This window comes from Kitasatospora sp. NPDC001119 (assembly GCF_053598475.1).
Genome location: NZ_JBSFKI010000046.1, coordinates 1 through 57,671, shown reverse-complemented (window position 1 = coordinate 57,671; position 57,671 = coordinate 1). Strand labels below are relative to the sequence as shown.

The 57,671-nt window shown below is 72.8% G+C and carries 51 protein-coding genes and 1 pseudogene (1 of these 52 running past the window's edge); 36 read left to right on the top strand and 16 right to left on the bottom strand.

Annotation, left to right across the window (positions count from 1 at the left end; all coding sequences use genetic code 11):
- From ACWDD9_RS37480 to ACWDD9_RS37405, 16 genes and pseudogenes are all read left to right on the top strand, one after another.
- Nucleotides 1-432, top strand: the end of a protein-coding gene (locus tag ACWDD9_RS37480; protein ID WP_449814055.1) for a sialidase family protein. Its footprint begins 1,089 nt before the window's first position; 432 of the gene's 1,521 nt are visible here — the last part of the coding sequence; its start codon lies beyond the left edge, outside the window; it ends in the stop codon at nt 430-432.
- 352 nt (nt 433-784) lie between these two features.
- Entirely contained in the window at nt 785-913 is a 129-nt protein-coding gene (locus ACWDD9_RS37475; RefSeq protein WP_255357452.1) for a hypothetical protein, read from the top strand.
- Nucleotides 914-933: 20 nt separating this feature from the next.
- Nucleotides 934-1,875 carry a phosphotransferase family protein gene (locus tag ACWDD9_RS37470; RefSeq protein WP_449814054.1) on the top strand — a complete coding sequence of 314 codons (942 nt, stop codon included), beginning with the start codon at nt 934-936 and terminating at the stop codon, nt 1,873-1,875.
- A gap of 155 nt (nt 1,876-2,030) precedes the next feature.
- Entirely contained in the window at nt 2,031-3,368 is a 1,338-nt protein-coding gene (locus ACWDD9_RS37465) for a GH1 family beta-glucosidase (protein ID WP_449814053.1), read from the top strand.
- 516 nt (nt 3,369-3,884) lie between these two features.
- Complete coding sequence (locus ACWDD9_RS37460; protein WP_449814052.1) at nt 3,885-4,475, top strand: polymorphic toxin-type HINT domain-containing protein; 591 nt, start codon at nt 3,885-3,887, stop codon at nt 4,473-4,475.
- A gap of 10 nt (nt 4,476-4,485) precedes the next feature.
- Nucleotides 4,486-4,935 carry a hypothetical protein gene (locus ACWDD9_RS37455; RefSeq protein ID WP_449814051.1) on the top strand — a complete coding sequence of 150 codons (450 nt, stop codon included), beginning with the start codon at nt 4,486-4,488 and terminating at the stop codon, nt 4,933-4,935.
- A gap of 699 nt (nt 4,936-5,634) precedes the next feature.
- Nucleotides 5,635-5,814 carry a hypothetical protein gene (locus ACWDD9_RS37450; RefSeq protein WP_387974485.1) on the top strand — a complete coding sequence of 60 codons (180 nt, stop codon included), beginning with the start codon at nt 5,635-5,637 and terminating at the stop codon, nt 5,812-5,814.
- A 225-nt stretch (nt 5,815-6,039) separates the two neighbouring features.
- Entirely contained in the window at nt 6,040-6,333 is a 294-nt protein-coding gene (locus ACWDD9_RS37445) for a hypothetical protein (protein WP_449814050.1), read from the top strand.
- A 427-nt stretch (nt 6,334-6,760) separates the two neighbouring features.
- The gene (locus ACWDD9_RS37440) at nt 6,761-7,165 is read left to right on the top strand and encodes a hypothetical protein (RefSeq protein WP_449814049.1); all 405 of its coding nucleotides are present in this window, start codon (nt 6,761-6,763) and stop codon (nt 7,163-7,165) included.
- Between the two features lie 360 nt (nt 7,166-7,525).
- Nucleotides 7,526-7,654 (top strand): annotated as a pseudogene (locus tag ACWDD9_RS37435) (family 1 glycosylhydrolase); the annotation flags it as partial.
- Between the two features lie 181 nt (nt 7,655-7,835).
- On the top strand, nt 7,836-8,285 hold the full coding sequence (locus ACWDD9_RS37430; protein ID WP_449814048.1) for a hypothetical protein: 450 nt from the start codon (nt 7,836-7,838) through the stop codon (nt 8,283-8,285).
- Between the two features lie 209 nt (nt 8,286-8,494).
- Nucleotides 8,495-10,009, top strand: a complete 1,515-nt coding sequence (locus ACWDD9_RS37425; protein ID WP_449814047.1) for a TIGR02677 family protein — start codon at nt 8,495-8,497, stop codon at nt 10,007-10,009.
- 19 nt (nt 10,010-10,028) lie between these two features.
- Nucleotides 10,029-11,243, top strand: a complete 1,215-nt coding sequence (locus ACWDD9_RS37420; RefSeq protein WP_449814046.1) for a TIGR02678 family protein — start codon at nt 10,029-10,031, stop codon at nt 11,241-11,243.
- A 16-nt stretch (nt 11,244-11,259) separates the two neighbouring features.
- Nucleotides 11,260-15,345, top strand: a complete 4,086-nt coding sequence (locus ACWDD9_RS37415) for a TIGR02680 family protein (protein ID WP_449814045.1) — start codon at nt 11,260-11,262, stop codon at nt 15,343-15,345.
- The gene (locus tag ACWDD9_RS37410; protein ID WP_449814044.1) at nt 15,342-16,568 is read left to right on the top strand and encodes a TIGR02679 family protein; all 1,227 of its coding nucleotides are present in this window, start codon (nt 15,342-15,344) and stop codon (nt 16,566-16,568) included. Before ACWDD9_RS37415 ends, ACWDD9_RS37410 begins: the two co-directional genes overlap by 4 nt.
- A gap of 645 nt (nt 16,569-17,213) precedes the next feature.
- A complete protein-coding gene (locus ACWDD9_RS37405) occupies nt 17,214-19,019 on the top strand; it encodes an alkaline phosphatase family protein (protein WP_449814043.1) in 1,806 nt (601 codons plus the stop codon).
- Between the two features lie 144 nt (nt 19,020-19,163).
- Here ACWDD9_RS37405 and ACWDD9_RS37400 read toward each other — a convergent pair whose 3' ends face one another.
- From ACWDD9_RS37400 to ACWDD9_RS37390, 3 genes are all read right to left on the bottom strand, one after another.
- Entirely contained in the window at nt 19,164-20,354 is a 1,191-nt protein-coding gene (locus ACWDD9_RS37400; protein ID WP_449814042.1) for a CapA family protein, read from the bottom strand.
- Between the two features lie 188 nt (nt 20,355-20,542).
- Nucleotides 20,543-21,598: a YncE family protein gene (locus ACWDD9_RS37395; RefSeq protein ID WP_449814041.1), complete on the bottom strand. Its 1,056-nt coding sequence runs from the start codon at nt 21,596-21,598 to the stop codon at nt 20,543-20,545.
- 367 nt (nt 21,599-21,965) lie between these two features.
- Complete coding sequence (locus tag ACWDD9_RS37390) at nt 21,966-22,097, bottom strand: hypothetical protein (protein WP_375875341.1); 132 nt, start codon at nt 22,095-22,097, stop codon at nt 21,966-21,968.
- Between the two features lie 517 nt (nt 22,098-22,614).
- Between ACWDD9_RS37390 and ACWDD9_RS37385 the strand changes: the two genes are divergently transcribed.
- Nucleotides 22,615-22,818, top strand: a complete 204-nt coding sequence (locus tag ACWDD9_RS37385; RefSeq protein ID WP_049649849.1) for a cold-shock protein — start codon at nt 22,615-22,617, stop codon at nt 22,816-22,818.
- A gap of 15 nt (nt 22,819-22,833) precedes the next feature.
- On the opposite strand, the gene ACWDD9_RS37380 is transcribed toward ACWDD9_RS37385, so the two are convergent.
- Nucleotides 22,834-23,778: a helix-turn-helix domain-containing protein gene (locus ACWDD9_RS37380; protein WP_449814040.1), complete on the bottom strand. Its 945-nt coding sequence runs from the start codon at nt 23,776-23,778 to the stop codon at nt 22,834-22,836.
- Nucleotides 23,779-23,963: 185 nt separating this feature from the next.
- Between ACWDD9_RS37380 and ACWDD9_RS37375 the strand changes: the two genes are divergently transcribed.
- On the top strand, nt 23,964-24,917 hold the full coding sequence (locus tag ACWDD9_RS37375) for an MBL fold metallo-hydrolase (RefSeq protein WP_449814039.1): 954 nt from the start codon (nt 23,964-23,966) through the stop codon (nt 24,915-24,917).
- Nucleotides 24,918-25,017: 100 nt separating this feature from the next.
- Nucleotides 25,018-26,460: a carboxylesterase/lipase family protein gene (locus ACWDD9_RS37370; protein ID WP_449814038.1), complete on the top strand. Its 1,443-nt coding sequence runs from the start codon at nt 25,018-25,020 to the stop codon at nt 26,458-26,460.
- A 102-nt stretch (nt 26,461-26,562) separates the two neighbouring features.
- Here ACWDD9_RS37370 and ACWDD9_RS37365 read toward each other — a convergent pair whose 3' ends face one another.
- The 6 genes from ACWDD9_RS37365 to ACWDD9_RS37340 all read right to left on the bottom strand — a co-directional run bounded on the left by ACWDD9_RS37365 (nt 26,563) and on the right by ACWDD9_RS37340 (nt 32,819).
- Nucleotides 26,563-27,690 carry an NADH:flavin oxidoreductase gene (locus ACWDD9_RS37365; protein WP_375875346.1) on the bottom strand — a complete coding sequence of 376 codons (1,128 nt, stop codon included), beginning with the start codon at nt 27,688-27,690 and terminating at the stop codon, nt 26,563-26,565.
- A gap of 181 nt (nt 27,691-27,871) precedes the next feature.
- Nucleotides 27,872-28,555: a cytochrome P450 gene (locus ACWDD9_RS37360; protein WP_449814061.1), complete on the bottom strand. Its 684-nt coding sequence runs from the start codon at nt 28,553-28,555 to the stop codon at nt 27,872-27,874.
- Nucleotides 28,507-28,902 carry a cytochrome P450 gene (locus ACWDD9_RS37355; protein ID WP_049649854.1) on the bottom strand — a complete coding sequence of 132 codons (396 nt, stop codon included), beginning with the start codon at nt 28,900-28,902 and terminating at the stop codon, nt 28,507-28,509. The genes ACWDD9_RS37360 and ACWDD9_RS37355 overlap by 49 nt, the downstream gene beginning before the upstream one ends.
- A gap of 194 nt (nt 28,903-29,096) precedes the next feature.
- On the bottom strand, nt 29,097-30,806 hold the full coding sequence (locus tag ACWDD9_RS37350) for an urease subunit alpha (RefSeq protein WP_074004626.1): 1,710 nt from the start codon (nt 30,804-30,806) through the stop codon (nt 29,097-29,099).
- Complete coding sequence (gene ureA, locus ACWDD9_RS37345) at nt 30,803-31,570, bottom strand: urease subunit gamma (RefSeq protein ID WP_449814037.1); 768 nt, start codon at nt 31,568-31,570, stop codon at nt 30,803-30,805. Before ureA ends, ACWDD9_RS37350 begins: the two co-directional genes overlap by 4 nt.
- Before the next feature lie 37 nt (nt 31,571-31,607).
- Nucleotides 31,608-32,819: an agmatine deiminase family protein gene (locus ACWDD9_RS37340; protein WP_449814036.1), complete on the bottom strand. Its 1,212-nt coding sequence runs from the start codon at nt 32,817-32,819 to the stop codon at nt 31,608-31,610.
- Nucleotides 32,820-33,083: 264 nt separating this feature from the next.
- On the opposite strand from ACWDD9_RS37340, the gene tatA reads away from it, so the two are divergent.
- A complete protein-coding gene (gene tatA / locus ACWDD9_RS37335; protein ID WP_387974446.1) occupies nt 33,084-33,404 on the top strand; it encodes a Sec-independent protein translocase subunit TatA in 321 nt (106 codons plus the stop codon).
- Nucleotides 33,405-33,484: 80 nt separating this feature from the next.
- Here the strand turns inward: tatA and ACWDD9_RS37330 are convergent, their stop codons facing one another.
- On the bottom strand, nt 33,485-35,224 hold the full coding sequence (locus tag ACWDD9_RS37330) for a serine/threonine-protein kinase (RefSeq protein WP_449814035.1): 1,740 nt from the start codon (nt 35,222-35,224) through the stop codon (nt 33,485-33,487).
- A gap of 206 nt (nt 35,225-35,430) precedes the next feature.
- A complete protein-coding gene (locus ACWDD9_RS37325) occupies nt 35,431-36,006 on the bottom strand; it encodes a TetR/AcrR family transcriptional regulator (RefSeq protein ID WP_049650842.1) in 576 nt (191 codons plus the stop codon).
- A gap of 256 nt (nt 36,007-36,262) precedes the next feature.
- On the opposite strand from ACWDD9_RS37325, the gene ACWDD9_RS37320 reads away from it, so the two are divergent.
- The 8 genes from ACWDD9_RS37320 (at nt 36,263) to ACWDD9_RS37285 (ending at nt 44,911) form a co-directional block, all read left to right on the top strand.
- Nucleotides 36,263-37,267 carry an agmatine deiminase family protein gene (locus ACWDD9_RS37320; RefSeq protein WP_241853060.1) on the top strand — a complete coding sequence of 335 codons (1,005 nt, stop codon included), beginning with the start codon at nt 36,263-36,265 and terminating at the stop codon, nt 37,265-37,267.
- Nucleotides 37,268-37,298: 31 nt separating this feature from the next.
- Nucleotides 37,299-38,948, top strand: a complete 1,650-nt coding sequence (locus ACWDD9_RS37315; RefSeq protein WP_449814034.1) for an ABC transporter substrate-binding protein — start codon at nt 37,299-37,301, stop codon at nt 38,946-38,948.
- Entirely contained in the window at nt 38,945-39,904 is a 960-nt protein-coding gene (locus ACWDD9_RS37310) for an ABC transporter permease (RefSeq protein ID WP_079272556.1), read from the top strand. The genes ACWDD9_RS37315 and ACWDD9_RS37310 overlap by 4 nt, the downstream gene beginning before the upstream one ends.
- Nucleotides 39,901-40,755 (top strand): ABC transporter permease, encoded by an 855-nt coding sequence (locus ACWDD9_RS37305; RefSeq protein ID WP_375875354.1) that lies wholly within the window; start codon nt 39,901-39,903, stop codon nt 40,753-40,755. The genes ACWDD9_RS37310 and ACWDD9_RS37305 overlap by 4 nt, the downstream gene beginning before the upstream one ends.
- A 76-nt stretch (nt 40,756-40,831) precedes the next feature.
- A complete protein-coding gene (locus ACWDD9_RS37300; protein ID WP_074004680.1) occupies nt 40,832-41,779 on the top strand; it encodes an ABC transporter ATP-binding protein in 948 nt (315 codons plus the stop codon).
- A complete protein-coding gene (locus tag ACWDD9_RS37295) occupies nt 41,772-42,569 on the top strand; it encodes an ABC transporter ATP-binding protein (RefSeq protein WP_049650845.1) in 798 nt (265 codons plus the stop codon). The genes ACWDD9_RS37300 and ACWDD9_RS37295 overlap by 8 nt, the downstream gene beginning before the upstream one ends.
- 122 nt (nt 42,570-42,691) lie before the next feature.
- Nucleotides 42,692-43,615 (top strand): DUF4436 family protein, encoded by a 924-nt coding sequence (locus ACWDD9_RS37290; RefSeq protein ID WP_449814033.1) that lies wholly within the window; start codon nt 42,692-42,694, stop codon nt 43,613-43,615.
- A gap of 114 nt (nt 43,616-43,729) precedes the next feature.
- On the top strand, nt 43,730-44,911 hold the full coding sequence (locus ACWDD9_RS37285) for an agmatine deiminase family protein (RefSeq protein ID WP_449814032.1): 1,182 nt from the start codon (nt 43,730-43,732) through the stop codon (nt 44,909-44,911).
- 23 nt (nt 44,912-44,934) lie between these two features.
- Here the strand turns inward: ACWDD9_RS37285 and ACWDD9_RS37280 are convergent, their stop codons facing one another.
- A complete protein-coding gene (locus tag ACWDD9_RS37280; protein WP_158077750.1) occupies nt 44,935-45,591 on the bottom strand; it encodes a TetR/AcrR family transcriptional regulator in 657 nt (218 codons plus the stop codon).
- Between the two features lie 142 nt (nt 45,592-45,733).
- Between ACWDD9_RS37280 and ACWDD9_RS37275 the strand changes: the two genes are divergently transcribed.
- A complete protein-coding gene (locus tag ACWDD9_RS37275) occupies nt 45,734-46,912 on the top strand; it encodes an agmatine deiminase family protein (protein ID WP_449814031.1) in 1,179 nt (392 codons plus the stop codon).
- 87 nt (nt 46,913-46,999) lie between these two features.
- On the opposite strand, the gene ACWDD9_RS37270 is transcribed toward ACWDD9_RS37275, so the two are convergent.
- The 3 genes from ACWDD9_RS37270 to ACWDD9_RS37260 form a co-directional block, all read right to left on the bottom strand.
- Nucleotides 47,000-48,163 (bottom strand): agmatine deiminase family protein, encoded by a 1,164-nt coding sequence (locus tag ACWDD9_RS37270; protein ID WP_074004639.1) that lies wholly within the window; start codon nt 48,161-48,163, stop codon nt 47,000-47,002.
- A 59-nt stretch (nt 48,164-48,222) separates the two neighbouring features.
- Nucleotides 48,223-49,260 (bottom strand): agmatine deiminase family protein, encoded by a 1,038-nt coding sequence (locus ACWDD9_RS37265; RefSeq protein WP_049650855.1) that lies wholly within the window; start codon nt 49,258-49,260, stop codon nt 48,223-48,225.
- 227 nt (nt 49,261-49,487) lie between these two features.
- Nucleotides 49,488-50,066 carry a TetR/AcrR family transcriptional regulator gene (locus ACWDD9_RS37260; protein ID WP_049650856.1) on the bottom strand — a complete coding sequence of 193 codons (579 nt, stop codon included), beginning with the start codon at nt 50,064-50,066 and terminating at the stop codon, nt 49,488-49,490.
- 144 nt (nt 50,067-50,210) lie between these two features.
- Between ACWDD9_RS37260 and ACWDD9_RS37255 the strand changes: the two genes are divergently transcribed.
- The 7 genes from ACWDD9_RS37255 to ACWDD9_RS37225 all read left to right on the top strand — a co-directional run bounded on the left by ACWDD9_RS37255 (nt 50,211) and on the right by ACWDD9_RS37225 (nt 57,152).
- On the top strand, nt 50,211-50,771 hold the full coding sequence (locus ACWDD9_RS37255; protein ID WP_181970890.1) for an RNA polymerase sigma factor: 561 nt from the start codon (nt 50,211-50,213) through the stop codon (nt 50,769-50,771).
- Complete coding sequence (locus ACWDD9_RS37250) at nt 50,768-51,595, top strand: zf-HC2 domain-containing protein (protein WP_380741420.1); 828 nt, start codon at nt 50,768-50,770, stop codon at nt 51,593-51,595. Before ACWDD9_RS37255 ends, ACWDD9_RS37250 begins: the two co-directional genes overlap by 4 nt.
- Nucleotides 51,596-51,636: 41 nt before the next feature.
- A complete protein-coding gene (locus tag ACWDD9_RS37245; protein WP_107418869.1) occupies nt 51,637-52,446 on the top strand; it encodes an ABC transporter ATP-binding protein in 810 nt (269 codons plus the stop codon).
- The gene (locus ACWDD9_RS37240) at nt 52,443-53,843 is read left to right on the top strand and encodes a hypothetical protein (protein WP_449814030.1); all 1,401 of its coding nucleotides are present in this window, start codon (nt 52,443-52,445) and stop codon (nt 53,841-53,843) included. Before ACWDD9_RS37245 ends, ACWDD9_RS37240 begins: the two co-directional genes overlap by 4 nt.
- Entirely contained in the window at nt 53,840-54,430 is a 591-nt protein-coding gene (locus tag ACWDD9_RS37235) for a hypothetical protein (RefSeq protein WP_449814029.1), read from the top strand. The genes ACWDD9_RS37240 and ACWDD9_RS37235 overlap by 4 nt, the downstream gene beginning before the upstream one ends.
- A gap of 215 nt (nt 54,431-54,645) precedes the next feature.
- Nucleotides 54,646-56,016, top strand: coding sequence for a (5-formylfuran-3-yl)methyl phosphate synthase (locus ACWDD9_RS37230; protein ID WP_449814028.1), 1,371 nt, complete (start codon nt 54,646-54,648; stop codon nt 56,014-56,016).
- Nucleotides 56,017-56,162: 146 nt separating this feature from the next.
- Nucleotides 56,163-57,152, top strand: coding sequence for a phospholipase (locus ACWDD9_RS37225; protein ID WP_449814027.1), 990 nt, complete (start codon nt 56,163-56,165; stop codon nt 57,150-57,152).
- Nucleotides 57,153-57,671 lie beyond the last annotated feature (519 nt).

The window sequence follows — 57,671 nt, the reverse complement described above, 5'->3', positions numbered from 1 at the left end:
GGCCTCGGCGTCGACCGCGCCACCTCCGGGCACAGCGCCAAGCTCGGGCTGTACTACTACTTCTATCCGAACGCCGACTGCACAGACGCCACCTGCGAGTTGGAGGTCGGCTTCATCTCCTCCGCCAACGGCGGCGCCACCTGGAGCGCGCCGCGGACCGTCGCCGGCCCGATGCCGCTGTCCCGGATCGCCGCCACCGGCGGCGGCGCCATGGTCGGCGACTACCTCTCCACCTCCGTGCTCGACGGCAAGGCGGTGGCGATCTTCGCGGTCGGCAGGGCCCCGGCCGACGGCCAGGCCTACGACGAGGCCATGTACGCCGTCGAGGGCGGCCTGCCCGTCCGCGGCGGCAGCACCCCGTCCAGCACCGGTCCGGTCGCCTTCACCGCGCCCGTCCGGGAGCGGCAGCTGCCGCCGCCGGTCCGTCACTGACCCGCCACTGATTCACCGCTGATCCACCGCTGACCCACCCGGGCCCGCCCTCCCGCCCCACCGGGAGGACGGGCCCGGCCGCGTCCCGAACCGGGTCGGCGCGGCAGTGCGGCAGTACGGCGACACGGCAGCGCGGCGGAATCGACGGAATCCGGCGCGCGGCCCCAGGAGAGCACCAACCAGCTCGCCACGGGCGACTTCCCGGCCGTCATCGGCGACTGCCACGCCGTCCGCGACCTCCAGACCCACACGAGCATCGCCCCGCTGCCGGCCGAGGGAGTTCCCGCAACTGCCGGAGCTGGTCGCCCGGCACTACGCCGGCATCGTCGTAGAGGACGGCCTCCTCCTCGACGTGGGCTGCTCGACCGGTACCCTGATCCGCACCCTGGCGGAGCGTCGCCAGGGCAGCAGGGCCGGGTCCGGCCAGGCCATGACGGCCCAGAAGTACACCTGCTTCGAGGGCTTCCTGGCCGTCAAATGACAAACAGAGGAAGGTTTCTGGTGAGGCTTCCCGCCACTGGACAACTGATCGACCAGGACGTCACGGACGGGCTCGCCGAACTCGCGGGCTCGCTCGGCTACACCCCGCCCGTGGTGCTCAGCAGCGGCGTGGAGTTCCTCGTGTACCGGGCGAGCCCGCTGAGCGGCGCGGCGCACGAGGACGTGGTGCTGCGCGTGCCGCGCGCCCGTACGTTCCACACCGCGAACAACGTCGGCGTCGGCGCGGACGGCCTGCTGGAGCAGGAACTCCGGATCACCCAGTGGCTGGCCCCGGACGGCTTCCCGGTCGCCCGCGCCCTGGGCGTCGAGTACACCCGGACTGGCACGCCGGTGCTGCTCTCGGCCTTCGTGGACTCCGACGCCCAGGCGCCGGACTGGTCCGAGGTCGGGGCGCTGTTCGCGGCGCTGCACGCCAAGCCGGCCCCGGACCTCGCGCCCGTCGTCCAGTACGGCCGGCCCGTCCCCGACCTGCTGGCGCAGCGGCTGCCCGACCGGTTCGGCAGGCTGCTGGACCTCCGCCCGGGCCTGGGCGAACTGCCCGAGCGCGCGGCGATCGCGGCCCGGCTCGCCGAGACGTCGGCCGAGCCCGCGCTGCTCCACCTGGACCTGCGCCGGCAGAACCTGCTGTGCAGCCAGGGGCGGGTGGCCGCGCTGATCGACTGGTCCAACGTGCTGATCGGCGACCCCGCGATGGAACTGGCGCGGATGTCCGAGTACGCGCTCATCCCGGAAAACGGCCTGGACGAGCGGGCGATCCGCCAGGGCTACGAGGCCGCGGGCGGGAAGTCCTCCGTCACCCCCGCGGCCGACCTCCTCTACCGGCTGGACGCGGCGGTGATGCTGGCCCTGGTCTTCACCTCGGTGGCGCCGGACCCGCAGCTCGGGCCGGTGCAGACGGCACGGGTGGTCGAACTGCTGCGGGAGCTCGCCGACGTGTGGTGACGGGGCCGGGGGCGAGCCCCGTACCCCCGGTCACCGGACGACGGAAGGGACCGAGGCCCTCTGTGGGGCTCCGGTCCCTTCCGTCGTCCCACTCTGGTGTTTCGGCGCCGCGCCGGTAACATGACTTCCCCTCATGTTTCCGTCAGGAGGCTGTCATGCCGGACCGCTTCGACCTGCCGGCGGGGTTCCGCTGGGGTGCCGCCACCGCCGCCTACCAGATCGAGGGGGCGGTGAACGAGGACGGCCGCGGGCCCTCCGTCTGGGACACCTTCGCCGCCCGCCCCGGCGCCGTCCGCGACGGCCACACCGGCGCGGTGGCCTGCGACCACTACCACCGGTACCCCGAGGACATCGCCCTGATGAAGGGCCTCGGACTGGACGGCTACCGCTTCTCCGTCGCCTGGTCCCGAGTCCAGCCCACCGGCGCGGGCGCCGTGAACGCCGCCGGCCTCGCCTTCTACGACCGCCTCGTCGACGCCCTCCTCGAAGCCGGCATCACCCCGCTGCCCACCCTCTTCCACTGGGACCTCCCGCAGGGCCTCGAAGACCACGGCGGCTGGCTGAACCGCGACACCGCGTACCGCTTCGCCGAGTACGCGGGGATCGTCGCCGACCGCCTCGGCGACCGCGTCCCCGCCTGGATCACCCTCAACGAGCCCTTCGTCCACACCGTCTTCGGCTACGCCCTGGGCACCCACGCCCCCGGCCGCACCCTGATGTTCGAGGCCCTCCCCGCCGCCCACCACCAGCTCCTCGCCCACGGCCTGGCCGCCACCGTCCTCCACGACCGCGGCCTGGAGGCGATGCTCTCCAACAACCTCACCCCCGTCGAGCCGGCCACCCCCTCACCCGCCGACCTCGCCGCCGCCGAGGCCTACGACGCCCTCCACAACCGCCTGTTCACCGACCCCGTCCTCCTCGGCCGCTACCCCGACCTCACCGCCCTCGGCGTCCCCGACGACATCTTCGGCGCCGTCCACCCCGGCGACCTCGACCTCATCCACACCCCCGGCCTCGACGGCCTCGGCCTCAACTTCTACAACCCCACCCGCGTCGCCGCCGCCACCGAACCCGGCCTCCCCTTCGACCTCGTCGACATCCCCGACGTCCCCCACACCGCCTTCGGCTGGCCCGTCGTCCCCGACGCCCTCCGCCAACTCCTCCTCAACCTCCGCGAGTCGTACGGCAAGGCCCTCCCGCCCCTCACCATCACCGAGAACGGCTGCTCCGTCGAGGAGTCCACCACCCCCGACCAGCCCCGCATCGACTTCATGTCCGCCCACCTCGACGCCCTCGCCCAGGCCACCGCCGAAGGCATCGACATCCGCGGCTACTACACCTGGTCCCTCCTCGACAACTTCGAATGGGCCGAGGGCTACCACCAGCGCTTCGGCCTCGTCCACGTCGACTTCGCCACCCAGCAGCGCACCCCGAAGGCCTCCTACGCCTGGTACCGCGACCTGATCGCCGCCCACCGCGACTGTCACTCGTGATAGGTGGCCCCAGGTGCTGCGGGATGAACAGCCTCTTGACGCTTGCCGAGGGCCCATCTGGATGGGGCTGCCCGTAGCGGTTGTGCCTCGGACGCCAAGCAAGTGACAGGGTGCTCGACAGGTCGGCAGCCCATGGTCAGCGGTTCAGCCGGGACCGGTCGCGCGGGGACGGGACACCTTGCGACTCCGGCGCGCCCACCATGTCGGCTCCCGAGGGTTAGCGCCGAGGCCGTGGCGTTGCCAGGTCCTACGCCCATCTGGTCGATGACCTGTGCGACGGCGGCCGGAGTATCCCGATCTCACTGGCGGCCGTGTCGATTGCTCGACACCGTCCTCGCATTCGCCATCAGGGGCGATACAACGCGGCGACAGGTCCGCGGGATGTAAGAGGCCCGCCCGTCCGCGGCTCCCGGAGGAATCGTGGACGGGCGGGCCCAGAGGGTGTCAGGGGTCAGGGCGCGGATTCGGGGTTCAGGGTCCACTGCTGATGGGCCTGGGGGGGTGGGACAGTCCCCAATGCGGAGACGGATGCCCTGGTCAGGGCTTCCTTCCACGACGACCGCACACCACCCGTTCTGGAACGCTGTTGCCCAGCGGTGGGAGGACGCCCGCGACCTGAAGGCTGGCGAACAGCTCCGGAAACCGGACGGGAGCCCTGCAGTACTGACTGGCGTGGTCCGCCGCGCCGCCGAGGGGCGCACCTATGACCTCACAGTTGCAAATCTTCACACGTACTATGTGCTGGCAGGTGTCACGCCAGTCCTCGTTCATAACAACACGCCTGCCCCGTATGACCCCTGCGGTGGCGGGACAACGCCACAAGGGGGGGGGCACTCCTGGGGGACGGAAAATCCTCCATGGACAGGCGGAACGCCGGATTCGGTGTACACGAGGACGGGAAAGGACGGCACCCCTGTTCAGAACACCATTTATGACAAGAATGGAAATGCGGTCGGCCATTTCGACTTCAAGAATCATAACTTTGGCGGACCCCGCGGCCATGTGATTGATCCGCCAGGAAGCCCAGGTGCTGGCCATGGTTCAAATGCCGAACATATAGATCCGAAAAAATTGCCTTCGGGCTGGAATCTGCGACCTCGGAAGTGAGTGAATATAAATGACCGGAATTCACCTTTCGACTGAATCTATTCCCGAGTTTCTTGAGAGATTTCTGGGATTCGAGGACGGCGTGATCTCTGGCATCTTCATCGTCCTTCCACGGGGCAATGAGGCCGGTCGGACGATCATGGTGGAGGTCCAGGCGATGGACCGGACGGATCCAGGGGGAAGGGGGGCGGCCGGCGGTCTGTTCGGGTGGAAGCTGGTGAGGATCGTCATGCACGGTATTAACGAGTACCGCCTTGCCGAGACTCGGGCGTATCCCTTGCAGGTTCTCTCGGATGGGCTAAAGGTCGGCAGTGTCGACGGATTCTTCGTCCTGGACCTGGATCCGGGGCCGGACGAGTGGTCGGCGCGGGCGATCCGTGATGAATCGAACAGCTATTCCAGGCAGTATGTTGTGTCGCGGCTTTGTTCGTTCGAGGTTTTGGATGGTCCGTTCATCTAGAACCTGAGGGCCCGCGACCTCTCGGCGTGGCGCTTGTGCCAGCACGATGAGCGGGGCCCCTGCTGAAAGGGATTTCAGCAGGGGCCTTGCGGTCGATGGGCTCAACTAGTTTCGGAAGCCGAGGCCTTGAGGCCTCGGCTTTTCTGTTGCCCAACCGGACTGACTTCAAGGGGAGTTGAGGTTCATCGCGGACAGCGAACGTCGGCAGATCCCCAACCCGGTCGATGGTCAGTCGGGTTCAAGTTGGTACATAGATATCCGTAAGCGCCCATTGGCGCTCACTAGGTGCGCTCCCAAGCTGGCCCCCAAATGGCCTCAGGTCTCCGGATTCGCCTTCGTCACCGCGAGTGACAACGATCTGCCGGTCCGTCAGTAAGACCCTTCTGTCGACCGCCGGAGCCCGTCACGCATTGCCCCTGTCCAGACGAGGTGATCCGGACGGATCAGGGTCATCGGCCAGCCGCCTCACGGCCAGTCGGACCCGTGATCACTCTCCGGCAACGCGACAGCCAGTACCCCGGCCTGTCGCCCGGTCCGGTTCAGAAGCCCCTGAACACCCCGTCTTCATCGACGGCCGTCAGCGACCTCGTCGAAGTCCATGTTCGCGGGCGACAGGTTGTTCTCGATCCCTCAGCTTGACGCTGTCGGGGATCTTGGTGTTCTGCTGCAGGTGATCATGGTGGTGCGCCAGTCTCGCGGATGCACGATGCCCGCGAGATTTCCGAGGAGTGGGAGATGTCGGTCCGTCCCCGTCCGGTCACCGAGATCCCGGTGTTGACGGCGCGAATGGCGCGGGCCAGCAACCCCGGTGGCACGACGGCAATGTGGGTGCGGGACCGGCTCGACGGCTTGTGGCGGGACGAGGACTTCGCCGACTGATACCCGCGCGACGGGCGCCCGGGACTCCCGCCCGCGCAGTCCATGGTCCCGCATGAAGTCGATGTGGGCTCGGTTCCAAGTACGCTCCGCGTCGAGCTGAGGGGTAAGCCGAGTAAGGGGGAACTATGAGATTGTTCCTGCGCCTGGAGTCAAACCGAGTTCATCTCAGTTCGAAGTAGAGATTTCGAAGATTAAGACGTTGAAGAGGTAGCGGGAGGCATCGAAGTGTTTAGCTCCTATGAGATCAAGTCCCCGACGGACCTCGACGGGTACGAGTTCGAGGTCGAGTGCAAGGGGAGGCTCTTCGGCGTTGGGGTTCGGGTCGGTGATGCTGTCTATGACCTGACCGTCTACGACGAGGAGCGCTTGGCGCAGGATGCGAAGGCGGCGGTTGAGGCCGGCCGGATCATGACGGCGGTCAATCTGCTGGTTATTCCGTCGGTGACCCGCGAGGTGATCGCAGAGGCTGTGGCGCAGTTGGCGAGGACTGGGTTTGGAGGCCTGGCGCCGAGGCAGTAGCCGGATCGGTTGACAGAGGCGTGCCCCTGGTGGAACCCGAGGGTACGCCTTCCGGTTGTCGGGGGCGATGGATGGATGTAGCCGATTGGGCGACGGTAGGAGTGAGGTTCCCTCGAGGTGCGGAAGGTTGCCGGACGTGGCCTGATTGGCCATGAGAAGGGAGCCTCTGCCATGGCTACACCGATGAAGTGCCCGTCCGAGTTGCGCCAGCGAGCTGTTGCCGCATACCGCGCCACCGATCCGAAGCCCGTGATCCGGCGGACTCGGTGACAGCCACGAAGGCAGAGATCTTGGCGCACTTCGAACTGCGGTACACACCGGCCAAATCTGACAAGATGCATCACACGCTCGTGTTGCCGAAGCCCGTTCAAGGCGAGACTCAGAGGGCGTTCAATGAAACCTTTGGAAGGGTGAAGAAGAGGCGTTGATGTCCGTGGACAACGAAAACCGGATCATGCGGCCGGTCGTGATCTTCGACTGGTGCGACGGAGCCCGTGAGGGCTTCGCTCGGCTGGAGACCAGGGGCGGGGTGTGGTGGTACTTCCGGACACTCGCCACTCGGTTCGACTCAGACGACGTCGACCAATGCCTCTTCGCCTTCTCTGTGATCCCAGCAGATGATGCGTCCGTATTGGAGGATGAGTTTGAAGGCATGGTGGAGGGGGCGATCATCTGGCCCGGGAATCCCGGGGAGGTCTCGACTCGCGCCTCCGAAGTCATTGAACGGCTCTCGGTTGACGTTCAGTCCCCGTCGTTCGTCGGGCGGACGGTAGGGGCTGCTGGGCACTGCGAGCTGTGGGAGATCTACAGGCCGTTCGGCTCTTCGAGCTGAGATGGCATGACATATCTGATACGGGCCGGGGCCTTTTGGCGCCGGCCCGTATCGGTTCGCAGAGGCTTGCCAGGACGGGGCGGGGGCCTGTCCTCAACGTGCGGATTTTCTGATCGTCAGTAACCATGTTCCGTTTGTCCGGACCAGAGGTGGACCATAGTCTCCGGAGGAGCTCGGATCCGCTTGGGCTCGCGCGACGGCTGGTTGATGGTCGCCGAACTCGGCGATAGCGAGGCGACCTACATGGCATGGTTTGCGATGCGCGAGAGAGTTTGAGCAACTTTCCTGCGAAGTAGCGGACTTGGACAGGCCCGAGGACCCGCCGTTGCGGCCTCGCTACAATGGCAGTCTGTTCGATGTGCGGAGGGCTACCACCAGGGCTTCGGCCTCGTCCACGTCGACTTCGCGACCCAGCACCGAACCCCGAAGGCCTCGTACACCTGGTACCGCGACCTGATCGCCGGTCACCATGCGGAATCCGGACGTTAGTCAAGGCCTGGGCAGGGGGTGCGAGTCAGGATCGCGACGGGGAAGGGAGTGTCGTCCGATCCTTGACGGCCATGGGAACTCCGCCCGCCTCCGCGCGCTGTCACCTGTCCTCGCCACCCGTGCCATCGGGTGACTACGATCGGTGAGGATTCCGGTCGACTGACGTACCAGGGAGGCCCGGATGGACGCGGAACTACCGGCGCTGCGGCTGAAGCTCTACATCGAGTCGCTCCAGGTCCTGATGCCCGAGCGGCAGTTCAAGCTTCTGATGGATCTCCTGCGCGGCTATGCCGAGCTCGGTGGTGGGCGGATCGAGGTGAAGCTGGACGCAGAGGAACGGGAGCTGTTCACACCCGCGGCGCAGCGCGAACTGCTCGTTCTCCTCGGCCTGCTCGGTGCCCTGGTGCCCGGACACGAGGACCGCGCCGACGGTGTGGTGGCCGACCTCGGCGACGGCGAGCGGGCCAAGGGGGTCATGTCGCTCGTACCGCCGGAGGTCGCTTCCGATCCGGCCCGCCTGCGGGACATGCGCGACCGGCTTGACGCCGCCGAGGGCCGGCGGGCGAGCGACCGCGCGACGGTCGAGGGAATCGCGGAGGTGAGCGGGATGGCGGGGACGGAAGAGAACTGATCCGAGCGCGTTCAGCTCTGTGAAACCTCACCGGCGGTTGCCGGAGCCGGGACACAGGCCTCCCCGGAGGCCCGGGCGCACCTGCACCAGCTGTACCTGCCGCACGCGACCTGGCCGGTCGACAACCGCGTCGTCGGGCGTCGGCGCGTCCGCGTACTGTGGTGCCCGGAAGACGGGGAGGGCAGCGGTTGCGCAGGGTGCCGCCGGAGATGTTCCGGTTCACGACGGGGGAGAAGGCCGAACTCTACGGTGCGATCCTTCAGGCCTTCGGAGCGGCCAACGAGCGGCTGGAGACCGCGCTCGGGCTGGACGACGTGCGCGCCCGGCTGCGGACGGTCGGCTGGCTCGACGCGGTTCACGACGACGAGCTCCAGGAGGCGCTGCGGAAGCTCAGGGAGTGGCAGCTGCTGGACGTCGTCCAGAACCACGCGGAGAACTACCGCACCGCCGAGGAGTACGAGCGCCGCAACCTCCAGTACTCGCTGACCCGACGCGGTGAGGCCGCGTCCGCCGGGGTCGAGCACGCCCTGTTCGTCCTCGCCTCGACGGGGGCGCTCCAGACGGCGGTGCTGGAGGCGATCACGGACCGGCTCGACGAGCTGTACGTCCTGCTGGGCGACTCCGCGTCCTCGGACCGTCGGGTCTTCACCACGCTGCAGGAGCTGGAGGGCCACCTGGAGGCGCTGCTGGCCAACACCAAGGCGTTCAACGGCGAGTTGCAGCGCCTGCTGCGCGCCGAAGGTGCGGACCTGGCGACCTTCCGCGAGGTGAAGGCCGCGACGGTGGCCTATCTCCAGGAGTTCCTCGTCAACCTCGACCAGCGGGGCCAGGCGGTCGCCACCGCCGTCGAGCGTGTGGAGCGGCTCGGGGTGAGCCTGCTGCACGCGCGGGCGCTGCGGGGCGCCGAGCTGCCGCCGGTCGCCGACGGCGATCCCGCGCCGGCCTGGCTGGAGCGGCGCCGGGCGCGCTGGGAGGGGCTCCGGTCCTGGTTCCGGCCGGCCGACGGGGCACGGCCCCGCGTGGAGCAGCTGCACGACGTGGCGCGGCGGGCGATCGTGACGCTCCTCCAGGTTCTCGACCGGATCACCGAGTCACGGCGCCGCTCCTCCAGCGCCGTCCAGGACTTCCGGGAGCTGGCCCGCTGGTTCGCCGCCGCGCCCACCGAGGACGACCTGCACCGCCTCTGGTCGGCCGCCTTCGGTCTGGGGTCGGCCCGGCATGCCCATCTCGCCCACCCCGACCCGGAGTTGGTGCCCTCCTCGGGCAGCTGGGCCGAGGCTCCGCCGGTGGAGGTCTCGGCGCTGCTGCGCACCAGCGGCCGCACCGAGCGGTTCACCCGCACCGGGAAGGTGCGCGACATCGGAGGCATCAAGGCGGCCCGGGCCGAGCGGGCCCGGAAGGAGCGGGCCGAACTCGAAGCGGCCTGGGACGTTCTGGGAACCGACGGCCCGGTGCGGCTCTCCGACCTCCACGTGCTGGACCACACCGTCTTCGAGCGGCTGCTCGACCTCCTCGGCCGGGCGCTGGCCGTACGACCGGACGCCGGCGGGGCACGTCGGGCGGTCACCTCGGACGGCCGCGTGGAGATCGTGCTCCGGCCTTCTCCCGAGGGCGGACGGGCCGTCCTGCGGACCTCCCACGGCCGGTTCGAAGGGCCCGACTACCTGGTGGAGATCCGGAGCCCGAGCGCACTGCGGGCGGTCGTCCGGGAGGACAGCGCATGAACACCACCAGGAGCGGCACATGAGCACCCTCGCCAACCAGCTGGTCCTGGCCGAGCGGCAGGACATAGCCCGAGGCATCAGACTGCTCCTCGGCCTGCCGCTGATCACCGAGCGCGGTGACCCGCCCGCCTTCGAGCTGATCCGCCGCCGTCAGGATCCGCTGACGAAGTGGTTCGACTACAACTGCGGCTGGCAGCTGGTGGTGGAGCCGCGCCTGGGGTATGCGCGTCTGCTCAAGATCCGGACCGTGCCCGACGCCTCGCGCCCCGCCCGTCGGCTGCGGTCCGGCAAGGCCCCGTTCGACCGCCGCCGTTACACGCTGCTGTGCGTCGTCGCGGCCGAGCTGCTTCCGGTCCCGGTCACGACGGTCGGCCTGCTCGCCGACCGGGTCGTCCACGCCTGTGCCACCGACGAGGCACTGCCGCCCTTCGATACGGCGAGCAGGTCCGAGCGCATGGCGTTCGTGGACGTGCTCAAGCTGTTGGAGGCCTACGGCGCGCTCCTCACCGTGGACGGCGTCACGGAGAGCTTCGTCGACTCGGCGAAGGCCAAGGTCCTCTACCGCGTGGACGCCACCGTCCTGATGCGCCTGCTCGCCGCGCCCGTCGGCCCGTCCCGGCTGGCCGTTCCGGCGCAGGACGTGCCGCTGCGCTTCGAGGAACTCCTGCGGGGCACGGTGCGCGAGAGCCGGTACGGCGGGGCCGACGCCTCCGACGCGCAGCGCAACCTCCGGCTCCGGCACTCGGTGCTCCGGCGGCTCCTCGACGATCCCGTCCTGCACCACGACGAACTCGGCGCCGACGAACTGGCCTACCTGGCCTCGCCGACGGGGCGCCAGATCGTCAAGCGCGCCGCCGAGCAGGGCGGCTTCGTGCTGGAGGAACGGGCCGACGGCCTGCTGCTCGTGGACCCGGAGGCCATCGCCACCGACAGCCGCTTCCCGGACGACTCCGCGACGGCCCGCGTCGCCGCCCTGCTCCTGCTGGAACCGCTGACGGCAGCCCCGGACGGGCTGACACCGGAACAGCTCGAGGCCGAGGCGAACACGCTCCTGCGGCGCTTCCCGCGGTGGGCGAAGGGCTACCAGTCCGAGGACGGCGCCCAGCGGCTCATGGCCGACGCCCTTCGTGTCCTCGACGACTTCGGCCTGGCCCGCCGGATCGGCGACCGCACCGTTCCCCGGCCCGCGGCGTTCCGGTACCGCACCACCGTGACCGACGGTCCCGCAACCTGACCAGGGAAGACCTCCGATGACCGTGACACAGCCACCGCAGAGCCCCGTGCCCCCGACGGCGGCCGCAGCCGTGCGATGGCGGCCCGCCAGGGCGGGCATCCTCAACGTCTGGCGCTACTACGACGAGACCTTCACCTTCCACAAGGGCCGGCTGCTCCTGCGGGGGCAGAACGGCACCGGCAAGTCGAAGGCGCTGGAGGTGCTCCTGCCGTTCCTGTTCGACGCGAGCCTGCGACCCAACCGGCTGTCCACCTTCGGCGGCTCCGAGCGCACCATGCACTGGAACCTGATGGGGGAGGGCAGCACGGGCAAGACCCGCGTCGGGTACGTGTGGCTGGAGTTCGTCCGCGGTGACGGCGATCCCGGGTGGTTCACCTGCGGCGCCAGGCTCCAGGCCAGCGTGCACACCCCCGGTGTCACCGTCGACTACTTCACCACCGGCGCGCGGATCGACCGCCCAGGCGGTCTCTCCCTGGTCAACGACGCGGGCCAGCCGCTCACCCGCGCCGCCCTGGCCGAAGCGCTGCACGGCCGGGGCGAGTTGCACGGGGCACCCACCGACTACCGCAACACGGTCCGCAGCACGCTCTTCCCCGGGCTGAGCGAGCAGCGCTTCGACGCCCTGATCACCGCGCTGCTCCAGCTCCGCACCCCCAAGCTCTCGGAGCGCCTGGATCCGTCGCTGCTGTCCTCGCTGCTCTCGCGGGCGCTGCCCCCGCTCGGCCAGGGCGAGATCACCGAACTGGCCGAGGGTTTCGAGCGCCTCGACCGCCAGCGCGAACACCTGAAGACACTGGACGACGAGGTGGCCGCGGCCACGGCCGTCGCGAACCAGCAACGCGGCTACGCCCAGCGCGTCCTGCGTGCCGGAGCAGCCGGTCTCATCTCCGCGACGACCGAGATGGACAACCTCGCCCGCCTCGCGAGGGAGAGCGGGGAGGCGCACGCGGGAGCCGTGCGTGAGCGCGACGAGAGCAACCGGACGCAACAGGAACTCGAACACGGGCGGCAGGAGATCGAGGGCGCCATCGAGGGGCTGCTCGACTCCGAGGTCTACCGGCAGGGGCAGGAGCTCGACCAGCTCCGTCGTAGGAGCGAGCAGGCCGACCAGACCGCCGCCCGGGCCCGTACCGCCGCCGACCGGAAGGTTCGGGCGGCCGACGAGGACGCGGGGCGTGCCGACGATGCGCGGCTGCGTTCCGAACAGCGGGCCGAACAGACCCGGGCCGCTCGCGAGGAGGCACGTGGCGCGGCGCGGCGAGCAGCCATGGAGTCCGTCTGCGCCGAGGTGCAGACGGTGCTCGGCACCGCACCGGGTCCGTCGGGGGAGAACGAGGAGCAGGGGCGTACGGCGCGCCGTCTGCTGCGCGGTGCGGTCGTCTCGCGGCACCACCAGATCGCCGACGTCCGAGCCGCCGTCGAGCGCCACGAACGGTTCCTCGCGGGCCGGACGACGGCGGAGCAGCACCTCGATTCGGCGCGCGAACGGCTGACCGGGGCGACCGCGAAGCGCGAGGGGAACGCCCGCGCCTACCAGGCCGCCGTCGACGCCCACGCCGCCCTGTTGCGTCGTTGGGCGAGGGAGGACTGCGCGGAACTCTCGATCGACGACGCCGAGGAACTCGCGTCCCGTGCCGCCGTCGAGACTGATGTCCTCGTGTTGGTCGAAGCCGCGGCCCGGGCGGCGGAGAGCTCCATCACCGCCGACGAGACGACCGCCCGCGCCGGCCGGGACGACGCCCGCGCCGGGCGTGACCGGGTCCTCCGGGAACTGGAACGCATCGCGGCCGCGGCCGATCTCCCGCCGGTTCCACCACGAACTCGCACGGCCGACCGGTCGGTCCTGCCGGGGGCGCCACTGTGGCGTCTGCTGGCCTTCCGGCCGGACGTTCCGCCTGCCGATCAGGCCGGCGTCGAAGCGGCCCTCGAAGCGGCCGGCCTGCTCGACGCCTGGATGACCCCCGACGGCGGTCTCGTCGTCGCCGGGCACGACGTCCTGGCCGATCCGGCCGCGGCCGCGCCCGCACCCGGCCCCTCGCTGCTCGACGTCCTGGCTCCGGAACCCGACGGCCCGGTGCCGCCCGCCCGGGTGCGGCGGCTGCTTGCCGGTGTCGCCTACGGCCCCGCACTGACGACGGACCACCCGGCAGTCGTGGGCGCCGACGGAAGCTGGCGGCTGGCGATGGCGGTCGGCTCCTGGGCCAAGGAGGAGTCCAGCCACATCGGCGCCGCGGCCCGGGAACGCGCCAGGCAGCGGCGGATCGCGGAACTCACCACCGAACTGGCCGAGGCCGACACCGCCGTCGTCGGCTACGAGACGCGGCTGCACGCCCTCGCCGACCGCCGGACGCGCCTCGAAGCCGACCTCCGCTCCCGGCCGCACCACCGGGAGGTGGAGGAGGCCAAGGGCGTCTGGGACCGGGCCGAGTCCGAGGTGGGCGCTCGGGAGGACGCCGTGCGGGAGGCCGTCGAACAGCTCGCGCGGCAGGAGAAGGCGGTCGCGGACGCGCTGCGCGTTCTCGCCGTCGCCTCCGCCGAGCATGCCCTGCCGACCGAACGCGCCGCCCTGGACAAGACCGCCGCGGCCGTCGAAGCGCTGCGCGAACAGGCCGACGTCTGGCTCGACGCCCATCTCGCCTGGACAGCCGCCCACCAGGCCTGGCACTCCGCGCGCGGCCATGCCGAGGCATCGAGGGGGGCTGCGACCGAGGGCCTGGCGGAGGCCGAGACCGCCGAGGCCGCCGCCCGTGGGCTCCGCTCCACGCTCCGGGCGGTCGAGAGCACCGTCGGTGAGGACTACCGCGAAGTGGCCGCCCGCATCAGTGACTTCCGGAAGTCCCTCGACCGCGTTCGCCGCGACCTCGAATCCGGCACCCAGGCACTTCTCGCGCTCGAAGGCCGCATCGGCGCGCTCGGCGCCACCGCGGCCCAGGACGAGGCCCTGCACGACAGGGCCGTCGAGGCCCGGAACGAGGCCGCCCATGGCTTCCGGCGCCTGTGCGTCCTCGGATTCCCCGAGGACGCGGGCCTCGGGCTCGTCCTCACCTCCGCGGACGGCACCCGCGCCACCCTCGAAGCGGCGCGCGAGACCGCTGCCGCGTGGCCCGACCTGCCGCACGGCACCAGGAACCTCGGTGACTCCCTGAACCGTCTCTCCGAGGCCGTCCACCGAGCCCGCCAGAGCCTCAGCAGCCGCGCCGACCTCGAGCTCGAAGCGGAGGAGGACGTCCAGGTCCTCACCGCCACCGTCGACGGCATCCGGGTCGGCGCGACCGGCCTCCTCGCCATCCTCACCGGTGAGCGTGACCGCGGTCAGGACGACATCACCGCAGCCGAACGCGGCCTCTTCGACCGGACCCTCACCGGCGACACGCGCCGCCACCTCGCCTCCCGGATCCGTCAGGCCGGTGAACTCGTCGAGCGGATGAACGGCCACCTCGAAGGGATCCGCACTGCCTCACGGGTGGCCGTCCGTCTGGTGTGGCAGATCCACCCCGACCTGCCCGCCGGTACCCGGACGGCCCGTGAGCTGCTGCTCAAGGACCCGGCGCGGATCACCGAAGCCGACCGCGAGGCCCTCCACGCCTTCTTCCGGGGCCGGATCGAGGAAGCGAAGACCCGCAACACGGCGGCGACCTGGGAGGAGCAGCTCGCCGAGGTCCTCGACTACACGGCCTGGCACCAGTTCGTCGTCAAACTGGACCGTGCCAACGGCTCCGGGTGGCAGCTGCTCACCAAGAAGCTCCACGGCGCGCTCTCGGGCGGCGAGAAGGCCATTGCCCTCCACCTGCCGCTGTTCGCCGCCGTGGCCGCCCATTACGAGGCGGTGCCGGAGTCTCCGCGGCTGATCCTGCTCGACGAGGTCTTCGTCGGCGTCGACACCGTCAACCGCGGGCAGGTCTTCGGCCTCCTCGCGGCACTCGACCTCGACCTGGTGCTCACCTCGGACCACGAATGGTGCACCTACCGGGAGCTCTCCGGCATCGCCGTCCATCAGTTGATCACCGGAGGTGACGGCGACGACGCCGTCACCAGTGCCCGTTTCACCTGGACGGGCACCGACCTGCTGCCCGACGAAGCCGACACGGAAGAACCGGCATGACGGATCGCCACCCCCTCGACCTCCCCGAGCTCCGACCCCTGTGGTCGGCCGTTCACGGCCGTCTCTCGACCGGTCGCCCCGTCAGCCGGGTACGGTCCGGACCACTCGACGAGGCGGGCCGGGAGGCACTGGCCGACCTCCTCGGGCTCGACCGGCTCCCCGGCGCCGAACCGACGATCCCCCTCGCCGGGCTCGACAGTGCCGTGCTGGACGCCTGCGGCCAACCCGTCCGGGACGTGGTGACCGCGATCCTCGGCCCGATCCACGACCGGGCCGCCGAGCGCCACCACAGGACCGGCCAACGCGAGGCCCTGTGGGCGTGGTTGGCCGGCCACGAGGTGGTCACCGTCCAGCCGGCCCTGCTGGACTGGGTCGGCCACCTGCGGGCCGGCGGCCTCGTCGACGGCTCACCCGAGCGGACCCGGGGCCTGCTGACCGCCGCGCTGACCGTCCTTCACGCACTCCCGGCCGACGGTGAGCCACTACCGGTCCTCGCCGCCCGCCTCCTCGACGGCGACTCCCACGCCCTCGACGACGGGACCCGGCTCTCCTCCCTGGTCCTGCGGGCACTGGCGGTGCTGTACGGCACTGACATGCCCGAAACGGCCGAAGGGCGGCGCGCACTGTGGAGTCGAGCCGGCGTGGCCGACGACGAGCTGTCGGCCACCGTGCTCGCCGTCGGTCTCCGCCCCGGGGGAGAGGGCCCGGTGGCCGAGATCTCCCGGATCTGCGCCGGAGCGGGCCACCCCGTCAGCCTCACCCTCGCCCAAGTGCGCTCACCCGGCGAATTCACCGGTCCCACCGGACCCGTGCACATCACCGAGAACCCCAGCGTGCTCGCCCTGAGCCTGCGCCGCTTCGGCCCCCACTGCCCGCCGCTGGTCTGCACCTCCGGCTGGCCCAACACCGCCGTGATCCACCTGCTGCGCCGACTCGCCGACGACGGCGCGTCCCTGCGCTACCACGGCGACTTCGACGGCGAGGGCATCCGCATCGCGGCGCACGTCATGGCCAAGACCGGCGCAGCCCCCTGGCGGATGGCAGCCGACGACTACCGGGCCGCCGCGCCACGGGTTCCCTCGGGCCCCGACCCGGGGCGTCTGACGCCCGCACCGTGGGACCGGAGGCTCGTCGATTCCATGGCCGAACTGCGCACCGCAGTGGTCGAAGAGGTGGTCGCCGACCTTCTCCTCGACGATTTGGCAGACCACCGACACGGATAGAATGACAGCCTGTCCGACGGGCCGAGGGGTTCAATGCCGTCAACCCGGCGGACGCACCGCCGCTGCTCTGCCGGACCGTGATGCAGGCGCTCGGGCTGTCGGCCGCCGTGGTTCGGGTGCGGACCCGGAGCGGGCCGCGTGAGCTGGCCCCGCCCTCTCCGGCCTGCGCCTGCGAATCGATGCCGCCTGCAACGCCCCCGGCGGTGGTGTCGGCGCCGTCGTCCGCGCCGTCTTCCCCGCGGCCGGGCGCCCGCTGCCGTCGAGTTGAGCGGGCCATCGAACGGTGTTTGCCTGGAAGGACAGGCCAGTAGAGGGCGCAGCGCGCTCGGACACACCGGAAACACCGGAAACACCGGAGACGCCCCGGGCCGGAGCGGGTCGGCAGGCTCGCCGATGCCGGGCTTCGGGCGGTGACCCGCCGGGTGCTGCGGTCGCCCGCGGAGCAGGAGGCGGCGGATGTCGCCGTGCGGTGAGGTCCGGTACTCGATCACCCGCACCCGGGACGAGTGGCGCGCGAGGCTGGTCCGGGCCTGTTCCCGGTGGGCGGACGAGGGGGCCGACAGGTGTGCGCAGTGGGCGGATCGGGGTGCCGGCCGATGTGGTGACCAGGCGCCGTCCTCGTGGTTCCGCGATGCGTTCTACCGGGTGGCCGACCTGCTCGGCCAGGCCTGGTACCGGCTGGCGAACCGGGTCTGCCGCGCGTTCGCCTGGGTCCTCTACTGGGTCCTCACGGCGGTGGCGTACGTGGTGTGGCTGGTCCTCTGGATCCCCTGCCGCGTCTTCGGTCCGGCCACCCGGCCGGAGGGGCGGATCAGGCACGTCTTCGTGCTGGTACTGGAGAACCGTTCGTTCGACCACATGCTCGGCGTCTCCACCGGCACGGTCGACGCCGGGTCCGGCTTCCGGCCGGGGGTCGGGGTGGATGCGGTGAGCGGCGCGCCGACCACCGTCAACGGGCCCTCGGCGAGCCTGACGAACACGCACGACGGTCAGGTCTTCGCGGTGCGCGCCGGCGCGCCGTTCGTCATGCCGGTCGACCCGCCGCACGAGTTCTGCGACGTCCAGCTCCAGCTGGCCTCGGTGCCGATCACCGGCACACCGAGGGACGACACGTGCCACTACGGCGGCAGCTACCCCGCGCTCACCATGCAGGGGTTCGTGGACAACTACGCCAACCAGGCCGTGGCCAAGGGCGACGCCTCGGCCCTGGCGGACCTCGGGGCGGTGATGGCGTGCTTCACCCCGGACCAGGTGCCGGTGATCAGCGCGCTCGCCCGCGAGTTCGCGGTGTGCGACAACTGGTTCTGCGCCCTGCCGGGGCCGACCTGGCCGAACCGGTTCTTCCTGCACGCGGCGACCTCGGGCGGGCTGGACCGCAGTCCGGACCCGCTGGAACTGGCCGCCTCGCAGGTCGACGGCTACCAGTTCGAGAACGGCACGATCTACGACGCGCTCGACAGCAAGGGGTGCGACTGGCAGGTCTACCAGGGCGACGCCCTCCCGCAGGTCAGCGCGCTGGCGGGCATGGACCTGCCCACCATGCTGGAGCGCTTCCACGGCCTGGACGAGCTCGCCGGGGATCTGCGGCATCAGGACTTCGCCGCCTCGTACGTCTTCATCGAACCCAGCTACGGTCACGTCCTCAGCCACGGCGGCAACTTCCAGTGCGGCAACAGCCAGCACCCGATCGACGACGTCACCCGGGGCGAGGCCCTGATCAAGTACGTCTACGAGTCGATCAGGCAGTCGCCGCACTGGGAGTCGAGCCTGTTGGTGATCACCTACGACGAGCACGGCGGCTTCTACGACCATGTCGAGCCGCCGGCCGCCGTCCCGCCCGGTGACGTGACCGACCCGGCGCACAACAGCCACGGCTTCCGGTTCGACCGACTCGGTGTCCGCGTCCCCGCCGTCATCGTCTCGCCGTGGGTCCCGGCCGTCCGGCCGAGCGAACCGGACGGCCGGAACTGCAACCTGATCGACCACACCGTCTACGACCACGGATCGCTGCTGGCATCGGTCGAACGCCTCTACCACCTGCCGAGCCTCACCCTGCGTGACGCCGGAGCCAATGACTTCCTCCACCTGCTGTCCGCGGCCGAGCCGCGCGGTGACGCTCCGCTGGCCCTGCCCGCTCCGGCCGACTCCGGGTTCACCTGCGACGACGAGGGCGACGACGGGGCACCGGTCGGGCCGGGCGAGGAGCCGGTCGGAGTGCGGACCACCGCCGACCGGCCGATCAGCTCCACCCTGCAGGGCTTCCTCCAGGTCGCGGCGCTCCACGACGCCCGGCTCCACCCCGCCGAACGCGAGCGCATCGTCCGACAGCTCCGCTCGGTCCACACGGTCAGGGACGCCCACGGCTACCTGACCCAGGTCCTCGCGCGGCTCGACGCCGCCGGCCTCCGTACGGACATCGCCGCACCGTCGCCCCGACCGGACGGCCGTTAGCGGGCGGGCCCCTCCAGCTGGTGGCCCACCGGGATGGGAGCGTCGCAGGACGCCTGGTACCGCTACCTGGTCGCCGCCCACCGGGCGGCTGCTCGCGAGCAGCCGCGCCCCGGGGCTTCGCGGAGGGGGCCGGCGCCGGTCCGCTCAGGGGGCCATGGTGAGCCCGGCCGAGGCGCCGTCGCGGCTCAGGACGACCGACCGGATGTGGTCGAGGGCCCGGGTGTAGTCGGCGCGGTCGGGGGTGTGGCGGAGGGCCTCGGTCAGGTCGAGGACCCGGTAGGGCGGGCCGAGGTCGGTCAGCTGCGGGAGGAACTCGGCCTTGGTGACGGTCCATCGTTGCCCGGGCCCGGGCGGCGGGGAGAAGGTGAAGCGGGCGATCGAGCTCCAGTTCCCCCGGGGGTCCTCCGCGCCGGTGGGGTTGAACATGTGGCCGGCGAGCTGGTCGCCCATGCCGTAGACCGTCCAGGTGTCGTTGATCTTCTCGTAGGCCTGCGGGATGTGGGCGTGGGTGCCGAGGAGCAGGTCGATGTCGGGCCGGCCGGGGCTCTGTTCGGCGGCCAGGTCGCGGGCGAGCGCGAGCTGCTGCTCGTCCGGGGTGTCCTGCCACTCGGTGCCCCAGTGGAGGCTGACCACCACGATGTCCGCGCCGCGCTCGCGGGCGGCCCGGGCGTCGGTGAGGATCCGCTCCCGGTCGATGAGGTTGACCGCCCAGGGCCGGTCCTTCGGCAGGGGGATGCCGTTGGTGCCGTAGGTGTAGGCGAGCTGGGCCACCGTGGCGCCGCCCGCCGTGAGCGTCGTGGGGCTGCCCGCCTCGTCGGCGCTGCGCGCGGAGCCCGTGTGCTTCAGGCCGACGGCGTCCATGGCGTCGAGCGTGCGCCGGATGCCGTCCGGGCCGCCGTCGAGCGTGTGGTTGGAGGCGGTGTCGCAGGAGGTGTAGCCGGTGTCCTTGAGCGCCTGGGCGACCTGGGGTGGCGAGATGAACGACGGGTAGCCGGTGAACGGCCCGCCGTCGGCGCCGTACACCGTCTCCATGTGGCAGATGGCCAGGTCGGCGGCGCTGATGACGGGTTTGACCCCGGCGAGCATCCGGGTGAAGTCGTAACCGCTGCCCCCGGCGTCCTCCCTGGCCTGCTGGATGATCTCCGTGTGCGGCAGGACGTCCCCGGTCGCGACGAGGGTGAACGCCCGCGGCCCCGCCGGGGTGGGCGCGGCCGGGGAGCTCGGATCGCGGGGGGTCGACGGCGCGGGCTGCCGTTCCTGCGGTGACCCGCAGCCGGTGAGGGAGAGCAGCAGGGCGGTGGCGGCTGTGAGGATCTCTCGGCAGGCAAATCGCATGGTCGGCTCGTCCCACGATCGGCGGGTATGACGAGTCCGACTATGCGAGTCGTGGACGGGCCGCCGTGGAACCCGCGCCCTGGGATCACCCGACGGGGCCACCGACCCGTCGGCGGGCACGGACGGGAGTGGACGGGCGGGTGCGCGGGGTGGCGCGGGGCCGCGCACCCGCCCGGCGGGCGGGCGGGTCAGAAGGTGACGGCCTTCAGGTAGCTGCTTTCGCCGCGCGGACCGGCCAGGTAGAGGGTGTGGCCGTCGGGGCCGAGGGCGGCGGTGCCGACGCCGTCCAGGCCGAAGCCGGTGAGGTCGGCGGCCGGGAGGGCGGTGTTGGTGGCGGTGTCGTAGGCCAGCACGGTGGCGGAGGGCTTCCAGCCGTCCTTGAGGACGAGCAGACGGCCGCCGTCCGGGGAGACCGCCACCAGGTGGGTGTCGGCGGAGGTGGCCGGGCCGCCGAGGGTGAAGGCGGTGCGGGACGTGTCGGTGAAGGGGTCGAGCTCGTAGCCGGAGCCCTGGGCGGACCGGCTGCCGAGGGCGTAGAGGCGGGTGCCCTCAGGGGAGGCGGTGACCTCGGTCGCGGCGGCGAGCGGCTGGACGGTGCGGGTGACCGTCGGGACGGGAGCGGTCAGGTCGAGGTGGACGACGCCCGCGCCGGTGGCGACGTAGGCGTCGGCGCCGCCGTTGTGGAGGGCGATCCCGTCGACGTCGGGGTCGCCCAGCGGGACGGCGCCGGTGAAGGAACGGGTGAAGGTGTCGAAGACCAGCACCCGGCCGGGGCCGGCGGTGCCCTGCTGGGTCACGAACACCCGGGAGCCGTCGGCGCTGACGGCGAGTGCGCGCGGGCGGTCGACGGGCGTGCGGGACAGCACGGTGTTCGTGGCGAGGTCGACGACCAGCAGCTGCTCGGCGGCGAGGACGTAGATCCGGTTGCCGTCGGGGCTGAGGGCGGGCCGGCCGGCGGTGCCGTCCTGGCTGAGCAGGGTCTGCGCCACGACCGTGCGGGTGCGGGTGTCGACGGTGCGCAGGAGGGTGGGGTAGCCGGTGCCGACGTGGTCCTCGGCGACGACGTAGGCGCGGTTGCCGTCGGAGCTGACGGCGATGCCGAGCGCCCGCCAGCCGACGGCGGTGTCGGCGGTGTGGGCGGTGCCGGTGGTGCCGGCCGTGGCGCCGGCCGGCACGGCGCACAGGAGCGTGACTGATGCCGCGAGGGCGGTGGTCCAACGAGCCGTACCCGTAAGCGAGTTCATGGAGATCTCCCCGGACGGTGTCCTCGCGCTGTGCGAGGCGTGGACACGCTACGGGGGAGGGGAGGGCGCGTGGACGGGGCGTGGAGGAGTTGACCGGATCGGTATTGGTCTAGTCCAAAATCCGAAGCCGCCCGCGGGGCCGTGCGGGTGGCCGGGGCCGCCGGGTGGCCGCGTCACGGGTGCGGGCGCGGTGCGGAACCGGGCGCGGGCGTGGCCCGGGTGTGGTGCGGAACCGGGCTGCGGGCCGGGCGCGTCGACGCATCACGAAACGCCTGGCGTCCGGCCGGGTGGCCGGACCCAGGTGAGCGGCCGATCGGGCTCCGGCATGCGCCCCGGAGCGGTGACGGTAGGGCCGCGGGTGTGCCGGTCAGAGTGTGAACAAGGCGGCGTACGGTGGGGCGATCCGCTCCTGTCGGGTGCCGAAGTCGACGAGGACGGCCGCGTAGGCTCCGTCCTCCACCGCGAGGACGCGGCCGAGACCATACTTGTCGTGGCTCACGCGGTCGCCCACCGCGAATAGCTTGGGCGGTGCGTCGGGCCGGGGTTTGAAGGGGCTGGTGGGCAGGGGGCGTCGGACTGCCGGTGTTTTCCTCATCCCGGTCAGTATGCTCCGAAAATCGACGGAACGGGCCGTTCCGGAGGGTGTGAATCCGTTGCCGGGTGTCCCCGGGGCGACTCGCCCCCTGGGCGTGGCGAAAAAATCATGACCGGGGCGGCGCGGGGTCCGGTGTCGCCAACTCCGGTGCGGGAATCGATCGTTGCTGTCGCTTTCGGGGCGAGACGGTCGTGCCCGGGAGGGCGGGAAAAAAATAGACGAGTGAAAATCCGCGCCGGCGGGCCGGAGTCTGCTAAGCTCTTCTTAGTTGCAGTTGTGGTTCCCATGAACTTTGTGTGCGCCTGCTTATTGTTGCGGGCGCATTTTTTGTTTTACCGGCTCTTTCCGGCGGGTTCTCATCGCGGCGACTCGAATGTCTGCATGGTGCAGACTTCGCACAGTCTCTCGAAGGAGATTTCTCATGGCTACTGGCACCGTGAAGTGGTTCAACGCGGAAAAGGGCTTCGGCTTCATCGAGCAGGAGGGCGGCGGCGCTGACGTGTTCGCCCACTACTCGAACATCGTCGCCCAGGGCTTCCGCGAGCTGCTCGAGGGTCAGAAGGTCGAGTTCGACGTCACGCAGGGCCAGAAGGGCCCGCAGGCCGAGAACATCCGCCCGCTGTAATTTCCCTGCCGCGCTTTAGCCCGGCAGACAGGGGCCCGCACCGTGCGTCACGCACGGTGCGGGCCCTTTGCCGTTCCGGGGCGGACCGCTGCTCCGCGGAACCCCGCCGCCGACGCCGGCCCGGGTGAGGAGGGCGAGGGCCGCCTCGGAGGGGGAACCGGCGGGGGCGGTGCAGACGACGAGTACCTGATCGGGTGAGCGGGCGATCGACAGCATCTGCTGCGTCACGGTGAGCGCGCCGACGACGGGGTGGTGCAGCCGGTAGGAGCGGGTGTCGCACGGCGCCACCCGGTGGTCGCCCCACAGTGCGACGAACTCCGGGCTCTTCATGGTCAGTTCGCCGATCAGCTCGGCCAGCAGCGGGTCCTCGGGGTGCCTGCCGACGGTGGCGCGCAGGCTGCCGACCACCGTGCGCGCCTTGTGCTGCCAGTCCACGTACAGCTCCCGGGTGTGCCCGTCCAGGAACAGCATCCGGCCCAGGTTCGGGCGTCGCGCCGGGTCGTCCGGGCCGTGGACGTCCACGTGGCCGGCCAGCAGGGCGTGCCCGAGGGTGTTCCAGGCCAGCACGTCCGTACGGCGGCCGAGCACCACGGCGGGGACGCCGTCGACCGCGCGGAGCAGGTCGCGGGTCTCGTCCGCCAGCCGCTCGGGTCGCGGCCGGCGCACCCGGGGGGTGTGGCGGGCGGCGACGGCGAGCCGGTCGAGGTGCTCGCGCTCGTGGTCGCCGAGCAGGAGCGCGCGGGCGATCGCGTCGAGCACCTCGGCCGACGCCCCGCGGGACAGGCCCTGCTCCAGCCGGGTGTAGTACGAGACGCTGACGCCCGCCAGCTGGGCCACCTCCTCGCGCCGGAGCCCGGCCACCCGACGGCGGGGCCCGAGTTCGCGCAGGCCGACGTCTTCGGGGTGCAGCCGCGTCCGTCGGGCTCTGAGGAAGGTGCCGAGCGGGCCGGGTCCGTTCATGCCCCCCAGTATTCGGCGCCCGGAGCGGTCCCAGCCACACCCTGTGAGGGGTAGGACAGGCCGGGGTAGGACGAGCGGGGGCTGGTCGGTGCCGCTCGGAGGGGCCAGGCTCGGTCCCGACCGGAAACGGTCGGGAGCGGTCGGCGGACGGTCGACCGCGTGCCCCGGACCCGAGGAGGGAGCCCATGCGGCGGAACCCGGAGCAGATCATCCTCGGTGACGTCACCGTCACCCGGATCAAGGAGTTCTACGGCTCGGCCGGGTTGTCCCCGGGCCGGTTCTTCCCAGATAGCCCCGGCAGCACGAACGGCCCGGACAGCCCGGCCGGCCCCGACGGCTCGTGGGAGCGGCACCGCGACTGGCTGGCGCCCGACTTCTGGGACCCGGCGACGGACGAGTGCCGTACCGCGGTCCAGTCCTGGCTGCTGCGCAGCGAGGGGCGCACGATCCTGGTCGACACCGGGGCGGGCAACCACAAGGACCGGCCCCACGCGCCGGTCTGGAACCACCTGGACACGGACTACCTCGACAACCTCGCCGCCGCCGGGGTGCGGCCCGAGGACGTCGACCTCGTCGTCAACACCCACCTGCACGTCGACCACGTCGGCTGGAACACCCGCCTCGACGGCCGGACCTGGGTGCCGACCTTCCCCAACGCCCGGTACCTGATGACCCGGCGGGACTTCGAGTTCTGGGACCCGGCCAACGGGCACCGCAGCGTGCTCGGCCGCGGGAACCAGAACGTCTTCGAGGACAGCGTCGCGCCGGTCCACCGGGCGGGACTGACGCGGCTGTGGGAGGGCACGTACCGGATCGACCGGAATCTGCGGCTCGACCTCGCGCCCGGGCACACCCCCGGCTCGTCCGTGCTCACCCTGGAGTCCGGCGGTGAGCAGGCCCTGTTCGTCGGGGACCTGGTGCACAGCCCGTTCCAGATCGCCGAGCCGGACACCAACTCCTGCTTCTGCGAGGACCCGGCGCTGTCCCGCGCCACCCGGCACCGGCTGCTCGGCCAGGCCGCCGAGCGCCGTGCGCTGCTCTTCCCGGCGCACTTCGGCGGCCGGGGCGCGGTGGAGGTCGCGCGCAACGGGTCGATGTTCGCGATCAGGGAGTGGGCGGGCTTCTCCCGCATCTCCTGACGCGACGAGGTACCTGATCCGCCGACGCGCCCGCTCCGCCGGTACGTCGGCCCCAGCACCGCCAGAGAGCTCCAGAACCGTCAGAGAGGAATCGTTTCCCATGCCCCGACAGGCAGATCCGGTCGTCGAAACCCCGGCAGGAGCCGTGCGCGGCGTCCGGGACGGGTCCGGCGAGCGCTACCGCGCCCTGCCGTACGCGGCGGCACCGACCGGCGCCGGCCGCTTCGCCCCGCCCGTACCGCACCCGGGCTGGTCCGGCGTCCGCGACGGCACGCGGCCCTCGCCGACGGCCCCGCAGCCGGTCCGCGCCTTCGACCGGCTCGACGTGAGCCCCTACTTCGGGCCCGGCTGGGCGCCCGGTGCGGAGTACCTGACCGTCGACGTCCACACGCCCGCGGCCGACGGCGGCCGCCGCCCGGTCATGGTGTTCGTGCACGGCGGCGGGTTCATCACCGGCTCGAACCGCGCCGCCCTCTACGACGGCGGCGCGTTCGCCCGCGACGGCGTCGTCCTGGTGACGGTGAACTACCGCCTCGGCATCCCCGGGTTCCTCGACCTGCCGGGCGCCCCGGCCAACCGGGGGCTGCTCGACGTGCTCGCCGCACTCGGCTGGGTACGGGACACGATCGCGGCGTTCGGCGGCGACCCGGGGAACGTCACCGTCTTCGGGGAGTCCGCGGGCGCGACGCTGGTCTGCGCGCTGCTGGCGGCGCCGGAGGCCGACGGGCTGTTCCGGCGGGCGATCGTGCAGAGCGGCAGCGGCACCGGCGCGTTCACCCCGGAGCAGGCGGGGCGGGTCACCGCCGTCGCGGCCGCCGAGCTGGGCGTCGAAGCGACCGCCGAGGCGTTCGCCCCGATCCCGGACGAGCGGTTGCTGACGGTCCTGCCCGCGCTGCTCGGCCTCGACCTGCGGACGGACACCGCCACCGACCCGCTGGCCGGGCTCAGCCCGCTCGGCCTCGTCCTGCCGGTCCAGCCCGCTGACGCCCTCGCGGACGGACCGGCCCGCGACGTCGACCTGCTCATCGGCACCAACACCGAGGAGGCGAACCTCTACCTCGTGCCCGAGGGGGAGCTGGAGTCCACCACGGAGGCCGACCTCCGCGCCGTCGCCGCCGGGCTGCTGGCGGATCCGGCGGCGGTCCTCCCTGCCCTGCGGGCGGCGCGGCCGGGCGCCACGCCGGGCGAACTGCGCTCCGCCGTGCTCGCGCACGCCCTGTTCGAGGCCGGGACGGCGCGCATGGCGGAGGCCCACGCCCGGATCTCGGGCGGCCGCCGCACGTACCGCTACTCGTTCGGGTACCGCTCGACGGCCCTGGACGGGCGGCTCGGCGCCGCCCACACCGTCGAGCTGCCCTTCGTGTTCGACCTCGCCGACGAACCCTGGCTGCACGGGGACACCGGCCTGCTCGGCCCCGACCCCGCCCCGGTCGGACTCGCCGCCCGGGTGCACGGCGCCTGGGTCGCCTTCGCCGGGACCGGGGACCCGGGCTGGGCCGCCTACGACCCGCGGCAGCCCGTGGCGGAGGCCCTCGGCGGCTGAGCGGGGCACGGAGGTCCGACCACCTGTAGCCCGCCCGCCGACCGGGCCCGGCCCGCACCGCGAGCGCAGCGGTACGGGCCGGGCCCGGTCGGCCCGTCGCGGTCAGCTCAGGGTGCGGCTCGCGGCGGCGTCGTACGGGAGCAGGTCGGCGAAGCGGCCGGAGAGGACCTTGGCGGCCCACTGCGGGTCCTGGAGGAGGGCGCGGCCGACGGCGACCAGGTCGAACTCGTCGCGCTCCAGCCGGTCGAGCAGGTTGTCGAGGCCCTGGACCCCGGAGCCCTGGCCCGCGAAGGCGCGCATGAAGTCGCCGTCGAGGCCGACCGAGCCGACGGTGATGGCGGGGCGGCCGGTGAGCTTCCTGGTCCAGCCGGCCAGGTTGAGGTCCGAGTCGTCGAACTCGGGGACCCAGTAGCGGCGGGTCGAGGCGTGGAAGGCGTCGACGCCGGCCTCGGCGAGCGGGGTGAGGATCGCCTCCAGTTCCTGCGGGGTCTCGGCGAGGCGGGCGTCGTAGTTCTCCAGCTTCCACTGCGAGTAGCGGAAGATCACCGGGAACCCGGGGGAGACGGCCTCGCGCACGGCGGCGACGAGCTCGGCGGTGAACCTCGTCCGGGCGACCGGGTCGCCGCCGTAGGCGTCGGTGCGGCGGTTGGTGCCGGCCCACAGGAACTGGTCGAGCAGGTAGCCGTGGGCGCCGTGCAGCTCGACGCCGTCGAAGCCGATCCGCTCGGCGGCCGCGGCGGCCTCGGCGAACGCCCCGATGACGGCGTCGAGGTCGGCCCGCGTCATCGCCCGCCCCGTTCCCTCGGTGCCGTCCAGCCGTATGCCGGACGGGCCGACGGCGGGGGCGTCGGCGAACGGCGGGTCGCCCTGCTTGCGCGCCATGCCGATGTGCCAGAGCTGCGGCACGATGGTGCCGCCCGCCGCGTGGACGTCCTCGGCGACGCGGGCCCACCCGGCCAGCTGCTCCTCGCCGTGGAAGCGCGGGATGGCGTCGCTCTGGCCGGCGGACTCGTGGCCGACGTACGTCCCCTCGGTGACGATCAGGCCGACGCCCGCGGCGGCGCGGCGGGCGTAGTACGAGCGCACGTCCTCGCCGGGCACGCCTCCCGGGGAGAACGAGCGCGTCATCGGCGCCATCACGATCCGGTTGGGCACGGTCAGCCCGTTGATCGTGACGGGCCGGGACAGGAGGTCGGCCGCGCGGGAGGCGGCGGGCTCGGTGACGGTCATGAGGATTCCTCGCGGTCGGCGGTGGCGGTGGCGGGCGCCAGGGCGGTGACGGTGATCGTTCGCCCGTGCCAACCGCCTTGGCGGCTCCCGCATTTCACCGTCCGCGCGAAGACCGCTGTGATCCGCGCCACGGTCTGTCGCGGGCTTCGGGACGGGGCCTCTCGACGGCTCCCGGCACCGGTCAGGGCCCGGCCGGGCGGTTCCCGGACGGGTCCGTGCGCGGTTCCGCCGTCATCAGGAGGTTCTCGGGACGGTTGGTGCTGGTCATGACGCCCCGTACCCGCGCTCCCGGGACGGGCGCCAGCCGCCAGCGGCCCGCGACGGCCGCGACCACGGTCATCATCTCGGTGCGGGCGAAGGACTCGCCGATGCACAGGTGGCTGCCGGCGCCGAAGGGGACGAACGCGCCGCGCGGGACGGGGGGCCGGTCGGGCAGCCAGCGGTCGGGGTCGAACCGCAGGGGGTGGGGGAAGTAGCGAGGGTTCCGGTGGAGGACCAGGGCGCTGAAGATGAACTCGGTGCCTCGGGGGAAGCGGTAGCCGCCGAGTTCGACGTCGGTGGTCGCGCGGCGGATCGTGATGCCGCCGGGGTTGCGGACGCGCAGCGCCTCGTCGACGACGCGGCGCGTGTACTCCAGCCGGGCCAGCCGCTCGGGGTCGAGGGGAAGGGCGACGTGGTCCCGCAGTTCCTGGTGGAGCCGCTGGTCGACGAGCGGGTGCCGGCCCAGCTCGTGGAAGAGCCAGGCGAGCCCGCCTGCGGCGGTCTCCGTGCCGGCGACCAGCAGGGTGATGAGTTCGTCGTGGAGCTGGCGGTCGGTCATGGCCTCGCCGCTGTCGGCGTCCCGGGCCTGGAGGAGCGTCGACAGCAGGTCCGGCCGCTCGCCCGTGCCGTCGGTGTTGTCGGAGGTGGAGGGGGCCCTGGGAGGGGGCCCTGGGAGGTGGCCAGTCCGTTCCCGAGGTAGGGGCGGAGCTTGTCGAAGGAGCGGCCCTTGGCGAAGCTCGCCGCGTCGGTGACCAGTACGCGGTGGACCAGCTCCGGGCTGGTCAGTACGTAGCTCGGCTTCGGGCCGAGGTGGGCGGCCACGATCCGGTCGTAGGCGGTGAGGCTGCCGAGGAACTCCAGCGGACGCCGCCACAGTTCCAGGGCGTGGCCGATCAGCGGGAGCCGCCCGGGAGCGACGGGAGGGGCCGGCGGACGGCTGGCGGTGGGCATCGTCGTTCCTCCGGTGCGGGGTCGGGACACAGTCTGCGGCCCGGTGCACCTCCTGCGAACCCTTCGCGCCGGGGCGCGCTGGTGGACTGCGCGGCGCACGGGGGCGGAGGTCGGCTCGCCCCGGTGGGCCGCGCGCGGACCGGCGAGGAGTCCCACCGGCCCGCCCCGGTCGACGGGTAGAGGAATCAGAGGAATCAGAGGAAGTACAGGCGGTTCAGCGGGACCTCCTCGGCGGGGTCGGACCGCAGGGGGGTGCCGTCGAGGGTGACGAGGCCTTCGCGCGGGTCGACGAGGACCTCGCCGAGGCGGCTGTTGCGGACCATGTCGCCCGGGCCGATGCCGCGGGTGTGGCGGACGGCGACGCGGCGTCGGCGGGTGGTCATGGTGTCGTATGGGCGGGCGTGGGTGCCGGACTCGGCGGCGGCGCGGCTGGTGAAGGCGACGGAGAGGTCCGCGGGGGTGGCGCCGTGGGCGCCGAACAGGGGCCCCATGACGAGGGGTTGGCAGGTCTCGGTGGCGGCGTTGGGGTCGCCGGTGACGCCGTAGGCGGGGAAGCCCGCCTTGAGGACCAGCTGGGGCTTGGCACCGAAGGACGCCGGGCGCCACAGGACGAGGTCGGCGAGTTTCCCGACCTCGATGGAGCCGACCTCGTGGGAGAGGCCGTGGGCGATGGCCGGGTTGATGGTGAGCTTGGCGATGTAGCGCAGCACGCGCTGGTTGTCGTCGTCCGGGCCGTCGCCCTCCAGCGGGCCGCGTTCGGCCTTCATCTTGCCCGCCACCGCGAAGGTGCGGCGCACCGTCTCGCCGGCCCGGCCCATGCCTTGGGCGTCGGAGGAGGTGATGCCGATGGCCCCGAGGTCGTGCAGCACGTCCTCGGCGCCCATGGTGCCGGCCCGGATGCGGTCGCGGGCCATCGCGGCGTCGCCGGGCAGGTCGGTCTTGAGCCCGTGGACGGAGACGATCATGCCGTAGTGCTCGGCGACCGCGTCCCGGCCGAAGGGGAGGGTGGGGTTGGTGGAGGAGCCGATGACGTTCGGCACGCCCGCCATCTTGAGGACGTTGGGGACGTGTCCGCCGCCGCAGCCCTCGATGTGGAAGGCGTGGATGGTCCGGCCTTCGAGGACCTTCAGGGTGTCCTCGACCGAGAGGCACTCGTTCAACCCGTCGGTGTGCAGGGCCACTTGGACGTCGTGGGCCTCGGCGACGGACAGCGCGGTGTCCAGGGCGCGGGTGTGCGCGCCCATGTCCTCGTGCACCTTGAAGCCGCAGGCTCCGCCCTCGGCCAGCGCCTCGACGAGCGGGGCGGGGTGGGAGGACGAACCGCGGCCCAGGAAGCCGATGTTGACGGGCCAGGCGTCGAAGGAGTTGAAGGCGTGCCGCAGCGCCCAGGGCGAGTTGACGCCGACGCCCCAGACCGGCCCGAACTCCTGGCCGATGATGGTGGTGACGCCGGAGGCCAGCGAGGCCTCCATGATCCGCGGGGACATCAGGTGCACGTGGGTGTCGATGGCGCCGGCGGTGACGATCAGGCCCTCGCCGGAGACGATGGCCGTCCCGGTGCCGACCACCACGTCCACGCCGTCCAGGGTGTCCGGGTTGCCGGCCCGCCCGATCGAGGCGATCCGGCCCTCCCGGATGCCGATCGAGGTCTTGCGGATGCCCTGGATCGCGTCGATCACCAGGACGTTGCTGATCACCACGTCGCAGGTGTCCCGGACGGCGGCGGCCTTGAGGTGCAGGCCGTCCCGGGCGGTCTTGCCGAAGCCGGCCAGGAACTCGTCGCCCGGCCGCTGGGAGTCGGACTCGACCCGGACGACCAGGCCGCTGTCGCCGAGCCGGACCCGGTCCCCGGCGCGCGGGCCGTGCACGGCCGTGTACTCGGACGCGTCGATGCTGCTGCTCACGGGTGCTGCTCCTGTCCTTCGCCGCTTGTTCCTGCGCCGGCCGTTCCGCCGTCGACCGTTCCCGCGCCGGCCAGTCCTTCGTCGGCCGCTCCGAGGTAGCCCTGTTCGGCGGCCCGGCGCAGCGCCTCGCGCCGCACCCGGGGCGAGTCCAGCGGCCCGTCGACCAGCCCGGCGAAGCCGATCGCGACCCGATCGCCGCCGATCGGCACCAGGCCGACCTCGACGGTGGCGCCCGGGTCGAAGCGCACCGAGGAGCCGGCCGGCACGGCCAGGTGCATCCCGTAGGCGGCGGCCCGGTCGAAGGCCAGCCGCGGGTTGGCCTCGAAGAAGTGGAAGTGCGAGGTGACCGAGACCGGCACCCCGGAGGTGTTGCGCACGGCGATGGTGCGGACGGGTTCCGGTCCGGTCGCGGCGTCGCCGTCGGTGAGGACGGCGCCGGGTGCGGCCTCGCCGAGGGCGCCGCCGCCGAACGGGTCGGCGATGACGGCGAGCCGGGTGCCGTCCTCGAACACGGCCTCGACGTGGATCTCGGTGACGAGGTCCGCCACGCCGGGCAGGACGTCGGCGGGGGAGAGGACGGAGCGGCCGCGCGCGACGGCCTCGGCCAGGCGCAGCCCGTCGCGGGCGGCCTCGCAGACGGTGTCCGAGACGAGCGCGGTGGCCTCGGGGACGTTGAGCCGCAGGCCGCGGGCGCGGCGGGCGCGGGCGAGTTCGGCTGCTGTGAAGATCAGCAGCCGGTCGCGTTCGGTGGGGGTCAGCTGCACGGGGGTTCCCTTCTCCCTCGGTGCGGGGCGGCGGGGGTCAGCCGGCCGGCTGGTCGTGGGTGGAGCAGTGGATGCCGCCCCCGCCGGAGGCGATGGTGTCGATCTTCACGGGGACGATCTCGCGGTCCGGGAACTGCTCCCGGAAGACCTCCTGGGCGTGGCCGTCGGCCTTGGCGTCGCCGAAGAGCGGCAGGTAGACGCCCTTGTTGCCGATGTAGAAGTTCATGTACGAGGAGACGAAGGCGTCGCCGCGACCGGTGATCCGGTCCGGGTCGGGCTGGCCGATCTCGACGACCTTGAGCTTCCCGCCGGTCGCGTCGGTGGCCTCGGCGAGGACGGCGCGGGCCTGGTCGGCGGAGCGGGACCAGACGTCGGGCGGGGTGCCGGGGAAGGCGCGGTCCAGGAAGACGACGCCGGGGGCGGCGAAGCGGGCGAGGCAGTCGACGTGGGCGTCGGTGATGTCCTTGCCCTTGACGCCCGCCAGCCAGATCACCTTGGTGAGGCCCAGCGTCCGCTTGAGCTCCGCCTCGATCTCGTCGCGGGTGCGGCCCGGGTTGCGGTTGTCGTTGACCACGGAGCTCTCGGTGACCAGCAGGGTGCCCTGGCCGTCGGTCTCGAAGGAGCCGCCCTCGGCGGTGAGCGGGGTCTCCAGCCGCTCGATCCCGTACTTCTCCAGGACGGTGCGGGCGATCCGGGCGTCGTTGGCGTGCTCCTGCTTCCCGCCCCAGCCGCTGAAGTTGAAGTCGACGCCCTTGACCTTTCCGCCCTCCTCGACGAAGACCGGCAGGGTGTCGCGGGCCCACAGGTCGTCCACCGGGACGGCGAGCAGCTCGACGTCCGAGCCGCAGGCGTTGCGGGCCGAGGCCTCCTGGCCGGGGCGGACGAGCAGGACCACCGGTTCGCGCTGTCCGATGGCCCGGGCCACGGTGGCGATGTCCCTGCGGACGGCGCCGAGCTGCTCGCCCCAGACGTTCTCGGAGGCGGGCCAGGCCATGAAGGTCCGCTCGTGCTTCTCCCACTCGCCGCCGAGCCGCCGGCCGCGAGCGGGGGCGGGGGCTGGCGCGGGGGTGGGGTCGGAGGCGGGCGCCGGGGGCTGCGCGGCGGGCTGTCCGGGGGTGCCGGAGGTCGGGGCCGCGGGGCCGGCCGGCTCGTCGCCGGCGGTGGCGCAGGCCGTCGCGCCGAGGGCGATCGCACCGGCTCCGGCGAGGGAGCGCAGCACCGTGCGGCGGGCGAGGGGGGACTGGGACACGGTGGACTCCGGTGGGGCTGGGGGGTGGATCCGGCGCGGCGGGGAGGGCGGGCTCCGGGGGAGCGGCCCACGCGGCGATGGTCGGCGGCGGACGAGGAGGTCGTCCGGGAGGACGCGGTCGGTCGGCAGCGCCGGGACCGACTCTCGCATTGACTGAAAAATCAGTCAAGCTTTACGGTGAAGTCACCCAAACCACCCCGAGACGACCGGGGGCGCCGTACGAGCGGCCCCGGTCACGACGACGAAAGGCCGGGTGAGGCGGCGATGCTGCGCAATGGTCTGGAGCCCTGGCACGTGCTGGTCACGGTGGCCGTGCTGGTGCTGCTGTTCGGCTCCAAGAAGCTGCCCGAGATGGCGCGCGGACTGGGGAAGTCGATGCGGATCCTGAAGTCCGAGACGGCGGCCCTGCGGGAGGACGGTGCGCCCGGCGGAGCGGTCACCGAGCCGCCCGGTGGAGCAACCGCGGGTTCGCCCGGCGGAGCGACGGCCGGTTCACCTGGCGGAGCGACGCCCGGTTCGCCCGGCGGAGCCGTCACCGAGCCGCCCGCCGCCCCGCAGGCCGGGCCGGTGAAGCGGCCGCTCTGACCGGCGGGCCCGTACACGAGCCCGCCGCCGACGCCGGGAGCCGTCGTCCCCCCCGCCGCCCGACGGGGGAACGACGGCTCTCAGCCGTTGCGGCGGTAGTGGTCCAGGGACACCCGGACCGGCCCGTCCGGGCCGGCGGTCGACAGCACGCGGACGACCGCGAGGTCCCGGCCGTCCGCGGACCGGACGCAGAAGGCGCCGCGCGGCCCGACGGCGGCGAACGGGATCCGCCCGGCCGGGCGGCTGCCGAGGCCCTTGAGGCACTCGGCCGGGCCCAGTCCGGCGTCCCGGCCGATGAAGGAGTCGGCGTTCTCCGGCACCAGGAACTCGCCCTCGCCGCGGCCGACGTACCAGGTCGCGCTGTCGGTCGGGACCACGGTGCCGGTGGCGAGGTCGAACTCGTAACCGGCGTCCGACGAGGTCAGCTCGACCGCGCGGTAGGCCGGGGCGTACTCGGGGGCGGGGGCGGACGGCGGTGCGGCGCCCGGCGCGACGGGGACGGACCGGGTGGGCGACGGCGACCCGGCGGGCGTCGGGGCGGCGGTCGGGGCGCCGGGCTCGGCGGCACCGGACACCGGGGCCTCGGCGGCCGAGGCCTCCCCCGACTCCTGGTCGTCGAGCAGCAGGGCCGTCGCGGCGGCGGCGCCGACGGCCAGGGCGACGGCGGCGGTCAGCGCGGTGCGCCCGAGGGCGCGTCTGCGGCCGCCCGCGCGCGGGGCCTGACGGCCTGCCGACACCTGCGACCCGGCGGGCAGCGGCCCGGCGGGTGCCGGGGCGGCTCCGGTCGCAGGCGCCGGCGCGAGCACCGTCGGCGTCGGCGGGGTGGTCGGGGCGAGGACCGTACGCGCCGAGTCCCACCCGGGCCCGGCGGCCCCGGGCCCCTCGGCCGGCACCCGCGGCAGCTCGGCGTGCCGGGTGATCTGGCTGGTCAGCGGGTGCGGCAGCCAGTCGTCGCCGAACCTGAGCTGCCCGCCCACGGCCGGGTGGCTCCGGGCGGCGGCGATCACCTCGGCGGTGGTCGGACGGTCCTCGGGCCGCTTGGCCAGGCACCGCAGCAGCAGCGCGCGCAGGCTCTCCGGGACCCGGCCGAGGTCGGGCTCCTCGTGGACGGTCCGGTAGAGCGCCGCCGGGTCCGGGCCGTCCCCGAACGGCGGAGCGCCGCCGGCGACGTGGACGGCCAGGGCGCCCAGCGCGTACACGTCGGTGGCCGGGGTCGCGGCCCGGCCCACGGCCTGCTCGGGCGCCATGTAGGCGGGCGAGCCGATCCGCAGGCCGGTGCCGGTCAGCGCGCTGGCGTCGGCCGCGCGGGCGATGCCGAAGTCGATCACCCGGGGGCCGTCGGAGGCGATCAGCACGTTGCCGGGTTTGAGGTCCCGGTGGACCACCCCGGTGGCGTGGATCGCCTGGAGCGCCTCGGCGATGCCGGCCATCAGCAGCAGGACGGTCCGTTCCGGGAGCGGGCCGTGGCGCTGCACCACCTCCTGGAGCGAGGGGCCCGGCACGTAGGTGGTGGCCAGCCAGGGGGTGGCGGCGTCCACGCCCGCGTCGACCACCTGGGCCGTGTACAGCCCGTGGATGCGCCGGGCGCTGGCCACCTCCTGGGCGAACCGGGCCCGGAACTCCGGGTCCCCGGCCAGTTCGGGCCGCACCACCTTGAGCGCCACCGGCCGGCCGCCGGGGGTGTACGAGAGGTAGACCCGGCCCATGCCGCCGGCGCCGAGCCGGGCGGCCAGCAGGTGGCCGCCGACCTCGCGCGGGTCGTCGTCGGCCAGCTCCTGGAAGACCGGCTGGAGGGCGAAGGGGGACCGGTCAGCGGACATGCGGGCTGCCTCTCTCGGCGGTCAGGGGGCGGCACGGGGGCCGGACAGGCCGGACGGGCCGGAAACGGGCGTACGGCACACGCGGCACGTACGGCACGCACGGCGCCGCAGAGTTTAGAGGTTTTATCAGGATCGGCCGAATCGGCCCCGGCGAGGGGTGTCCGACGCGGGAGCCCGACGGGAACGGTCCGCCCGCGGTGGCCCGGCTAGTCGCGCGCCAGCTCCGCCTCGACGGCCCCGCACAGCAGCCGGCGGGCGTGGTCGAGCGGCAGCGAGCCGCTCAGCCAGCGCACGCTCAGGCCCTCGACGAGGGCGGTGAGTCGTTCGGCGGCGGCCGCGTGCGCCGGGGCGGTCCCGCACGGATCGGCCCGGGCGAGCAGTTCGGCGATGTCGTGCACCCAGGTGTGGGTGGTCCGCGCCAGGTCCTCGCGCAGGTGCGGTTCGAAGACCGCGGTGGCTCTCAACTCGCCCCAGGCGGTGCTGTTCTCCCGGACGTCCGGGCTGTCCTGGAGTTCCCGGAGCAGTACGCGTTCGAGGTCGGCCCGGGGGCTCTCGGCGCGGGCCGGGGCGGGCTCCTCGTCGGCGGTGTAGTGGTCCGCGCGGTCGCTGATGTGCGCCAGCGTCTCCCGGAGGATCCCGGCCCGGTCGGTGAAGTGGTAGTAGATCAGCGAGGTGGACACCCCGGCCTCGGCGGCGAGTTCGCCCACGCGCAGTCCGCGTACGCCGCGCCGGGCGATCACCCGGGTCGCGGCCTTGAGTATTTCCGTCCGACGGTCCGACATGGGCGCCCACTCTACCGGGCTTCCCGGCTGGTCAGACAGGTTCCTGATGATCGTTTCAGGGGTTTCCATCAGCTTTGCCTCCAAGTCTTGACTGAATTTTCAGTACGGTAGAGGATGCGGGGCAACCCCCATGCCTCCCGCATCAGCCAGGGAGCGCCCCGTAGACCCCCACCCCCTCCCGGACACCACCGACGGCCACGTCGCTGCCCGGCGCACCGCGCCGCGCCCGGAGGGGCCCGAACAGAAGAGGTTTCCCGTGACGTACCGAATGCCCGCGGAGTGGACCGAGCACGAGGGCTGCCTGATGGCCTGGCCCGTCCGCCCGGACCTGTGGGGCGACACCCTCGACGAGGTGAAGGGCGAGTACGCGGCCGTCGCCCGCGCCATCGCGCAGTTCGAACCGGTCACCATGGTGGCGCCGCCCGGCCACGGCGAGGAGGCCCGGGCCCGGTGCGGCGAGGGCATCACCGTGGTCGAGCTGCCGACGGACGACTCCTGGTTCCGCGACTCCGCGCCGATCTTCGTCCTCGACGGGGACGGCCGCCGGGCCGGCGTGGACTTCCGCTTCAACGCCTGGGGCCGCAAGCACAGCCCCTGGGACGCCGACGACCGGATCAGCGGCCTGCTGCTGGAGCACCTCGGCACCCCGGCGATCCGCTCCGAGATGATCCTCGAGGGCGGCGCGATCACCGTCGACGGCGAGGGCACGCTGATCACCACCGAGCAGTGCCTGCTGCACCCCAACCGCAACCCGGAGATGACCCGGCAGGAGATCGAGGCCGAACTGAAGGCGCGCCTCGGCGTCACCAAGGTGGTCTGGCTGCCGTACGGCGGGGCGCTGGACACCGAGACCGACGGGCACGTGGACGGCGTCTGCGCGTTCGTCGCCCCCGGCAAGGTCGTGGTGCAGCTCCCGGCCGACCCCGCGCACCCGGACCACGCCCGGATGCGGGCCAACCGCGCCGTGCTGGAGCACTCCACGGACGCCCAGGGCCGGCCCTTCGAGATCGTCGACCTGCCGCAGGCCGCCTTCGTCGAGGTCGACGACCGCGAGGTCGAGGTCGGCTACCTGAACTTCTACCTCGCCAACGGCGGCGTCGTCGTGCCGGTCGCCGACCACCCCGAGGACGCGGGCGCCCTGGCCGTGCTCGCCGCCGCCTACCCGGACCGGAAGGTCGTCGGCGTGCGCGCCCGCGTGATCGCCTACGGCGGCGGCGGCGTCCACTGCATCACCCAGCAGATCCCGGCCGCCCACGCCTGACCCCTCGCCAGCGAACGGAGACCCCACCCTCATGACTCCCACCGCGCCCGCGAGGGGCGCCGGAGCCCGCGGCCGGCTCGTCCTCGCCACCGCCCTGCTCTCGGCGGCGGCCCTGGTCGCCGCCTGCTCCGGCCCGCCCCGCGGCGGCGCCGACCAGGCGGCGGTCCGGCTCTCCGCCGACACCCCGCCCGCCAAGGGCGAGCTCGACTCGTTCACCTGGGCCACCTACGCCGAGCCGCCCACCCTGGACTACCTCCAGGCCTTCGACTACCCGCAGAACACGGTGCTCTCCAACGTCTGCGAGAGCCTGATGCGCTGGACCCCCCAGCTCACCCTGGCCCCCGGCCTGGCCGAGAAGGCCTCCAACCCCGACCCGGCGACCTGGGTCTACGACCTGCGCTCGGGCGTCCACTTCCACGACGGCACGGTGATGACCGCCGACGACGTCGTCTTCAGCCTCGGCCGGCAGATGAACCCGGACAACGCGGCGGCCTGGGCGCAGGTGTTCCAGAACGTCGAGTCCGTCACCAGGACCGGCCCGCTCCAGGTCACCGTCAAGCTCAAGCAGCCCGACTCCCAGTTCCCGCAGTACATGGCGACCGCCGCCGGCGTCGTCGCCGCCAAGGCGGGGGTGGAGGCCGCGGGCAAGGACTACGGCACCAGCGGCGGCCTCGACTGCACCGGCCCCTTCATGCTGGGCACCTGGGCCAAGGGCCAGTCGATCGAGCTCCAGCGCTTCGACGGCTACTGGGGCGCCAAGGCCAAGTCGAAGAAGGTCGTGTTCAGCTTCCTCACCGACGCGTCCGCCCGCACCAACGCGATGCTCACCGGCGACGTCGACGGCGGCTACCTGATCCCCACCGAGAGCTACGACCGGCTGAAGCGCGAGGGCCCGGGCACGCTCTACTTCGGCGAGGGCCTGAGCACCGTCAACCTCAACGTGACCAGCATGAACGGCCCGCTCGGCGACCTGCGGGTCCGCCAGGCGCTCTCGCTGGCCCTGGACCGCTCCGGCTTCGTCCGGACCGGCCTGGCCGGCGCCGGCACCGTCACCGGCTCCCTCACCACCAGGGCCGCCTGGGCCGGCGCCCCCGAGGACGTCCGGAAGGCGGCCTTCGACCACCTCACCCCCACCGCCCCGGACATCGACCGGGCCAAGGCCCTGGTCAAGGAGGCCGGCGCCGAGGGCAGGACGCTCACCGTCGCCACCAGCACCATCGGCCAGGACGTCTCGCTGCTCGCCACCGCCGTCCAGGCCGCCGGAGCGAAGATCGGCCTGAACGTCCAGCTGAAGACGATCGCCCCGAACGCCTTCACCGCGCTGTTCACCGACGCCAAGGCGCGCGAGGGCATCGACCTGTTCCCGGAGACGTACTACGACTCCGTCACCGACCCGCTCGACCTGCTCGCCAACTTCCGGACCGGCGCCTACCAGAACTACGCCGGCTTCAGCGACAAGGCCTACGACGACCTCGTCGACCAGGCCACCGCCGAGTACGACCCGGCCAGGCGCGGCGCGATCGAGGCCAGTCTCCAGCAGACCGCCTCCGAGCGGCTGCTGTGGATCCCGGTCGCCGAGTGGCCCACCTCCGTCTTCCTCAACAAGCGCGTCACCGGCGCCCCCACCACCATCTCGTACATGTACTACCCGTGGGCCGCCGACGTGGGGGCCGCCCGGTGAACTTCCTGAGATTCGCCGCCCGGCGGCTGGCCGAGATGGCCGCCACCCTGCTCGGCGCGTCCTTCGTGGTCTTCGGCGCGATGTACCTGGCACCGGGCAACCCGGCGAGCTTCCTGCTGTCCGGCCGGTCGGCCTCCCCGGCCGCCCTGCAGGCGATCAACGAGCAGTACCACCTCGACGACCCGTTCCTGGTGCGGTACTTCCGCTGGCTCGGCCAGGTGCTGCAGGGCGACTTCGGACGCTCCATCACCTACCGCACCGACGTGTCCCGGCTGCTCGCCGACCGGCTGCCCGCCACCCTGACCCTGGTGGTCATGGCCCTGCTCGTGGTCGCCGTCCTCGGCCTGGCCCTCGGCTGGATCGGCGCGGTGCGCGGCGGCGCGACCGACTCGGCGGTCCTGCTCTCCACCACGCTCGCGGTCGGCACCCCCTCCTTCGTCGCGGCCGTCCTGCTGCAGGGCCTGTTCGCGGTCAAGCTGGGCTGGTTCCCGACCAGCGGCACCGGCGACGGCTTCGGCGACCTGCTGTGGCACCTCACCCTGCCGGCGGTCGCCCTCGCGCTGTACCTGATCGGGATGCTCGCCCGGGTCACCCGCTCGGCGATGCTGGACGCCCTGGAGGGCGAGCACGTCGCCGTCGCCCGCAGCCGCGGCGTGCCCGAGCGCGAGGTGATCCGCCGCCACGTGTTCCGCAACTCGCTGGGCACCGTGCTGACCACCGGCGGCCTGATCGTCTCCACCCTGCTGGTCTGCACGATCCTGGTGGAGTCCGCGTTCAGCATCGGCGGCATCGGCCAGCTCCTCGAACTGTCCACCACCACCAAGGACTTCCCCACCGTCCAGGCCATCTCGCTGCTGATCGTCGCCCTGTTCATGACCGTGAACCTGGTCGTCGACCTGCTCCACCCGCTGGTCGACCCCCGGGTCGCCCTCGGTTCGAGGAGGGCCGACGCATGAGTGTCGCCCTCACCCGCCGGCCCGGCCTCGGCCGCCTCAGGGCCGCCCGCGCCCCGCTCCACCTGGCCTGCCTCGGCCTTGTCGCCCTGGTCGTGCTCGCCGCCCTGCTCGCCCCCTGGATCGCGCCGGACGACCCGAACGCCGTCGACCTCGGCAACGCCCTCGCCGGCCCCTCGCCCGACCACCTGCTCGGCGTCGACGCCGCCGGCCGCGACACCCTCTCCCGGCTCCTGCTCGGCGCCCGCACCTCCCTGCTCGGCCCGCTCGGCGTGGTCGCCTTCTCCACCGTCGCCGGCGTCCTGGTCGGCCTGGTCGCCGGCTGGCGGGGCGGCTGGCTCGACTCCGTCCTCTCCCGCGGCACCGAACTGGTCTTCGCCTTCCCCGGCATGCTGCTCGCCATCCTGATCGTCTCGGTGTACGGGGAGGGCCTCCTCGCCCCCGTCGTCGCCCTCGCGATCGCCTACCTGCCGTACGTCTCGCGGCTGACCCGCTCCCTGGTGCTGGCCGAACGCGAACGGCCCTACGTCGCCGCGTACCAGGTCCAGGGCCACTCCGCCGCGCAGATCTGCCTGCGGCACGTCCTGCCCAACATCGCCCCGATCGTCCTGGCGCAGTCCACCATCAACTTCGGCTACGCCCTCATGGACCTCGCCGGCCTCTCCTTCCTCGGCCTCGGCGTCCCCGCGCTCACCCCCGACTGGGGGCGGATGGTCTTCGACGGCCAGACGGCGATCCAGCACGGCTACCCGCTCTCCGCGATCCTGCCGTGCGTCCTCCTCGTGCTCACCGTCGTCGCGTTCAACGTCGTCGGCGAGCGCTGGGCCGACCGCGTCGCCCGGAGGAGCCGATGAGCCGGAGAACGACGAACCGGAGAACGACGAACCGGGGGACCCGACGAACCGGCGCAGCCCCGAACCGGAGGACCGCGTGAACGCCCTCGACATCCGGGGCCTGCGGCTCCGCCTGCCCGGCACCGCCCGGCCCGTCCTCGACGGGGTCGACCTCGCCGTGGGCCCCGGGGAGACCGTGGCCCTGGTCGGCGAGTCCGGCTCCGGCAAGAGCCTCACCTCCCGCAGCGCCCTCGGCCTGCTGCCGCCCGGCGCCACCGCCGAGGGCAGCGTCCTGGTCGACGGCGAGGACGTCCTGACGATGGGCCCCGACCGGCTGCGCGCCCTGCGCACCGGCCGGGCCGCCATGGTCTTCCAGGACCCCAGGGCCGCGATCAACCCGCTGCGCCGCGTCGGCGACTTCCTCACCGAGGGCGTCCGCCTCGGCGGCCGGACGAGCCGGGAGGACGCCGAGCGGCGCGCGGTCGAACTGCTCGACGCCGTGGGCCTCGGCCCGGAACTGCTGCGCCGCTACCCCGGCCAGCTGTCCGGCGGCATGCTCCAACGCGTCATGATCGCCGCCGCGCTGATGGGCGACCCGGTCCTGCTGCTCGCCGACGAGCCCACCACCGCGCTCGACGTCACCAGCCAGGCCGAGGTGGTCGCGCTCCTCGACCGGCTGCGCCAACGCTTCGGCACCGGCCTGCTGTTCGTCACCCACGACCTCGGTCTCGCCGCCGCCATCAGCGACCGGGTCCACGTCATGTACGCCGGGCGGATCGTCGAGAGCGGCCCCGCCGAGGCGCTCTTCGCCCGGCCCCGCCACCCCTACACCGCCGCGCTGCTGGCCGCCACCCCGGGGCTGGACTCCGGGAGCGGCCGACTCGCCGCCATCGACGGCCAACCACCGGACCTGCGCGAGGAGTTGACGGGCTGCGCGTTCGCCCCCCGGTGCCCCCGGGCGACCGCCCTGTGCCGCGAGGAGACCCCGGCGCCGGGCCCGGTCGCCTGCCACCACCCGCTCGAAGGGAGCCGCGCCGATGCCTGAGGCCGTACTGGAGGTCACCGGACTGTGCCGGACCTTCGGCACCGTACGGGCGGTGGACGACGTCTCCTTCACCCTCCCGGCCGGCGGATCGCTCGGCATCGTGGGCGAGTCCGGCTCCGGCAAGACGACCACCGCCCGGATCGTCGTCGGCCTCGAACAGGCCGACGAGGGGCGGGTCGCCGTCCGGGGCCGGGCCCGCGCCGGCCGGGTGCGGGGGAGGGCCGGGCGGCTGGCCCGCGCCCGTGAGGTCCAGATGGTCTTCCAGGACCCGTACCTCTCCCTGGACCCGCGCACCAGCGTCGAGGCCGTGCTCCGCGAGACCCTGCGGCTGCACTTCCCCGGCACCGACCACGCGGCCCGGATCCGCGAACTCCTCGACCAGGTCGGCCTCGGCAGTCGGGCGGCCGACGCGCTGCCCCGGCAGCTCTCCGGCGGCCAGCGCCAACGCGTCGCCATCGCACGGGCGTTGGCCGTCCAGCCGGCCGTCCTGGTGCTGGACGAGGCGGTCGCCGCGCTGGACGTCTCCGTGCAGGCGCAGGTCCTCAACCTGCTCGCCGACATCCGCGAACGGACCGGCATCGGCTACCTGTTCATCACCCACGACCTCGGCGTCGTCCGCTGCGTCACCGACGAGGTCGTCGTGATGCGCCACGGACGGATCGTCGAATCCGGCCCCACCGCCCACGTCCTGGACTCCCCGCAGCACGCCTACACCCGGCTGCTGCTGGAGTCCGTCCCCCGGCCCGGCTGGGATCCCGACCGGATCGCCGCCGCGCGCCGCGCCTTGTAAGACGGCTCCGGCCCGGCAGGTGGTGGGACCTGCCGGGCCGGAGCGACCGAGCAACACCGGCGGGCGACGGCGGGCGGCAGTGACCCTGCCGGCCCGGCGCCACCGCCGCAGGAAGGACGACCGTGCAGGTCACCACCGACGACACCAGCGCGACCGACCGGGCCGCGCACCGATCCCCCCGCCGCCGTTGGCGGTTCGCCGCCGTCCTGGCGGTGGTCGTCACCCTCTGCGGGTCGGGCATCGGGCTGTACCTCAACGAGCGCGACACTCGCGAACAGACCAGGGAGCTGGCCGTCCCCGCGACGCCCGACTGGATCGAACTGGACGTCACCGCCCAGGACGTGGACCCGACCGCCCAGCAGCTGACCCTCTACGTCACCCCCGTCCCGCACGGCAGGTTCGCCGCCGGGCCGGACTCCCAGACCTTCGCCCGCCCCGTCGAGATCACCGTCACCGGCACCCCCAAGGTGACCATCCGGGCGGCCGAGGGGGAGGCCGCGGCGTCCCAGCTCGTCCAGGTGGGGACGTACGACGGTACCAAGACGGACTACCCGTTCGACCGCTACCGCGCCGAGGCCGGCTTCACCGCCACCAGCGGGGGCGCGGCCGTGCCCGTCGGCCTGGTCCTCACCGACACCGACCCGTTCTTCGTACTGCGCCCGCAGGCCACCACCGCGAACTCCGGCGCCGTGACCCTGGACGCGCGGATCACCCGGTCCCGCAGCACCTTCATCCTCTCCTGGTTCATGATCGCGGCCATGTGGGCCATCGCCCTGGCCGTCCTCGGCGCCGCCGAGGTGCTGTACCGCAAGCGCGAGGGGCTGGTCTGGCCCTCCCTGGGCTGGATGGCGGCGAGCCTGTTCGCCCTGATCGGCATGCGCAACGCGGCCCCCGGGGCGCCGCCGATCGGATCCCTGATCGACTACGTGGCGTTCTTCTGGGCCGAGGGCCTCATCGCCGCCAGCCTGGCCTGCACCGCCTGGTCCGGCATCCGCACCGAGCACCGGCTGCGCCGCGAGCGGGAGGCGGTGACCGAGGCAGTGTGAGCCGAGGCGGTGTGAGCGGATTCCCCCGAACGGCGGGTGCGTGCCGCGCCGGAATCTGACCTTCCGATCAGTAGCCTGCGGAGCCGAACCCGACCCCAACCGGAACGAGGCCCCATGGCTCACCCCCGGCCGTCCCGCCGTTCACTCCTGCAGTCCGGGGCCGCGCTCGCCGCGCTGGCCCTGACCGGTGGCTGCTCCTCCGACAGCGGATCGGGGGAGCGGTCCGGTCAGAGCGGTCCGGCCTCGGGGGCGGCCGGGTCGGGGAGTCCGGCGGCCGGCGGGTGGGCCATGCCGGCCGAGTCCGGCCCGCACACCCGCACCTTCATGGCCTGGCCGGCACTGGAGGAGGTGTGGGGCGACCAACTGCCGGCCGTCCGGCAGGACATCGCCGGGCTGGCCCAGGCCATCGCCGGCTTCGAGCCGGTCGTCCTGCTGGCCCGCCCCGACCAGGCCGACCAGGCCCGGCAGGCCTGCGGCTCCTCGGTCGAGGTGCTGGAACTGAAGGTCGACGACCTGTGGGCCCGGGACACCGGCCCGACCTTCGTCACGGGCCCGAAGGGGCTCGCCGGGGTCGACTTCAACTTCAACGGCTGGGGCGGCAAGCAGACCCACGCCAACGACGCCCTGGTCGCCCGCTACCTCCTGGACCACTACGGCATCACCCGCGTCCAGGCGCCGGTCACCGGGGAGGGCGGCGGCATCGAGGTGGACGGCGAGGGCACCCTGATGGCCACCGAGAGCTCCTGGGTCAACGACAACCGCAACCCCGGCAAGTCCCGCGACGAGATCGAGGCGAGCCTCAAGGGCCTGCTCGGCGTCGAGAAGGTGATCTGGTTCAAGGGCGTCGCCGGGCAGGACATCACCGACTGCCACGTCGACGCCCTCGCCCGCTTCGCCGAGCCGGGCACCGTGGTGCTGCACCGGCCCGCCGCCGACACCCCGCCGGACGTCTGGACCACCGCCTCCGCGCAGGCCGTCCAGGTGCTCCAGTCCGAGACCGACGCCAAGGGCCGCACGCTCACCGTGGTCGACCTGCCCGAGCCCGACGTCACCCTGATCCAGGGCGCGGGCAAGGACTTCCTCGCCACCTACATCAACTACTACGTCTGCAACGGCGGCGTCATCGTCCCGCGCTTCGGCGACCAGGCCACCGACGACCGGGCGGCCGGCATCATCGGCGACCTCCACCCGGGGCGCAAGGTCACCCAGGTCGGCATCAATCACATCGCCGCCGGCGGCGGGGGCATCCACTGCGCCACCCAGCAGCAGCCCGTCGCACCCGGGTCCACCGGGTGACGCGGGGTCAGATAGTGGGACCGTCAGGCGCCGGACGGCCGGGCGGCGGCGGAGGAGAGCGAGTCCAGCAGCGTCCGCAGCACCCGCTCGGCGTCCACCGTCCCGTCCAGCGACCCGATGGCGGCGAGCCCGTCCACGGCGGCGGCGAAGGCCTCGCCGAGCGGTACCGGGTCGGCGCCGTCGCCGCGCTCGTCCAGCAGGCAGCGGAACAGGCCGACGAAGGAGGAGCGCCAGCGCGCGTACTCGGCCTCCAGGCTGGCGCGGACGCGTTCGTCGTTGAGGGCGAGCCAGTGCAGGGCCGCGTGCAGCCGGGCGAGGTCGGGGCTCTCGGGCCGGGTGAGCAGTGCCAGGACCCGCTCGGAGCGTTCGGCGTAGCCGCCGGGGCCGGCGACCGCCTCCTCCAGCGGCGTGATCCACTCGGGCCGGATGTCCTCGACCACCGCGACGATCAGGTCGGTGCGGTCCGCGAAGTGGTAGTGGCACATCCCGTGCGAGACCCCGCACAGCGCGGCCACGTTGCGGGTGGTGAACCGCCCCGCGCCGTCGCCGGCGAGCAGGGTGCGGGCCGCGGCGATCAGCCGGGCCCGGGTCTGCTCGCCCTTGGCGGAAGCGCGCGCCCGGCCGGTGCCGCCGGGGCCGGGGGCCGTACGCGGGGCTGCGCCCGTCGCCTGTGTCGCCATGGCCGCCACTGTAACGACTGCGGGGGAGCGGCAGGGGCGCATCGGCACCGATCTCTGCGCAAAGTATTGACCGAGCGCTTGGTCAGTTTTACCTTTTCGGTCAACTGCCGGACAGGCAGCGCACTTTGACAGGGAGGTAGTGATGGAGGGCAGCTTCAGATCCCATCCGGCGATCGACGGAGGGCTCGGCCGACGCCGGTTCCTGACGGCCGCCGGGCTCGCCGTCGCGGGCACCGCGCTGACCGCGGCGAGCGGTGGGCAGGCCCGGGCCGCGCAACCCCGCACCGTCGCCGCGGGCCCGGCCGTCGCCGCCGGCCTCCGGGTGCCACTGGACACCGTCCGGCACACCCGCACCTGGATGGCCTGGCCGGACAGCAGCACCATCTGGCGGAACAAGCTCGGCGGTGTCCAGGCGAACATCGCCCTGATCGCGAAGACCATCGCGAAGTACGAGCCGGTGACCATGTGCGCCAACCCGGCGAGCGTCGCCAAGGCGCGCTCGATGTGCGGTTCGGCCGTCACCGTCATCGGGGACATCCCGGTCGACGACTGCTGGATGCGCGACACCGGTCCGGTCTTCCGCACCGACGGCGCCGGCGGCCTCGACACGATCGGCCTCAACTTCAACGGCTGGGGCAACCACCAGAACCCGCACGGCAACGACGCCCTGGTCGCCGGGCGCGTCGCCGCCTACCTCGGCCTGCCGTTCACCGCCGCCGGGCTGGTCGCCGAGGGCGGCGCCATCGAGACCGACGCGGCCGGCACGCTGATGGCCACCCGGAGCAGCATCCTCAACGCCAACCGCAACCCCGGCATGTCCCAGGCCGCGGTCGAGAGCGCGATGTGCGCGGCCTACGGCGCCAGCACGGTGATCTGGTTCAACGGTGTGGCCGGCCAGGACATCACCGACGACCACGTGGACGCCACCTCCCGCTTCCTCGACGCGGGGACGGCCGTGGTCCAGATGCCGCTGGCGAGCGACACCGACGCCTGGTCGAACGACGCACGGCAGCAGTACCGGATCCTGACCACCACCACCGGGGCCCAGGGCACCCCGTTCGCGGTCAGCCGGATCCAGGGGCCCGACTACAACCTGATCCGCTCGACCGACCCCAACTTCGTCGGCTCCTACGCCAACTACTACCTGTGCAACAACGCGGTGATCGCGGCGCAGTTCGGCGACACCAAGGCCGACAGCGCCGCCAGGACGGCCCTCGCCCGGCTGTTCCCCGGCCGCACCGTCGAGCAGCTCAACATCGACTCCCTCGGGGCGGGCGGCGGCGGGATCCACTGCGTCACCCAGCAGCAGCCCGCGGTGTGAACCCGCCGGGGCCGGGTCCGGCCCGCCGACCGGACCCGGCCCCGAACGGAGGCCGGCCCGGGGTCGCCCCCGGCCCGGCCGGTCCGGTCAGCCCAGGGCGGGGATGTCGTGGGTGGCGCAGTGGATGCCGCCACCGCCGGCCGCGATCGCGTCGATCTTGACCGGCACGATCTCGCGGCCCGGGAAGTACTGCTTCATGAGCTGCTGGGCCCGGTCGTCGGCCCTGGCGTCGCCGAACTTCGGCAGGTAGACGCCCTTGGTGCCGATGTAGAAGTTCATGTACGAGGAGACGAAGGCGTCGCCGCGCCCGGTGATCTTGTCGGGATCGGGCTGCTGGAGCTCCACCACCTGGAGCTTCCGGCCGGTCGCGTCGGTGGCGTCCTTCAGGACGGAGCGGGCCTGGTCGGCCGAGCGGGACCAGACGTCCGCCGGGGTGCCGGGGAAGGCCTGGTCGAGTAGGACCACGCCGGGGGCGACGAAGCGGGTCAGGCAGTCGACGTGGGCGTCGGTGATGTCCTTGCCCTTGACGCCCGCCAGCCAGATCACCTTGGTCACGCCGAGGACCTTCTTCAGCTCGGCCTCGACCGCGTCCCGGCTCATGCCCGGGTTGCGGTTGTCGTTGACGACGGAGCTCTCGGTGACCATCAGGGTGCCCTGGCCGTCGGTCTCGAAGGAGCCGCCCTCGGCGACCAGCCGGGTCTCGATCCGCTCGACGCCGTACTTGGCCAGCACCGTCCGGGCGACCTTGGAGTCGTTGCCGCGCTGCTGCTTGCCGCCCCAGCCGTTGAAGTTGAAGTCGACGCCCTTGACCGTGCCGCCCTCCTCGACGAACACCGGCAGGGTGTCCCGGGCCCACAGGTCGTCGACTGCGATCGGGACGACTTCGACCGCCGAGCCGCAGGCCTTCCGGGCGGCGTCCGCCTGTTCGGGCCGGGCCATCAGGACGACGGGTTCGCGGGCGGCGATGGCCTGGGCCAGGCCGGCGACGTCCCGGCGGACGTCCGCGAGCTGGTCGCCCCAGACGTTCTCGGAGGCGGGCCAGGACATCACCGTGCGCAGGTGCTTGTCCCACTCGGCGCCGAAGCGGCGCACGCCGGGGGTGCCGCCGGGCCGCGTGGGCGGTACGGCGCCGTCGAGGTCCTTCAGGTCGTTGGGGTCGCAGGCGGTGAGGCCGAGGGTGAGGGCGCCGACTCCGGCGCCGACGCCGGCGAGCCTGCGGATCAGGGTACGGCGGGACAGGGCGTTGGTCATGCGGGAACTCCAGCTGAGGGTCTGGGTGGTGGTGGAGGAGAGTGCGCGGGGCGGCCGGGTTACGGCAGCGGTTCGTGCATGGTCGAGCAGTGGATGCCGCCGCCCCCGGCCATCAGGCGGTCGACGTCGATCTGCACCACCTCACGGCCGGGGAAGGCCGCGGCGAGCGCGTCCCGGGCGGCGGCGTCCTTGTACGCGTCGCCGAACTGGGCGGTGATGACGCCCCCGTTGACGACGTGGAAGTTGAGGTAGGAGTCGACGAACTTGGAGCTGCGGGAGCGGACGGTGTCCGGGCCGTGCACCGGGACGACCTGCAGGCGGCGCCCCCGGGCGTCGGTGGCGGCGGAGAGGATCGCGAACTGCTCGCGGGCGTCCCGGGCCCAGGCGTCGTTGCGGTCGGCCGGCGGCAGCTGCACCATCACCGTGCCGGGGCGGACGAACCGGGAGGTGACGTCCACGTGGTCGTCGGTGATGTCCTGGCCCTTGATCCCGGGCAGCCAGATCATCGTGTCGGCGCCGTAGGCCTCCAGGACGGCCTCCTCGATCTCGTCCCGGCTCATGCCGCGGTTGCGGTTCTTGTTCACCAGGCTGCTCTCGGTGGCCATCACGGTGCCGTCGCCGTCGGTCTCGATCGCGCCGCCCTCGCCGACGAAGTCCGCGAAGGTGTGGCGCAGGCCGCGGCGGGTGGCGACGAGCTCGGCGACCCGGGCGTCGTCGTGGTGCACCTGCTTGTTGCCCCAGCCGTTGAAGTTGAGGACCACGGCGTCCAGACCGCCGTACCCGTCCCGGCGGAACACCGGCGCGGTGTCGCGCATCCACAGGTCGTCGGTGGGGATCGCGGTGATCACCTCCACTCCGGAGCCGCACCAGGACTGGGCCTTGCCCGCCGTCCAGTCGTCGGGGGCGCACATCACCACCGGCTCGAACTCGGCGATCGTGCGGGCGATCAGGGCGATGTCCTCCTGGACGCCGCCCAGCCGCAGTCCCCACACGCCCCGGCGGGAGGGCCAGGACATCCAGGTCCGCGCGTGCGGGACGTCGTCCGCCGGCACCCAGGGGTAGGGCTCGGTGGAGCGGTCATCGCGGTAGTGGGTCATGAGGGCCTCCAGATCGTGCGACGGTGCCGGGAGGGGTGCCGGGGGCCGCCGACTCCACTCTTCGCGCCGCGCCGGGGCGGCGCACGTGGGGACGGACGGGCGGCAGCACCCTGCCGCGGGTTCAGGCTCGCACTGACTGAAAAGTCAGTCAAACTCGCGGTCATGCCCTAACGCATCCTTGACGGGCTCCGTGCGCAGCGTGAGGTCCCCCGTGCGGTCCGTACGGATCAGGACCCGAGCCGGGCCACCTCGGCGTCGACCGCGTCGGCCATGAGCGTGCGGGCGTGCGCCAGTGGCAGGCTGCCGCTCAGCCAGCGCGTGCTCAGCCCCTCCAGCAGCGCGGTCAGCCGCTCCGCCGCCCCGGCCAGCGCGACCGCCGAGGACATCGGCCGTACGGTGCCGAGCAGTTCGGCGACCTCCTGCACCCAGATCCGGGTGGCCCGCGCCAGGTCCTCGCGCAGCGTCTCGTCGAACACCGCGCTCGCCCGCAGCTCGCCCCAGGCGGTGCTGTTCTCCCGCACCTCGGCGGTGTCCTGGAGCTCCAGCAGCAGGGTCTGCTCCAGCTCCTCGCGGGGCGTCAGCGGCGGGGCGTCCTCGGCGCGCTCGGTCGTGTACCGCTCCGCCCGGTCGTTGATGAACTCCATCGTCTGCCGGAGGATCCCCGTCCGGTCCTTGAAGTGGTAGTAGATCAGCGCGGTGGACACACCCGCCTCGGCGGCGAGCTCCTCCACCCGCAGCCCGCGCACCCCGCGTCGCGCGATCACCCGCGCCGCTGCTTCCAAGATCGACGTTTTACGACTGGCCACGATCCACCACCTTACCGGGGCGCGGGCGCCGGCCCCGTGCGGTTGCTGAAAGGCCGGTCAGCGAAGGCCGGCCGATTCCGCCCGGATGTGACGCAGGTCACCTCCAGGGAAGAACCTGCACGCCGCATCGGGCGTCTGGCTGGTGTGAGATCACGCAGGAGAACACTGGACGACCTGGACGAGGAACGCCTCCTCCGGCTGGTGGCCAAGGGCGACCGCGGGGCCTTCGACGAGCTGTACCGGCGGACGTCGCCCTGGCTCGCCGTACGGCTGCGCCGCCGCTGCGCGGACGAGCAGATCGTCGCCGAAGTCATGCAGGAGACCTACCTCGCGGTCTGGCGCGCCGCCGGCGCGTTCGCCGGGAGCGCGGTCGGCGGGACGGCCGTCGGCTGGCTGTGGACGATCGCGGCGCGCCGCCTCGTCGACGCGTTCCGGCGCCGGGCCCACCACGCCGAACCGCCGGTCGCCGCCGCCGAGCGCGCGGTGGTGCCCGCGGCGGAGGAGGAGGCGCTCGCCGGCACCGTCGGCGGCGACGTCGGCGACGCCCTGCGCCGGCTGGCGCCGGAACTCCGAGAGGTACTGCAGGCCACGGTGCTCGACGGGCTCTCCGTCCGGGAGACCGCCGTCCTGCTCAGACTGCCCGAAGGCACGGTCAAGACCCGTGCCCGTCGGGCCCGGATCGCGATGCGGGAGGCGCTGGCATGAGTGGGGAACACGCGACCAGGCAGTTGATCGACGACTACGCACGTGGCGTCACGACGATGGCGGCGGACACGGTCTGGGCGCTGGAGGCCCACCTGGAGACGTGCGCGCCCTGCCGGAGCCTGCTGGCGGCCTCCGTCGCCACCGGGGCACCCGACATCGCCGCGCTCGTCGACACCGTCCGGGCCGGCCTGGAACCGCGGTTGGACGCGGTGGGCGCGGTGCCCCCGCGGTGGCGCCGGCCGAGGTGGGTGTCGTCCTGGCTGACGCCGGCCATGACCCCGTGGCTGGCCATGACCGCCGTCGTCACCCTGGTGGCGCTGCTGCTCGACGCGGCCGCCCCGGCGGAGGTCTTCGGCAGCTCCTCACCGGTGTCGCTGATCGCGCCGGTGCTGCCGCTGTGCGGCGTCGCCGCGTCCTGGTCCAGCGGCCTGGACCCGGCCCACGAACTCACCGCCTCCACCGCCCGGGCCGGCCTGCCCCTGCTGCTCAGGCGCACCACCTCGGTCCTCGTGGTGGTCCTGCCCGTCCTCCTGCTGGGGGGATGGCTGACCGGGAGCACGACGGCCGCGCAGTGGCTGCTGCCCTCCCTGGCCTTCACCTCCACCGCCCTGGCACTGGGCAGCGTGGTCGGGGTGACCCGCGCCGCCCTCGGGCTGGCGGCCGGGTGGGGCCTCGTCGTCGTGGCCCCCACCTCGATCACCGGCAGGGTCCCCGCCTTCCTCCAACTGGCCCTGCAACGCGACCAGTTGCCCGTCTGGGGACTGCTCCTCGCGCTCGGCGTCTGCGCCGTGATCGCCCGCCGGGACACGTACTCGACGCTGTGAAACCCATGTCCACCCTGTCCGTCCTCGAAAGGGACCATCGCATGACGTATACGGCGAGCGCGGCCGACACCGCGCCGAAGACCTACCCCTGGGAGATCCGGGCCAGCGGCCTGAAGGTCCGCGTCGGACGGAGCAAGATGGCCGTCGACGGCCTCGACCTCTCGCTGGGCATCGGTGCCCACGGCCTCCTCGGGCCCAACGGAGCGGGCAAGACCACCCTGATCCGAACGCTGGCCACCGTGCTGCGCCCCACCGAGGGCGAGCTGGAGATGCTCGGCACCTCCCTCGGCAGGGTGGGCGACCACCGGGCCCTGCGCCGCCGCATCGGCTACCTGCCGCAGGACTTCGGCTACTACAAGCGGTTCACCGTACGCGAGTTCGTCGAGTACATGGCCTGGCTGAAGGAGGTCCCGAAGCGGGACGTCCCCGACGCCGTCCAGCGCGCCGTCGAACGGGTGGGCCTGGCGGACCGCGCCGACCACCGGATGAAGACCCTGTCCGGCGGCATGGTGCGGCGGGCCGGCATCGCCCAGGCCATCGTCAACTCCCCGGCGGTGCTGCTGCTGGACGAGCCGACGGCCGGCCTCGACCCGGCCCAGCGGCTGCGCTTCCGCGAACTGCTGACCGACCTGGGCCGCGACACCTGCGTGGTCGTCTCCACCCACCTGGTCGAGGACGTCGCGGCCGCCTGCTCCGACGTGGTGCTCTTCGCCGACGGCCGCCTCGTCTTCCAGGGCACGCCGGACGAACTGGGCGCGGCGGGCAGCGCCGAGCACCCCGGCGACAGCCCCCTGGAGCGCGGCTACTCGGCGCTGCTCCGCACCTCCGGCCAGCAGGGGAGCGCCTGGTGAACGCACGCGTGCTGCGAACCGAGCTGAAGCGCTCGGCCGCCCCCTGGGCCGGAGTCGTCGTCCTGGGCGGCAGCCTGGCGGTCTTCCTCCCGTTCGACGCGTTCTGGTGGCACGGCACCGCGGGGTGGACGGCCCAGTGGACCACCATGGCGTTCTGGACCCGGTCCCTGCTGACCTTCTGGTGGCCCTTCGTGATCGGCGTCGGGGCGGTGTACGGGCTCCGCGAACCCCGCTCGCGGATGACCGAGCTGCTGACGACCACGCCGCGGCCGGCCTGGCGCCGTGCGGCGCTGCCGGCCGGTGCGATCGGGCTCGCGCTGGCGGCGGGCTTCGGCCTGCTGGTCCTGGTGGGCGGAGTCCAGGTGGCGTCCGGTCCGACCACCTACACCCCTCTCGGCTGGCTGCCGATCTCACTGGTGGCGGCACTGGCCCTGGTCGCGGGCGCCGTGTTCGGCATGGGCGTCGCGCGGGCGCTGCCCTCCGTCCTCACCCCGCCGGCCTTGGTGGTGATCGTCTTCGTGGGGACGGGCCTGTTCCTGCGGATGAACAACGAAGGGGCGGTACCGACGGGCCGGGTGGCGAACCGGTTCGCCCTGCTGTCGCCGGCGACCCCGGAGCCGCGGCAGATGCTGCTGACCCTGGCCGGCTCCGTCCACCTCGGCCAGACGTTCTGGCTGCTCGGCCTGCTCGCCACCGGCGTCGCGCTGCTGGCGGCCGCGACCCGGCGGGCCCGGCTGCTCGCGGTGACTCCCGCCCTGGCCGGCCTGGCCCTGGCCCTGCTGGTCCTCCCGTCCGCCGCACGCGACGTCTACGTCGTCGACAAGGCCGCCGCGACGCTGGTGTGCGACGGGCCGGTGTGCGTGACCCAGGCGAGCCGTTCCCACCTGGCCGAGCTCACCCAGCGCAGCAAGGACGCGCTGCGCGTGCTGCACGAGGTCCTGGGTGACCGGGCGCCGACCTCGGTACGGGAGGACACCGCGCTGCACGAGCTCGCCGAGGCGCGCGAACTCTCCGCGGACGTGCTGCTGGTCGACTTCAGCGAACGGCTGCTCGCCGACGCGACGGGCGAGCAGCTGACCCGCGCGCTGATCGCCAAGGGCCTGGCACCGAGCTGCTACCCGGACAACGACAAGGAGGGCGGCGGGCACGTCGCCATCCCCGCCCAGAGCATCGCCGTGAGCTGGGCGCTCCACGACCCCCAGCTCCAGCCGCTGGCGCCGAAGGGCACCACCGCGTACGAGGTCGAGACCTGGGCGGCGGCCGACACCGCGTGGCAGAAGCTGACGGCACTGCCGCCGGCGGAGCAGCGCTCGCGGATCGTCGCGCTGCACGCCGCCTCCCTGTCCTGCGCGCGGCAGGACCAGATTCCGGTGCTGGCCGGGGAGGTGTCGCAGTGAGGTGGCTGACGCTGTACGCGCGTTCACGGCAGGTGCCCACGTCGGCGGCCGCGGTCGCGCTCACCGCCCTGGTGGTGTGGGCCTTCAACCGGGGTGGCGGCACGGGCGCGGTGGAGGCGGACGCGATCAACCCGATCGTGTACTTCGTGCTCGCCGCGGGCGTGGCGGCCGGCTCCGTCGGGCTCGGCGGGCAGGACTCCGCACTGGACCTGACGGCCGCGATCCGGTGGGCGCCCCGCCGGGCGGCGCACGCGCTGTTGATCGGCGTGGTCGTCGGCGCCGCGGTGCTGGCGGTGCAGGCCGCGGGGCCGAGGTTCGCCCCCACCGAGGTCGTCCTCCGGGACACCGCGGGCCTGGCCGGCCTGGCCGCGCTCGGGGCGGTGCTCTGCGGAGCGCACCTCGCCTGGATCCTGCCGATCGGCTGGCTCGGCTTCACCATCCTCGTCCCCCCGCTGCCGCCCACCACCGTGGGGAAGGCGATCGGCTGGATGACCTGTCCGGCCGGGACGGGGGTGTCCACCTGGACCGCGGTGGCCCTGCTGGTGACCGGCGGCGCGCTGTACGCCGTGGCCGGCCCGCGACGGTGACGGGCCCGCGACGGTGACGGGCCCGTGGGCGCCGACGGAGCATCCGGAGGCGCCCGCGGACCGGCCGCGTGCCGGGGCGGCATCGCCGCCTGGCCACCCTGCTGTCAAGTGATCTCACTCCTTCGAGTGAGGATCGGTCGCCGATCGGTCGGTGGGGCACCTCTTGCGGTCAAGACTGACCCCCGAACGAACAGTCAGTTCTCGGAGGGGGAACGGTGTCGACCATCGGAATGCCCGGCATACCCGGCGAGGTCGGGGCGGATCGACGGCTGCTGGTCAGCGTCTTCGACCCGCAGGAGGCGCGGGAGGCGGTCCTCGGCGGCGCGCGGATCATCGACAGCGAGGACCCGCGCAGCGCGCTCGGCACGATCAAACCGCGCCGGATCATGGACATCGCGGACGCGGTGCTGGCCGCCCGGCGGGACCTCCCGGTCCAGCTGAGCACCAACATCGGCGAGGACCAGCTGCTGTACCGGCGCGCGGAGAACGGTCTGGCCCTGCCCAAGTCGGCGTACGAGCAGGTCGGCAAGGCGGCCCAGGCCGCCCTCGGCGTCGCCCTGGCGATGGGCACCCGGGTGCATCCCTGCGGGATCGTCAAGGTCGGTCTGGACGGCATGCGGACCGGTGAACTGGCCGACGTGCTCGGCGAGATCACGGCGACGCTGCGCCGGACCGACCGGCTGTCGCAGACCCGGGTGATGTCCGTCCTGTTCGCCCAGGACCTCGACCTGTGGGACGCCCGCAAGACGCTCCCGCAGGTGCGGCGCGCCCTGGTGGGCCTGCGGGAGTACTACCCGTGCGAGCCGTCCACGCCCGGGGCGTTCGACCTCGCCGAGTACGCGGACGCACTGCTCGACCCGCACGGCGAGCCGCTGTTCGGCGGCCGGCGGCCGGAGCCGGCCGAGCTGAGGGCCTCCGGCGCCCTGCCGGCGGGCACGACCGGCGGTTTCGTGGCCGTCAACGAGCCGTTCTCCCACGCGGGTTACGGACTCACGACGGCCCGTCGCACCGATCGGGAGGCGATCCGCGCGATGGTCGAGGCCAGCGCGGCGGCCGGCGCCGACGCGATCATGGTGGACACCAGCATCCTGCTGAAGGTCGCCCGGATCGGACTGGTCTCCACCGCCGGCAGCCCGGAGCTCGCCGACCTCGACCGCCACGACACCGACCGGCACGGTCTGGCCAGGGCCGGCATCCTCTCGCTGGAGGAGATCCGGTTCCTCGTGGAGCTGTGCCACGCCCACGGCCTGGAGGCGAACCTGGCCGGGTCGGTGCAGAGCCACCACGCCCAGCAGGTCTGGCGGCTCGTCCCGGAGCTCGACCAGCTCTCCGCCCGCGGTGGCGTCAGCGCCCTGGCCCGCGACCCGTACGGCGGCACCGGCCGTGGTACCCGGCACGAGCGGACCGTGCGCCGCGCCCTGGTGGGCGGCCTGGTCCCGCCGGAGCAGGGCGGCCGGCTGGTGCTGCCGCGGCGGATGACGGAGCAGCCCGGGGCGCTCGACGACCTGGCGGGCCTGCTCAAGCGCCACCCCGACCTCGCCGCGTACTCCTCCGACGCCTACGGGGTACTGGCGCCGCTCGGCTGAGCGGTGGCGCCCGCGAGACCGCAGGTATCGCTCATTCACCGTACGGCGACGCGGAGTCGGTGATATCGGTTGTCCGAGTACGTCCGAGTAGATCCGAGCACGCGTGAGTACGGACGACTTCGAGCACCAGCGAGAAGGAGCACCTCTTGACCACTCACCACAGGCGCGGTGCCCACCTGCGGACGCTGTCGGCCCTGACGGCGGCGCTGTCCGGGATCGTCGGCGTCACCGCGCTCGGCACCACCCCGGCGGCCGCCGCCGACCAGCGTCACCCGATCTACGCCATCGCGCACCGGGTCGACACCCTGGACGGCGTGGACGCCGCGATCAACCACGGCGCCAACGCCATCGAGATCGACGTCTGCGCCTGGTGGAACCCGAACGAGTGGCGCGCCTACCACGACTGTTCCTCGGCCGGCGAGAACCGGCTCGGCCCCAGCTTCGACAGCATGCTCGACCGCATCCTCTCCAACGCCAACGCGGGCCGCCGGCTGTCGCTGGTCTGGCTGGACATCAAGGACCCCAACTACTGCGGCGAGGAGCCGAACCGCACCTGCAGCGTCGCCGGACTGCGCGACAAGGCCCAGCGGCTGACGGCCGCCGGCATCCAGGTGCTCTACGGCTTCTACGAGTACCACGGCGGCAGCACCCCGGACGTCGGCGGCCGGGGCTGGAAGAGCCTGGAGGGCAGGCTCGGCCCGCTGGAGGGCATCACCACGACCGGCACCCGCGACCAGGTGAACAGCGCCTTCAACCGGTCCGGCTCCGGCTTCCCGGCCGGCCGCCGGGCGATGGACTACGGCGACAGCGACATCACCAAGGGCTTCGGCAACTGCACGGAGGCCACCTACAACACCTGCGCGGAACTGAAGAAGGGAGCCGCCGACCGGTCCACCGGACGACTCGCGGCCACCCTGTCCTGGACGACCACCTACAACGACCCGTGGTACGTCGACAAGCTCCTCGGCGACGCCCAGGTGGACGGCATCATCGCCGGCTACGGCGCCTTCACCGGGGTGCGCGAGTACGACAACAGCTGGCAGTGCGCCAACGCCGTCAACCTCGTCCGGGACTGGGTGAACCGCCACAGCGGGACCCACCGCATGGCTACCAGCGGCGACCGCCTGTTCAGGTAGGCGACCGTTCGTCGCGGGTAGGGGGCCCGGCCTCTCTCCCGCGGGCGCCGACCCGGAGCCCGCGGGAGAGAGCGGAGAAGGAGGGACCGGGGCCGTCCGGACAGGGCATTTGTCTCGGGGGCCGGGGAGGGGTAGGGTCTCCCAGTCGCTCGACTGGGAGCACCGGACACGTGTCAACGCGGACGGTCCCGGGGTGGCCAATCCTCTGAACCAACACTTCCCGGCTCGGGCTGGGGCGAATCTGTCATGCGCAGGTGCGGCCCAGTCTGTATATGGCGTGTTCGTTTTATCGGATTGCGGCCGGATTCGCTTTTCGAAGTGGAGGTCGGCTAGTGTTTGAAACGTCGGACAGGGCGCCAAGCGCTGGAAGACAACAGCGAGTCGGAAGCAGAAAGCGCCGGTAAACGGAGCGGAAAGCATCTGGTAAGCTGGAAACACGAAAGAACGAAGCCCGGAGGGTCCGCTGGAAGGCGGTCCGAAGGAAGCGTCCGTTCCTTGAGAACTCAACAGCGTGCCAAA

Coding starts and splice junctions, on each gene's coding strand:
- ACWDD9_RS37465 (WP_449814053.1), top strand. CDS start 2,031: ATGCCGGACCGCTTCGACCTGCCGGCGGGGTTCCGCTGGGGTGCCGCC.
- ACWDD9_RS37460 (WP_449814052.1), top strand. CDS start 3,885: ATGCGGAGACGGATGCCCTGGTCAGGGCTTCCTTCCACGACGACCGCA.
- ACWDD9_RS37455 (WP_449814051.1), top strand. CDS start 4,486: ATGACCGGAATTCACCTTTCGACTGAATCTATTCCCGAGTTTCTTGAG.
- ACWDD9_RS37450 (WP_387974485.1), top strand. CDS start 5,635: ATGCACGATGCCCGCGAGATTTCCGAGGAGTGGGAGATGTCGGTCCGT.
- ACWDD9_RS37440 (WP_449814049.1), top strand. CDS start 6,761: ATGTCCGTGGACAACGAAAACCGGATCATGCGGCCGGTCGTGATCTTC.
- ACWDD9_RS37430 (WP_449814048.1), top strand. CDS start 7,836: ATGGACGCGGAACTACCGGCGCTGCGGCTGAAGCTCTACATCGAGTCG.
- ACWDD9_RS37425 (WP_449814047.1), top strand. CDS start 8,495: ATGTTCCGGTTCACGACGGGGGAGAAGGCCGAACTCTACGGTGCGATC.
- ACWDD9_RS37420 (WP_449814046.1), top strand. CDS start 10,029: ATGAGCACCCTCGCCAACCAGCTGGTCCTGGCCGAGCGGCAGGACATA.
- ACWDD9_RS37415 (WP_449814045.1), top strand. CDS start 11,260: ATGACCGTGACACAGCCACCGCAGAGCCCCGTGCCCCCGACGGCGGCC.
- ACWDD9_RS37410 (WP_449814044.1), top strand. CDS start 15,342: ATGACGGATCGCCACCCCCTCGACCTCCCCGAGCTCCGACCCCTGTGG.
- ACWDD9_RS37400 (WP_449814042.1), bottom strand. CDS start 20,354: ATGCGATTTGCCTGCCGAGAGATCCTCACAGCCGCCACCGCCCTGCTG.
- ACWDD9_RS37395 (WP_449814041.1), bottom strand. CDS start 21,598: ATGAACTCGCTTACGGGTACGGCTCGTTGGACCACCGCCCTCGCGGCA.
- ACWDD9_RS37385 (WP_049649849.1), top strand. CDS start 22,615: ATGGCTACTGGCACCGTGAAGTGGTTCAACGCGGAAAAGGGCTTCGGC.
- ACWDD9_RS37380 (WP_449814040.1), bottom strand. CDS start 23,778: ATGAACGGACCCGGCCCGCTCGGCACCTTCCTCAGAGCCCGACGGACG.
- ACWDD9_RS37375 (WP_449814039.1), top strand. CDS start 23,964: ATGCGGCGGAACCCGGAGCAGATCATCCTCGGTGACGTCACCGTCACC.
- ACWDD9_RS37370 (WP_449814038.1), top strand. CDS start 25,018: ATGCCCCGACAGGCAGATCCGGTCGTCGAAACCCCGGCAGGAGCCGTG.
- ACWDD9_RS37365 (WP_375875346.1), bottom strand. CDS start 27,690: ATGACCGTCACCGAGCCCGCCGCCTCCCGCGCGGCCGACCTCCTGTCC.
- ACWDD9_RS37355 (WP_049649854.1), bottom strand. CDS start 28,902: ATGCCCACCGCCAGCCGTCCGCCGGCCCCTCCCGTCGCTCCCGGGCGG.
- tatA (WP_387974446.1), top strand. CDS start 33,084: ATGCTGCGCAATGGTCTGGAGCCCTGGCACGTGCTGGTCACGGTGGCC.
- ACWDD9_RS37330 (WP_449814035.1), bottom strand. CDS start 35,224: ATGTCCGCTGACCGGTCCCCCTTCGCCCTCCAGCCGGTCTTCCAGGAG.
- ACWDD9_RS37325 (WP_049650842.1), bottom strand. CDS start 36,006: ATGTCGGACCGTCGGACGGAAATACTCAAGGCCGCGACCCGGGTGATC.
- ACWDD9_RS37315 (WP_449814034.1), top strand. CDS start 37,299: ATGACTCCCACCGCGCCCGCGAGGGGCGCCGGAGCCCGCGGCCGGCTC.
- ACWDD9_RS37305 (WP_375875354.1), top strand. CDS start 39,901: ATGAGTGTCGCCCTCACCCGCCGGCCCGGCCTCGGCCGCCTCAGGGCC.
- ACWDD9_RS37295 (WP_049650845.1), top strand. CDS start 41,772: ATGCCTGAGGCCGTACTGGAGGTCACCGGACTGTGCCGGACCTTCGGC.
- ACWDD9_RS37285 (WP_449814032.1), top strand. CDS start 43,730: ATGGCTCACCCCCGGCCGTCCCGCCGTTCACTCCTGCAGTCCGGGGCC.
- ACWDD9_RS37280 (WP_158077750.1), bottom strand. CDS start 45,591: ATGGCGACACAGGCGACGGGCGCAGCCCCGCGTACGGCCCCCGGCCCC.
- ACWDD9_RS37275 (WP_449814031.1), top strand. CDS start 45,734: ATGGAGGGCAGCTTCAGATCCCATCCGGCGATCGACGGAGGGCTCGGC.
- ACWDD9_RS37270 (WP_074004639.1), bottom strand. CDS start 48,163: ATGACCAACGCCCTGTCCCGCCGTACCCTGATCCGCAGGCTCGCCGGC.
- ACWDD9_RS37265 (WP_049650855.1), bottom strand. CDS start 49,260: ATGACCCACTACCGCGATGACCGCTCCACCGAGCCCTACCCCTGGGTG.
- ACWDD9_RS37250 (WP_380741420.1), top strand. CDS start 50,768: ATGAGTGGGGAACACGCGACCAGGCAGTTGATCGACGACTACGCACGT.
- ACWDD9_RS37245 (WP_107418869.1), top strand. CDS start 51,637: ATGACGTATACGGCGAGCGCGGCCGACACCGCGCCGAAGACCTACCCC.